This window comes from Hymenobacter arcticus, from assembly GCF_054779975.1.
The window spans coordinates 175,424-233,094 of record NZ_BAAGXF010000002.1 but is presented as its reverse complement, the minus strand read 5'-3'; the positions used below and the strand labels follow the sequence as shown (position 1 = coordinate 233,094).

Here is a 57,671-nt window from a genome sequence, read left to right as displayed (position 1 = left end):
TTCGGTGACGACCGCAGAAGAGTTCCCATTAGCTTTTCAAACCGAACAAGACCCCAGTGTAGTATTTTGGTTGTCGACAGATGTTGCCAAGGGCCTCGACGAATTTGACTTACAGTATGCGGATACAGCACCGGGGATTATTAAGTCATGTAACGCTGCCTTCACGCCGAGTGGCGATGCAATAGCCACCACCACCCTAAAAGTGGGTACTGCCGTACTGACGGCCGCCGCTGCGATAATTACTGTGGCCTTTACAGTCAATCCGCACCCCGATTCCATTGGGAAGCACACCGAACAGGTCGTAATCAAAAAGCGCAAGGATGTGCGCACATTATTTACCGGTCCAGTACCCGATGCAAGTACGGAAGTTACTGTTTTTACTTTCGGCGAGAAAGATTTACAGGTACCAGCAGACAGTAAAGTAGCAGTTCCCGAAGTCGTTATCTCTTTATACCTAACAGCCATTGCCAGACCTGAGCTTTCGGCCGAAGAAACCAAGGCTGTGCAGCTTGTGCAGGCCCCAAGGCCGGACTCAAGCGCACTTCAGGTACAGGGCATTATCTATCGACAACCCCGCTTTTGCGACGTTATGGTGCAAGTGACCAAAACCACCACACAGGGCCCGTTAGCAGCTACCACCATCGCTAGCCGCACTAGCTTCCCGCAGCTCGGCTTTATGGGAGTGGCTCCTGTGAGCTTTTCGCGAAAAGGAGGTAAGCGGACAACCTTGGTTACTTTCAATACTGCCGATGGTGGCCTGCTCGAATACAAGCTGAACCGCGAAAGTGGCAAGGGTACCGCTGCCACTGAATCAGGCAACTTGGCATCAGCTTTACTTAGTGATTATGCTAAGCAGCGCCAGAATAATACGGAATTGCAAAAGCTGAAGGATAGCAACGAGCTACGGGAGGCAAAAATAAAAGAATTGGAAGACAAGAAAAAGTACGACACCTTACTAACAGCACCATAGGGCATTATGTCAAAAAACCGCCCCGTTGCTGCCGTATCTGTTGGTCACCTTTAACGCCTCGGCAGCGCCCCGCGCAGCCGGGGAGCTCTTATACCCAAGTACTGCCCCCCCCAAATACCGCCTCGGCCATCGCCCGCGTCGCCTGGGCCGCTTGGCGGCGGTGTAATTGGCTGTGCGCTCACCCCCGCACCGCACCCACCCGCGCATCCAGCTCTGCCCAACCGGGCAGCCACCGCGCTACCTCGGCCCAAAATGCTTTGCCGTGGCTTTTTACCTTCGTGTGGCATAGCTCGTGCACGATGACGTAGTCGATGAGCGTGAAGGGCAGCTTTACCACCTCATAATTCAACAGCAGCACGTTGGCGGGGGTGCAGCTGCCCCAGCGCTTAGGCATCTGCCTGAATTTCAGGCTGCTATAGTCCAGGCCGGTTTTGGCGGCCCACTGCTGCACGCGGGGCGCAATTTTTTCGCGGGCTTTGGCGCGAAAGAAGGCGGCCAGCGCCTGGGCGATGGCGGCTTGCACATCGCCCAGGGGGCTTACCTGGATGCGGAAGCTGGAATGGTTGAACGTGACCCGCGCCTGGGGCAGCGTGGCATCAAACATGACTTCGGTGTAGTACTGGCGGCCGAGGTAGGCTATGCGCGAGCCCGTAACGATGTCGCCGGGCTGCACTACGCGCACCAGCTCCAGCTTGGCCAGCACCCAGCGGGCTTTGCGCAGCACCAGCTGGTCGGCCTGGGCGGGTGGCAGCGGCGGGCCTTTGAGTACCACGCCCTCGCCCTGGGCCACGCTGAGGTAGTGCGCCGCCAGGTCGGGGCGCTCCTGCACGGTGTAGGCAATGGTGTGCGGGCCGTATTGGACGTGCTGCATCAGGTATTTTTTTGAATCAGGGACACCAGCTCGCGGGCGCGCTGGCGGGCTTCGGGGCTGGGCAGCGTGGCTTTGAGCAGGGCGTGAATTTTGTTTTCCATCTCCTTTTTCACTTCGCCCTTTTCTTTCCAGCCCACAATGTTCAGCTCCCCGCCGATGGTGGCGAATAGCTGGCGGGTGGCTTCGGCGGCAGCACCAGCCGCATCGGCGAAAAGGGTTTTGAGGGAGCTGAATACGGCGTTTTCGCGCTCGGTTCGGAAGCCCTGGGCCTGGCCTTCGCTTTGCTCGTTCACGATTTCATCGAGCAGGGCGGTGTAGCCGAGCAGCAGCTGGGCCTGGGTGAGGCGACCGGCTTCGTGCTCCTTCAGCAGGTTTTCGAGGCGCTGGGCCAGGGGCTGGTAGTAGTCGGGGTTGCGGCCAGTGCCCAGCTTGATTTCATACTTGAGCTGGTTGCGCATCTTCAGCTCCTTGGTGGCAGGCGAGGCGTCGAGGATGTCGGCCCGGAATTTCTCGCGGTCAATGATGGACACCGGCTCGGCCAGCAGGTTGTCGACGCCCTGGGCGGTGAGGTGCTCGTTGATGAGCTGCTGCAAGAGCTGGCTTTCGTCGGGGCTGATTTTGAAAGGGTCGCCGTCGGGGTAGGCATTGCGGGCGCGCTGCCTGATTTCATTAAATAACAGAAAATCACCCTGGTACTGCATGGCAGCCTGGTTGGGCAATACAATGTTCACCGACTTGTTGAAGGCCCGCAGCAGGTCCTTGAACTCGTCGCGGTGGTGCAGCGGCTCCAGGTAGCGGATGCAGGCATCCACGAACGCGGCCCGCTGGTAGTGGCGGTCAAGTTTCAGCGGCTTGGCGAAGGCCAGCAGCTTGCCGTGATTAATGGCCAGCTTGGGAATTTCGTCGTTCAGGTTGCGCAGGATGTCGTCGGGCCGCACGTCGCCCGAAAATATTTCCAGCGCCTGCAGGAGGTGGGCCGTAATGCCGCTGTAGTCCAGGATGTAGCCCGCCGCCTTGCCCCGGTACGTGCGGTTGACGCGGGCAATGGCTTGCAGTAAGCCGTGCTCTTTCAGGGGTTTGTCGAGGTAGAGGCAGGCGGCAATGGGCGCGTCGTAGCCCGTGAGCAGCATGTCCGACACAATCAGGATGGCCGTGTTGTCGTACTGCTTGCGCTTGCCCGACTTGTCCCGCGCGGCCTCGTCGCCGAAGGGCAGCTTGAAGTCCTCCGTTACCTGCTTCACGTCTTCGGGCTGGGTGAGCAGCAGCGGCTGAGGGTCATTGGGATAAACGCGGTTCCAGGCCAGGCGCTCGGCCTGCTCGGCGGCCAGCGGGTCCGACTTCACCGCGCCCAGGCTCACCACCACGCGGGTGGTGTAGTTGTGGTAGCCTTCGGCCTGCAGCTGGTCGAGGGCTTGCTTATAGCGCAGCGCGGCCCGGCGGCCCGCGCACACCAGGATGGCCTTGAAGCCTTCGGGCCGGATTTTTTGGCTATAGTGGTCGAGCAGGTGCCGGCTGATGTCGCGGATGCGGCCCTCCGACAGCTGGTACTTGCGCAGGGCTTCGTCCTTGAGCTTCTGCTGCTTTTCCTCGGGCTCGTGGCCGAACTGCTCGGCAAACTCGGCGTCCAGCTCGGCCTTTTTCACGTCGAGGCGGGCAATGCCGGCATCGTAGAGCAGCTCCACGGTGGCGCCGTCGGCCACCGACTCGGTGATGGTGTACACGTCGAGGTAGTCCTGGCCGTAGAACTCGGCCAGCGTCGATTTATCCTCCCGCGAAATGGGCGTGCCGGTGAAGGCCACGAACTTGGCATTCGGCAGCACCGCGCGCATGAAGGCGGCCAGAAAGCCGTAGTGGCTGCGGTGGGCCTCGTCCACCAGCACGTACAGGTTGGCTTTGGCGGAGAGCACTTCTAGCGGAATTTCCTCGCGGCTGGTTTCGGTCCACTTGCCTTCGACCAGGGCCTTGGTTACCTGCACCAGCAGGTTGGCCATGAGGTGGCGCTCGGTGCGGGTGAGGCCATCGGCATCGGGGGCATCTGGAGGACTGAGAGCATCGGGCGCATCGGTGGCGTCCTTATCGGCCTGCTGAAACTTCTGGAGCGTGGTGGTGATGACGCCGCCGTAGTCGTTGCGCAGCAGCTGGTCGAGGTGGCGCACCGAGGTGGCCTGCTGCACGTTTTTGAACCCGATGTGCTGGAAGGTGGTCGTTATCTGGCGGTCGAGGTCGGTGCGGTCGGTGAGCACCAGCACGGTGGGGTTGTCGAAGCCGCTTTCGGGGGCCCGCAGCTTGCGGATGAGGTAGGCCATGGTGAGGCTTTTGCCGCTGCCCTGGGTGTGCCACACCACGCCGCCCTGGTCGGCGGCCCGCAGGTGGGCCAGGGTGCGGTTGGTGGCCCGCAGCTGCTGGTAGCGCGGCAGCTTCTTGGTGGTGCGGCCTTCTTCGCGCTCAAACAGCACGAAGTGGCGCAGCACATCGAGCAGCCGGGCGGGGGCCAGCAGGAAGTACAGCAGGCGGTCCTGGGCGGTGGGCTCGCGGCCGGGCAGCAGGGCCCGCAGGGGGGCCAGGTCGGTGCGGCGGTCGTTGTAGCTGGCCCAAAACGCCTGGGGCGTGCCGATGGCCCCGTACCTGGCATCTACTTCCCAGAGGCCGGCGCACAGCACGTTGCAGTGAAACAGCCGCTCGTTGTTGCGCTGGTAGTGGGCCAGGTCGTGGTAGGCGCTGTCCCAGGCCCCGGCGGCGCTGCCGGCCTTGCATTCGAGCACGGCCAGTGGTAAGCCGTTCACATACAACACGATATCGGGCGCGGCCACCGCGATGCGGCCCTGGTAGCGGGGCTGGTTGGTTACGAGCCAGTCGTTGTTGGCGGGCTCGGCAAAGTCGAAGTAGCGCAGGGGCAAAAACTCGTCGTGGCCCGCCACGGTCTGCTTGAGGTTGGGGGCGTCGCCGCGCAGCAGGTGCCAGGTGGCCTCGTTGGCCTCGAGCAGCGACCCGGCCGCGCCCGCCGCCAGCAGCAGGTCGTAGGCGCGGGCCTGGTTGGCGGCATCCAGGGCCGGGTTGAGGCGGGCGATGGCGGCCCGCAGCCGGCCGGGCAGCAGCACCTCGGCGGCGTCGGGCCGCTCGGCCTTGAGGGCGGCCGCCGGCACGTAGGTGTAGCCCATCTGCTGCAACAGCGCCAGCGCGGGCTGCTCCGAGCCGAGGAATTCGGGGCCCTGGCTCATACCAGCTCCGCGACTTGCCCCGCCGCCACCCGCACCCGCCGCTGCCCGGTGAGCAGCTGCTGCATCAGCCCTTGCTTGAGGGTCTGGTACTGGGCTTTCTTGGCTTGGAGCACGCCGATTTTGTCGTCCACGGTGGTGAGAATTTCGGCGATTTGAAGTTGTTCGGGGAGTGGTGGAATAACAATTAGCGTAGAAGCTATTTCACCTGTGTTAACCACTCCCTGAGTAGAGCCAGCCGTTTTCTTAGAAATCTGGCTTTTAACTAAATCAGAGTTGAATTGATGATGCAGAAATAGCGCATCTAATCCCTCGCCAGACCTTACAATCACAATGTTTAGGCAATTTGCTGGCGGGAAATTTTGAGGCACAATTACCGCTTGGCCACTGCTGCCGTGCCTAGCCACCAGAATATCGCCGGACTGTAATTGAGACTTTTTATTCTTCTCATGAAATTCTGTCGAAACGTATTTTGGATTATTCAGCACCACTTGTCCATCCGACAAGTTGCCTGTTCTAACCATCAAAACACCTTCACCTTTTTCAACATAAAACTTCTCGCAGGTTCCAACGAATCCAACGCAAATTCTCCTGCACATATCAATTAGCGGGCTAGCCTCCCAACTCGCCGGAATCTCCCCCAGTGGCGAATCCTTGAACTGGGTATGCCCGATGCCGCGCGTCAGCAGGCGCTCCATGAGGCCCTTTTTCAGTTCCTGGGTTTGCGCTAGCTGCTCGTCAATCACGGCCATCTTCTCATCCAGCGTGGACAGGATTTCGGCTATTTTCCGCTGCTCGGGAAGCGGAGGCACTTGAAAATAAGCATTGTTGAGGTCTTTCGTTGATAGATGTTTTACTGTTGTGGCTGATGTTCTAGCGTGAACATTCAGTAAGAATGGTTGAAGCAAATAATACGCAAAATTCAAATCTAAACGGGCACCTTTGACGCTGCTAATTTTCATTATTCGCTGGTTCAGAAGTGCGTCACGGCCTTTCCACTTCACAATGTGAAAGTCGCCATCCATTCCAATTAAAATATCTCCTTTACGAATCAGAAAGTCGTCGCTATAGATGCCGCTAAAAAGTGTATCTGTCAAGCCGCTTAGCAAATTTCTGATTCTAATAAGAGGCTTGCCTTCTAGCTCATTAAAGTTTTCAGAAGCGAATGGAAATCCGCTCACAATTTTGACATTCTCTTTTAGCGAGACGGTTTGCCAATCTTGGGCTACTACTTCGTTTTCAATTTTCATAGCCCAATTTCCTCCAGCAAGCTTTCCAGTTTCGCGTCAATCTCAGCTTCTTTGGCTTCCAGCTCGCGCAGGGCGACGTGGACGGCCGCCAAGTCGATGGCGGCGGCGGCCTCGCTGCGGTCGATGTAGCGCGAGATGTTCAGGTTGTAGTCGTTGGCCTTGATTTCGGCCAGCGGCACCACGCGCAGGTACTTGTCCACGTCCTGCCCCGCGTCGTAGGCCGCCAGCACGCGCCCGATGTGGGCTTCTTCCAGCTCGTTCTGGTTTTTGCCTGCCTTGAACTCCTGGCTGGCATCGAGCACCAGCACGTTGCCGCGCCGGGCGGGCGCTTTGGTTTTAGCCAGCACCCACACGGCCGCCGGAATGCCGGTGTTGTAAAACAAGGCGGCGGGCAGGCCCACGATGCCTTCCACAAGGTCGGCGTCGAGCAGCCGCTGCCGGATACTGCCCTCGGCCCCACCCCGAAACAGGGTGCCGTGGGGCAGCACCACGCCCATGCGCCCGCTCTGGCGCAGCACGGCCAGCATGTGCTGCAAAAAGGCCAGGTCGGCGTACGAGCGCGGCGGCGTGCCATACAGCAGCCGCCCGAAGCGGTCGGATACGGCGGTGGCGTAGTTGGGAGCCACTTCCTTTTCCTTTCCTTTTTTGTCGAGGGTTTTGGTGGTGCCGGTTTCGGCGGGCGTCCACCAGCGGTCCTGCGAAAAGGGCGGGTTGGCAATCACCCGGTCGAAGAGTTGCAGGTCCTTTTTGTCGTCGAGGTGCTTGGGGTCGGTGAGGGTATCGCCCTTGCGTAGGTCGGCGCTGCCGTAGTTGTGCAGCAGCATGTTGAGCTTGGCAATGGCCCAGGTGCCCAGGTTTTTCTCCTGGCCGGCCAGCGCCACGTTCACGTTGGGCCCCACTTGCCCGCCGGGCTGCTGGGCCACGTAGCGGGCGCTTTCGATGAGCATGCCGCCCGAGCCGCAGGTGGGGTCATACACGGTGTTGCCGGGCTCGGGCCGCAGGAGGCCCACCACCAGCTGCACCACCCCGCGCGGGGTGTAAAACTCACCGCCCTTCTTGCCCGCATCGTCGGCAAACTGCTTGATGAGGTACTCGTAGGCATCGCCGAGCAGGTCGGGGGTATACAGGTCGGCGTTGCGCAGCGAGTGCTTGTTGAAGTGGCGCAGCAGCCGTTGCAGGGTGTCGTCGGTCAGCTTTTCCTTGTCGCCAAACTTGGTGGCCGTCATCACGCCTTCCAGGTTGAGGTCGGCGTTTTCGCGCTCGATGGCGGCAAAGGCTTTATCGAGGGCCACGCCGATGTTTTCGGTCACCTTCTTCACCTCGGCCCAGCGCGCCTCCACCGGCACCCGGAAGTAGGTAGCGTCTTCGGCCTCCGCCTGCGAGTAGCCTTCGCGGGCCATGAGGCTTTCCACCTCTTCGTCAAACACGTCGTTGGCCCGCTTCAGAAAAAGCAGCCCAAAGATGTAGTTCTTGAAGTCGGAGCTATCGATGGAGCCCCGCAGGATATTGGCCGAATCCCAGAGCCAGGATTCGAGGGTGGAAAGGTCGAGTTGGGGCATGGCGGCGGGGGCAGGCGGGGCCGGCGCGGGGGTAGCCGCGCGAGCAGTAAAAAGGTCGAGTTGGGGCATTGGGGTAATTTTTCCGGGGCCGGGCGGGCCGGGGCTGCACCCAAATGTAGGGTTGCTAATCAGCTTTCGGCGGCAAGGCAAGCAGGGCCGATGGCCCGGCTTGGTGAAGTATTAACTAACTCAAGTTGCGATGTACGCAGTACCGGGGCGGGCTGCCGGCTTTTCGCCGGCTGTCCGCTCGTCGTTCACGCCACTTGTTCAAGCTATGAGCGGACAGGCGGCGAAAAGCCGGCAGCCCGCCCCAACGACCCGCTACACTGCAACTTGGGTTAACTAGCCATTGGCAGCTCGGCGGCAGCAGCGCGGTAGGCTTGGTTTTTACTGCGGGGCTTGTCGGGATAACGCAGCTGGAGCTGGCCGCTGGCTACCAGGCGGCCTACATAACGCTCACGCAAGCTATGTACCGTTCTACCTACTAAAACGGCCAACTGTTGGATGGTCAGGTATTGTTGTTGGCAAAGCCGCAGCAGTATACTATCCATTACCCCTTGGCGAGGCTGGCCCTCGCGGGCTGGCCGGGCAATTTCCTCCAGCTCTACCGGGCCACTTTGAGGTATGTTGCCCGCAGCTTGGGGAGTGATGAGGCCAGTTTGGGGAGTGATGAGGCTAGCTTGGGGAGTGATGAGGCCAGTTTGGGGAGTGATGAGGCTATCGAACAGCGGTAATTGCTTGGTTGCTCCGTCGCCGGCCGGAGGCAGGGGCTTGCCTAGTCCCAGGCGGTAGGTAGTCCAGCGGCCGACCAGCTTCTGCTCCAGTAAGCCGCCGCGCACCAGGCGCACCAGCAGCTTGGTGAGGTCGGCTGTGTGCAGCTCCATCTGCTTGCTCAAAAAGTCGTTGGTCACGGTTTCATAGTGCCAGGCGCATACCATCACCCAGCGCTCATTGGCATCGAGCTGCTGAAACGCCTCGCCGTAGCGCTCGCCCAGTTGCTGCAACGCCTGCGGCGGAATAAAGCTGGTGAGACGCATATCCAGCTCCACTGCTTCCAGTGCGGCATGGTCGAACAGGCTGGGTTGCAACCACGACTGCTCTTTCCAAGCTTGCAAAATGGCCGAAAAGCCGGTACCGGCCCGGTCGGCCACCCCCATCAGCTGAAACATCTTTTGCACCGCCCGATTGCGACAGTCACTGGTACCGCCCCGATAGATTTCCTCCGTTGAAATGCGCAGCAAACCCGGATTACGAAAGCTAAAGCGCCCCGGCAGCTTGATAATGCGGATGGGCGTGCTACCGCTGTAATCGGCGTGTACCAGGGTGTTAACCAAGGCCTCACGTAGCGCTTTATGCACGTCGGTTTCATCTACGCGGCGGTCTTCCACCAACTGAAATGGCACCTTCAAATCGGCTACCAGCTTGGGGTACACGCGCCGATAAAAGTCATAGAGGTTGCCCGACCACGAGGCATCGGGCGTTACGCGGTCGAGCCAGCGCGCCGCGCCAGGGGCCTGCTCCTGGTAGTCGGGGCCATAATGCGGCACCTGCTGCGTGATACTGTGCTGCTGCCCAAACATGAGTAGCCCAGCCAGCGTGAGGCACCCCAGGCGCGTGGCCCGGTCAATGTGCCAGCCGCCCAGACATTCCAAAAAAGCCTCGTCAGGGTAACCATTCCAGCGGTGGCCGGGCCGGCGCTGTGCAAACTCGGTGCGGTACGCCCGCAGGGTATCGGGGTCGAGGTCGGGTAGGCCATAGCCGGATAGAGGACGGTCGTCGAGCGTATCCATGCTGCGCCTCACCCAGCAGCCGCTTTACCAAGGCTTCGGGGCAGCGGTAGTCGCCTTCGTGCTGGCGGCGATAAGTGCCGGTGAGCACGTCAGTGCCCACGTACACGGGGCGGTCTTGCCGTCGGGCACGGGGCACTTGCACCAGCACCACTGTGCCATAGCCCACCACTGGCACCAACGACACGTCACTATTAGCGAGCAGGTTATGACTTATCACTTTGCGATTATTCACCCCATTGAACAGCTCCTGCTGCACCCGGCCAGGGTCGGGTACGCCGCGCACATCCAGGCTGCGGTCGGGGCGCTCCTTCACGCCCAGCGCAATCAGGCCGCCATCGGTGTTGGCCATTGCGCTGGATGTCTCCCAAAATGACTGCGGCAGTGTGCCTTTACCATCGCGCCCTAAGGCCGTTTTAGCTTCAAAATCAGCTCCTTCCCGCAGCTCTTGTAATTCATCTAGTGTCATCTAGTGTCATCTAATACAAAGTAAGCCGGTCGCCTCCAGAAATCTGCTTATTCTATCATCCTCACATCGGCTACCAGCGCGGTGCTGCCGCCCAGGTCGTCGTCGGTTACCAGCAGCAGCTCCAGCCAGCCGGGCCCGTGGGTGCGGCGCACGGCCAGGCCCTCCACCTTGCCCAAGTAAGCGCGGCCATCGGCCCAAGTGAGGCGGGCGAAGGTGGCGGTTTGGGTGGCCAGGTCTACCACGCCCACGAAGGAGCCCAATACCGCGCCGTCGGCCACGGCATCGGCAGTGGCTTCTACTGAGGCAGTTACGAGCAGCAGGCCGGCCACGTAGGTAGCGCCCGAAAAGCCCGCCACGTGGCCATCCAGCGCGGGCAGCGCAAACGAAAGCACCCGCGTGGGCTCCGGGGCGGGCCAGCGCGGCTCAAACAGGTGCGCCAGCGTGGCATCCAGCGGCAGCACAAACAGCAGCGCCGGCCCGCCGCCCACCGTGCGCTGCAACAGCAGCAGCTCGGTAGCAGTGGCGGCGGTGGCTTCGATATTGAGGGTTGCGCCAGCTGGCAGCTGGGCCCGCAGCTGGGCGTAGAGGCCGCTCAGGTCGAGGTGTTGCACGAAGCGCGGTTCGGCCGAAGCGGGCGCACCGGCCGCGGGCAAACCCACGAAGTAGCCCGTTTCGCGGTTGGGCCGCGAGCCCGAGCCGCAGAGCAGCAGCCCAGCTGCGCCGGTGGGGCTCACCACGGCGGCCATGCTTTCGAGGTCGGGCTTAGCCGTTTTTGGAATGCGGCCGGTGCCAAAGTCGCTGGTTTCGAACAGCTGCACCTGGCCCATGGGGGCCAGGGTAGCGGCATCGAGCTGGTACAAAAATGGCGCGTCGTCGCTCACGAGGTAGGCCATAGGGCCAATTATTTCGACCCCCGAAGCCGAGGGCAACTGCGGTAGCACCGCTTCGGAGAGGATGGTGGCAGTCATGGGCGTAAAGGCAAAGGGCGCAGTGAGTGGCCAAAAGTAGGGGCCGAGGCGGCCCGGTGCAGCCAGGCCCCCGCTTTTGCCAGGCCAGCGGAGTTTTTTTGGGAAATCCAACCAGAAAACGGATTTTTGAACAGCTTTAACAAAAGATTAACCCAACAAATAAGTATCCAGGCAGTGTTATTTACAGGGTTTTGCGTTTATTGCGGGCAGTTTTCCTTCCACCTTACCAGCCCGCTGCATGAGTCCTTATTACCAGCCTTCCAACAAAATGCCGCCCGCCGGCATCCTGGCCCTGCTAGCCGGCGGGGTGGCGGCGGCCCTGGTGCTGGCCCTGGTGTACATCTACGCCGTGTGGTACATCCCGTTTGTGTACATCAATTTCATTCTGTGCCTGGGGTTTGGGCTGCTGCTGGGCGCGGCCCTGGCGCTGCTGGTGCGGCTGGGTAAGCTGCGCAGCCCGGGGGCAGTAGGTGGGCTGGCGCTGCTGGTGGGTTTCGTGGCCGTTTACCTGGAATGGAGCGTGTACCTGACGCTGCTCCTCAACTCCGAAACTACGGGCACTGGCAAGGAGGCCGACACGAGTACGTCGTTCAGCGCCAGCCTGTTTGCTGATGTTATTACCCACCCAGCAGCCATGTGGTCGGCGATGCGCCAGGTAAACGAAACCGGCACGTGGTCGCTGAAAGGTAGCACGCCTTCCGGCCTGTTCTTGGGAGTTATCTGGGTAATTGAGGCAGTTATGATTTTGGGCGGCGTGTACTTGATGGCCCGCGCCCAAGCCACCGAGCCTTTCTCGGAAACCAGCAACGAATGGGCCGACGAAGAAACCCTCCCCCATCCCATTGGCTACGCCCAAGATATAGAAACCACCCGCACGGCCCTCGAAAGCGGCCAGTTTCACCACCTCACGCCCCACACGAGCGCGGTGGCCGAAGACCCGTTTGCCCGCCTCAGCCTGCACAGCGCCCCCAACGACCCCAACTGCCGCTACCTGTCGCTGCACAACGTAACTACCACGCTCGACAAAAAGGGCAAGGCCAGCCAAAGCACCGCCACCGTGGTGCAGCACCTCGCCATTTCGCCTACCGCGTTCCAGGAACTGCACCGGCGCTTCGGCACACTGCCGAGCAATGGCACAAGCCAAATGCCACCAAACGAGGCAGTGAGCTAAGTAGCTATCTTTCAATAGTATACAAAAAGCCCATCTGGCGGCACCAGCTATAGCTAGTGCCACCGGATGGGCTTTTTATAGGCCAAGAAGCAACTAGCTCAGCTTGCGGTAGCGCACGCGCTTGGGCTCCACGTCGCCGAGGCGCTTGCGCTTGGCCTCCTCATAGTCGGAGAAGTTGCCTTCAAACCACACCACTTCCGAGTCGCCTTCGAAAGCCAGGATATGGGTAGCCAAGCGGTCGAGGAACCAGCGGTCGTGGCTGATGATGACGGCGCAGCCGGCGAAGTTTTCCAGCGCGTCTTCCAGCGCCCGGATGGCGTTCACGTCCAGGTCGTTGGTGGGCTCATCGAGCAGCAATAGGTTGGCGCCTTGCTTGAGCGTCATGGCCAGGTGCACGCGGTTTTTCTCGCCGCCCGAGAGCATGCCTACCTTCTTCTCCTGGTCGCCGCCGCCGAAGTTGAACTTGCTCACGTAGGCCCGCGAGTTCACCGGCCGGCCGGCGAGCAGCATGGTTTCGGTGCCGCCCGTGATGGTGTCGAACACCGACTTGCTGCCATCCAGCGAATCGTGCTGCTGGTCGATGTAGGCCGTGAGTACCGTGGGGCCCACCTCAAAGGTGCCGGCGTCGGGCTGCATCTGGTCGGTTATCATGCGGAAGAGCGTGGTTTTGCCCGCGCCGTTGGGCCCGATGATGCCCACAATGCCGCCCTGCGGCAGCGAGAAGCTCAGGTTCTCAAACAACAGCTTGTCGCCGAATGCCTTGCGAAGCCCTTCGGCCTCAATTACTTGCGAACCCAGGCGCGGACCGTCCGGGATGAACAGCTCGAGCTTCTGCTCCTTGTCCTTGGCTTCTTCGCCGGCCAGTTTTTCGTAGTTGGCCAAGCGGGCCTTGCCCTTGCTCTGGCGGGCCTTGGGCGACATGCGCACCCAGTCCAGCTCGCGCTGCAAGGTTTTGGCGCGCTTGCTTTCCGAGTTTTCCTCTTTGGCCATGCGGTCAGTTTTCTGCTCCAGCCACGAGCTATAGTTGCCCTTCCACGGAATGCCGCTGCCGCGGTCGAGCTCCAGAATCCAGCCGGCCACGTTGTCGAGGAAGTAGCGGTCGTGGGTCACCGCGATTACCGTGCCCTTATACTGCTGCAAGTGCTGCTCCAGCCACAGCACGCTCTCGGCGTCAAGGTGGTTGGTGGGCTCGTCAAGCAGCAGTACGTCAGGCTCTTGCAGCAGCAAGCGACACAAAGCTACGCGGCGCTTTTCGCCCCCGCTGAGGTTGCCAATAATGGCATCGGCATCGGGGGTCCGCAGGGCGTCCATGGCGCGCTCCAGCTTGCTATCGAGGTTCCAGGCATCGAGCTGGTCGAGGCGCTCCTGCACCTTGCCCTGGCGGTCGAGCAGCTTATCGAAGTCGGCATCTTCGGCCCCGAAGGCTTCGTTGATGTCGTCGTATTCTTTGAGCAGGGCCACCGTTTCGGCGGCACCTTCCTGCACCACTTCCAGCACCGTTTTGGCGGGGTCGAGCTGGGGCTCCTGCTCCAGGTAGCCTACCGAGTAGGCCGCCGAAGACACCACTTCGCCCTGAAACTGCTTGTCGACGCCAGCAATAATTTTGAGTAGGCTCGACTTGCCCGAGCCGTTGAGGCCGAGCACGCCGATTTTGGCCCCGTAGAAAAACGAGAGGTAAATATTTTTGAGAACTTGCTTCTGGGGCGGGTAAATCTTGCTTACCCCGGCCATACTGAAGATAATGGTGGGCTGGTCAGACATGGGGCTCAGGAATTGGTGAAAGGACGAAACAGTGCAAAGCTACCCCGAGCCGGCAAGTTTGCGGGCCGCCGCCGCCGCCTAAAAAATGCGGGCTATTGGGTAAAAAAACGCCAATTCTAAGCCAAATCTGTTGGCAGCTTCGTAGTTGTGGAAAATCTGCCCTTCCACCCACCCACCTGCCACGCGGCCACAACCAATTTTCCGCGTAAACTTGTAATTCCTTCCCCCGACTTACGTTGGGAGCCAATTGCCGGGCTTACCGGCGTTTTTGCCTTACTCTATCTTTCCCATTTCCCAATGGAACTCCCCGACCACCCGCTCACGGAAGCCCGCCGCTATGGCTACGTGGAAGACGGGGGCGTGTGGCTACGCCCAACGCTGGGCCAGCCGGCCCGCCGCATCGGCCAAGTAAAAGACACCGACGACGACGCCCTGCGCTACTTTGGCCAGCGCTACGAAGCGTTCCGGGTTAAAATCGACGAGCTGCTGGACCGCCTGCAAGCTGCTGATAACCAGGGGTCTTTTCTGATGAAACTGCTGCACCTGCAAGAGCAGTGCAAGCAGCACGACGGCCTCGGCGACTACGAAGCACTGCACCGCCGCCTCAAGGAGGCCGAGGAGCAGCTTAACGTGTCGGTGGCCCGCAACCGCGAGAAAAACCTGGCCACCAAAGGCAGCCTCATTGCCCAGGCCGAAGCCCTGCGTGATACCGAGGAGTGGATTACGGCCAGCGAAACCGTGAAGGAACTGCGCCAGGCCTGGCTAAAAACCGGGCCTGTGGACAAGGGCATGACCGAGGAGCTGGAAAGCCGCTTTCACGGCGCGGTGCAGGAGTTTTTTGACCGCCGCAAAGCCTTCCAGACCGACCGCAAGGCCCTGGCCCGCCGCACTGTGGAGCGTTACCGCGAGCTGGTGAACCAGGCCGAAGTACTCAAAAACTCCGACCAGTTCGAAACCACTTCGCGCCAGCTTAAGCAGCTGCAAAACGCGTGGCGCGAAATCAACGGCACGCTGCCCAAGAAGCAGGCTGCCGAGCTGTGGACCAAGTTTCGGGCCGCCAACAACCACTTTTTCGAGCGCCTCAAAAAGCACATCGAAACCCAGCGCCCCGCCGAGGTGCGCCCCGGCGCCACCCCCGGCTCGCCCGAGGAAAGCCTGTTGCGCAAGCGCGAGCTGGCCAAGCGCGCCGAGGCCCTCATTGCCCTGCCGCCCAACCAGGGCGTGACCCAGGCCAAAAACCTGCAAGCCGAGTGGAAGCAAAGCGGGGCCGTGCGCGGCCCCGAAAGCGACCAGCTGTGGCAGCGCTTTATGCTGGCCTGCGATAAGGTATTCGAGATGAGTGCCCTAGATTATTACCTGCGCAAGCGCCAGGCCGAGGGTGCGCCACCCCTGCCGCCCGCCGAGCGCGCCCAAACCGCCACGGTGGCCCTGCGCAAGTTTATTGAGAGCGACCGCCAGGAGCTGGCCGGGCTGCAAGACAACCTGAGCAAGCTCAACGCTTCGGCCGCCAACGACCAGATGCGGCAGCTATTACAAGGGAAAATCCGCACCTTCGAGCGCAAAATTCAAACTAAAACGGAGTTGATTGCGCTTTTCCAGTTGCCCACCATGGGCTAACCTTTGTCACGGGGTTTACGTTGCGCCCGTGAAGCTTACATTTAGCAACCTTTTTCAAGCATCTTTTTTTCTTTCTGACCATGTACTGGACTCTCGAACTTGCTTCCTATTTGGAAGATGCGCCCTGGCCCGCCACCAAAGACGAACTCATTGACTTCTCCATCCGCTCGGGTGCCCCGATGGAAGTAGTTGAAAATCTGCAAGGTCTGGAAGACGACGGTCAGCCCTACGAGAGCATTGAGGAAGTATGGCCCGACTATCCTACCAAGGAGGACTTCATGTTCAACGAAGACGAGTATTAAAGTCGATTTTCGGTAAGCACGTAGTAATCACTTACTAATACATGCTGGCTGATGACTGATAAGTTGGTCGCGGAGCACCCCAATCGGGGGTTGCTCCGCGACTTTTTTATTGATGCCGCCCGCCGGGCGAGTTGCCTAGCTGGCGCACAGACCGCAGGACTTTTCTTTTTCAGGACGGTGGGTATTCTACCAACAGGCATTTCCAGTTATGCGCACGACTGTTACCTCACCTCCCGCCTTGCAGGCTGAGCTTTGGGCCCGGCTTGTGGCCCTCGACCTCGATGGGCCGGCAACCCTTTCCTTTTCGCACCGGCTGGCCCGCGACAATGGCTGGCCCCTGGCCTTCGCCCGGCGCGTGGTGCTCGAATACAAGAAGTTTGTGTACCTGGCCGCTACCTGCGGGCACCCCGTCACGCCTTCCGATGAGGTAGACCAAGCCTGGCACCTGCACCTCGTGTACACGCGCTCGTACTGGGACGAGCTGTGCGGGCAGGTGCTGGGCTTTGCCCTGCACCACGGCCCCACCAAGGGCGGTGCGGCCGAGGGCCACAAGTTTCGGGACTGGTACGCCGCTACGAAGCAGGCCTACCAGGCGGCTTTTGGCGAGGTGCCCCCGGTTGATATTTGGCCGGCCGCGGCCGTGCGCTTTGGCGAGGCGCCCCACTTTCGGCGCGTCAACCTGCGGCGGCATTGGCTGCTGCCGCGCCCGGCTATGCCCAGGCTGTGCGGGCGGCTGGCCCTGCCCAACTGGCGCTGGGGGCTGGCGCTAATCGCGGCGCTCGTGCTGGTGGGCTGCACGGCGCGCACCCCGCTTAATCCCTTCGACTGGTACGGTCCCGAGTTTTTAAAGCTCTTCTGGGGCGTGTATGCCGTAACGCTGGCGTTGGCGCTGTGGCTGAGCGCCCAGGGCAGCGGCCCGCAGGAATCTTACAATGGGCCGCTGCTGAGCACCTACGAGGTGGTGCGGCTGGTAAGCCGAGGGAGCCGCTTGGCCGACAGTGCGCTGGCCTCCCTGGCCCACTCGCAACAGATAGAGCTGCTGCCCGACCAAAGAATCCGCCGCGCCACCGACATCCCGCCCACCGAGCCCTACGAGCGGGCCGTGTGGCAGCTGATTACGCAGCCGGGTGGCTCGAAGGTAGAAACGGTGCGCGACCAGGCCACCCGCCAGATTAAGGTGGCCGTGCGCGACCTGGATAAGTCGCTCCAGGCCAAGGGCCTGCTGCTGGACGCCGACGCCCGCCGCCGGCTCAACTACTACCCGCTGGTGGCCACCCTAGCGGTGGTGCTTTTCGGGCTGGTAAAGCTGGTGGTGGGCTTGCAGCGGGGGCGGCCAGTTGGGTTGTTAATTTTCTCTTTATTAGTCATTTGCGTTATCGCGGGCTTCACGCAGCTGTACGGAGCCTGGGCCACTGGCCGGGGCAAATACGTGCTACGGGAGCTGGCCCGGCGCACCAAGCTAGGCCGCGCCGATGGGGCGCCTACCACGCAAACCGTTACGTTCGCAGTAGCCTTTTTTGGGCTTCATGAGCTGAATAAATTGGGCTTATCCGACTTAGCCACGCACCTGACTCCACCCGTCAGTACTGATAGCAGCGGCGATGGTGGCAGTGGTGGCGACGGTGGCGGGGGCAGTGGCTGCGGCGGTTGTGGAGGCTGCGGCGGTGGCGACTAGCCACCCCGGCTACCAACGCCGCTACGCGCGCCGCCCGGGCCGCCCACGCAGTACCTGCCCAATGGAGCGTATAAACGGCCCCGGCGCTACCGAGTTCATCACCCGCAGGTTGTCGGCCCAGCTGGTTTTCTCATCCAAAAACCGGAAGATTCGCTCCACCGGATTGCGCTCGAACAGCTGCGTGAAGATGTCGCGGGTCGTTTCGCCCCGGCGCTGCATGATATCGAGCAGCAGGGTATCGAATAGCCGAAACTGCCACTGGTCGCCGGTCACGTCAGCGGGCACTTGGCCCGTGGCGGCCAGCGCCGCCACCAGCCGGGCCGACTGCGCCTGAATACGCCGAAACGCGTAACCGGTGCTGGGCTTAGCCCGCCCGGCGCGGGTGCCCAGGTTGATGATGCGCGCTCCATCACGAGCCGGTAGCGGGTGGTCTGTCATCGGGATAGCTCCAACTTCCTCGGCCGTAATGCGGTACTGCTCGGTCGTCAGCTTGAGACTATCTCGCAGATAATCAGTAATATGCACTTCATACTCAGCCTTAGCCAGCGGCTGCGCCGAGAATAGGGTATACTCAACCAGCGCCCGGCGCGGGCCGAAAGGCAGCACGTATATGAAGCGCGCCTCGTGGTGCTGCGGCCCCCGAAAATCCATAAACTCCACTACCGCGGGGTCGAATACGTCGTGGTCGGTTTCGAGTTCCCAACCCACGAAGTGTTGCAGCTGGTAACGGTAGGTAGCGGGCTGGGGCTCGATGGCGGGCGGGCGACTATCGAAGGCGTAGCGCGCCGTGAACTCCTGCCCCGTTTCGGTGCGCACCCGCACCCCGGCGGGCATGTTTTCGAGGGCCACCACCCGGCCGCGCACCACGGTAAACTGCGCCGGCCGCGCCGCCAGCGCCTGATACACAAATTGGTAAAAATCCAGGCCCCGAATAGTACGATAGCGGTATGCTCCGAGGTCGAAAATGCGCTCGAAACTGGGGCTGCGAAAGGCAATTTTTGTCCATTCGCCCACGGCCAGCGCGTCGAACGGCGTGGGCTCGTCGGCCCAGAACGACCAGGTGCGGTCGTTCTGGTCTTTGGCCGCGGGCTCGATGAGGAGCACCCGCTTATCTGCCAGGCGCGGCTCCCGGGCCAGGTGGTAGGCCAGGCTGAGGCCGGCGGCGCCCCCGCCCACCAGCACGTAGTCGTAGGCGGGCGCGGTGGGGAGGGGCTGAGACATAGTACAAAGATGCGGCCACTTGCCTGCTTTGGCAATTTGGTATTAGGTTCGTAGCAGTAAGCCCATGCCCTGGGCTGGGGTGGCATTTTTTTAGTATTTTCCGGTGCTTTTCTGCGACTGGCTTTCGTTTACGCTATGAACCTGAATTCGGCGCTGTTTTTTATGCCGGCCGTGGCGGCTGGTTTGCTGGTTGCTTCCGCGGCCCACGGGCAATCGGTACTGTGGGGCAGCAAGATAGAGGAGGTATCTTCCCAAAAAGCCAAGCTCAAGGAGCCTTACTCGCCTGAAAAAGCGCTGGGCGAGCCCAACGCCCAGCCGTTGGGCCAGCTCAGCAACGAGGCCTGGAGCCCCGGCAAGGACGGCTCCAACGAGTTTATCCAGGTGCGCTTTGCCAAAACCATTATTGCGCAGCAAGTTACTGTTATTGAAAACTTTAACCCTGGCGCGATTACCAAGATTGAGCTGATTGATATCAAGGGCGAGCGCCACCAGGTGTACAGCAACCCCAACCCCGGCCCCCTGCCCGACCCCTACCGCACGCTGCAAGTCAAGTTTAAGCCCGAGAAATACCGCACCGTGGGCGTGCGCGTGACCCTGAACGGGGCCAAGGTAGACGGCGTTAACCAGCTGGATGCCATTGGGGTAGCCAACGTGGACGTGCAGATTGTGAAGCAGGATTTCAAGAATCCGACGTCCACGGCCGTGGAAACGGTGCAGATGGACTCGACCCTGAAAAACCTGGGGCCCAACATCAACAGCCGCTACGTGGACACGCACCCCGTGATTTCGCCCGACGGCCGCACCATGTTCTTCGCCCGGCAGTTTCACCCCGGCAACCGGGGCGGCGGCCGCGACCCGCAGGACATCTGGTACGCGAAGCTGGTGAGCGGCAAAAACCAGAGTTGGGGCCTGGCCAAAAACCTGGGCACCCCGCCCAACGGCCCCGAAGACCCCAACGGCCTGGCCTCGGTATCGGCCAACGGGCAGGTGGCGCTGCTCATCGGCGTGTACGTCGATGGCTTTATGGAGCCCAAGGGCTTTAGCACAAGCCGGCACACGCCGGGCGGCTGGAGCGTGCCGGTTAAAGTGCAGATTGACAACTTCATAAATAAAGACCCCGAGCACGTAGATGGCTACCTGGCCACCTCGGGCAAGGCCCTGCTCATGGCCGTGGAGCGCCCCGATGGCCAGGGCGGGCAGGATATCTTTGTGAGCTTCCCGAAGCCCGTTCCGGTGGGCGTGCAGCCCGACCCTAAGCGCGCCACCGAGTGGAGCAAGCCCATCAGCCTGGGGCCGAATATTAACACGCCAGGGGCCGACTTCGCGCCCTTCCTGGCCTCTGACAACAAGACGCTGTACTTTGCCTCCGACGGGCACGGCGGCTACGGCAAGAGCGACATCTTCTACGCCAAGCGCCTCGACAGCACCTGGACCAAGTGGAGCGCCCCGCGCAACCTGGGCCCAGTGGTGAACTCGCCCGATTTTGACGCCTACTACACCGTGTCGGCGGCCGGCGACAACGCCTACCTGGTGTCGTCGCGCAATGGCACCGATGGCTCGAAGGACATTTTTCGCATTGCGCTGGCCCCGGCCTTCAAGCCCGAGGTGGTGACGCTGGTGCAGGGCAAGGTGCTGGACGCCGTGACCAAGAAACCCGTCCGTGCCATCATTCACTACGAAAACCTGATTACGGGCGAGGAAATCGGCGTCACCGAGTCGTCGCCCGTCGATGGCTCCTACACCATTGTGCTGCCCGCGGGTGTGCAGTACGGCTACCGCGCCGAGTCGCCGGACTACATTGCCGAGAACGCCAACCTCGACGCCACCACTTCCGACAAGTACTCGGAGAAAAACCAGGACCTGTTCATGGTACCCTTCAAAGTGGGCCAGAAGGTGAAGCTCAACAACATCTTCTTCCCGCAGAGCAAGTATTACCTCCAGCCCAGCTCGTTCCCCGAGCTGCTGCGCCTGGTAAAAATCTTGCGCGACTACCCCACCGTGGAAATTCTTATTGGCGGCCACACCGACAATCAGGGCGACCCCGCGCTCAACGTGAAGTTGAGCGAAGACCGGGTAGAGGCTGTGAAGAAGTACCTGGTTAGCAAGGGTATAGATGCCAAGCGCCTCAACACCAAGGGCTTTGGCGGCACCGAGCCCATTGCCAGTAACGAGCAGGAAGAAACCCGCCGCTTCAACCGCCGGGTGGAATTCACGATTACGAAGAAGTAAATTAGCGTTTGTCGAAATTGGTCGTCATTGCGAGCGCAACGAAGTGGAGCGCGGCAATCTGAGAGCAGAACGAGTCGTTTGCCTGGTATGCTGATGCGATTGCTTCGCTGTGCTCGCAATGACAATCAATTTACAACCGCCTAATGCCCAACTACCTACGTTTATCATTGACTGTTGGCCTGGCGCTGCTGGCCGGCACCGCCGCACACGCGCAGGACGTATACTACTCGCAGGCCTTTGCCAACCGCCAGGCCGATAACCCCGCCTGGGCGGGCATTGTGGACGACTACAGCGCCACGCTCAGCTACCGCAACCAGTTTCCGCAGCTGGCGGGCACTTTCCAGACCGTGCAACTGGCCGCCGACTGGCGCATTCCTAAGCCAGGATTGCATCATGCTCTTGGAATAGTGATAAACCAGGACCGCACCGGGGCGGTGGGCTACACGCGTCTGGGAGCCACGGCGCAGTATGCCTACCACACCCGCCTCACCCGCACGCTGGCCCTGAGCGGCGGCGCACAGCTGGGCTACGGCCGCCAGCGCGTGGGCTACAACAACTACACCTTCGGCGACCAGTACGGGGCCGATGGCACCTACACTGGCACCTCGGCCGAGAGCCTAGCTGGCTTCCCGCCCGTCAACTACCTCACGGTGGGCGTGGGCGGTGTGTTGTATGCCGAGCAGTTCTGGCTCAGCGCCTCGGGCCAGCACCTCAACCGGCCCGATTTGGGCTTTACCACCCAAACCAGCCTGCCCCTGCGCCTCAGCGCCAATGCGGGCTACAAGCTGTTTATTCAGAAGCCAGCGGGCTACGGCAAAGGCGAGCAGCGCGAAATCAGCCTCACGCCCACCGTGGGCTACACGCGGCAGGGCGGCTCGCAGCGCTCGGAGGCGGGCGCGTATTTGCTGGCCGACCCCGTGACGCTGGGCGTGCTCTACCGCAACCTCGCCAGCCCCGATTTAGGAACCCAACACGTGGTGGCCGTGGTTGCCGGCATTGCGGTGGGCGACTTGCGCCTCGGCTACAGCTACGACGTGGGTGTGAGCCAATTAGCCAGCGACTTGGGCGGGGCCCACGAAATAACTTTCACCCTGCGTGCGTTTGACAAGCTGGAAAGCGCCTTTCGTCGCCTCAAACGCCGCGATTATCCAATTTCTCCTTGTCCCAGCTTCTGATTGTTTGTAATATTGCAACCAAATTGCTCGTCATAATCTATTAGCGCCATCGGCAAATTCCTTTGTTATGAAATTCCCTAACTATTTAGGTCTGCTCGCGGTGGGCAGCCTGGCCCTGGCCAGCTGCAACAAAGGCGGCACCCCCACGGCCACCAACCCCGGCAAGGCGTCGTCGACCACTGGCATTGAATACAATACCGACGAGGGCATGAAGGTGTCGGATTTCAAGAAAATCCCCACTGGCCCGGGCCTCGTGTACATCGAGGGCGGCCGCACGGTGCTAGGCTCGCAGGAAGAAGACGTAACCAACACGCACGACAACATCGAGCGCACGGTTACCATCGCTTCGTTCTACATGGATGAGGCCGAAGTGGCCAACATTCACTGGCTGGAGTACCTGCACTACATGCGCAAAGACTCGTCGGAGGAGAAGTACAAGGCTGCCTTGCCCGACACCACGGTGTGGGCCCGCGACCTGTCGTTCAACGACCCGTACGTGACTTATTACCTGCGCTACCCCGGTTTTCGCTACTTCCCGGTAGTGGGTGTAAACTGGCTGCAAGCCGATGGCTTCTGCGCCTGGCGCACGGCTAAGGTGAACGAGAACCTGGCCAAAGGCAACAGCGGCAAAAGCAGCGGCGGCGGCCTGTTCAAAAAGAAAAACAAAAAAGGTGATACTGGTACCGCCGAAGGCGGTGCTGCGGCAGCCAACGCCGGTGCCCTGGCAGATGGCAAGGGTGGCGCATCCATCGAAAACGGCAACTCGCTTCCCAACTACCGCCTCCCTACCGAGGCTGAGTGGGAATACGCAGCTCAGGCCCTCGTAGGCACCCAGGAAGTGGGCAACGAGAACCAGGAAGAGAAGCGCATTTACCCCTGGGATGGCCGCTCGACCCGTAACCCCTACGGCAAAGACCAAGGCAAATTTCTGGCTAACTTCAAGCGCGGCCGGGGCGACTACGCCGGCATCGCGGGCAGCCTGAACGACGGCGCCATGATTACCTCGGGCGTGTACGACTACGCTCCCAACGACTATGGCCTCTACAACATGGCTGGCAACGTGAACGAGTGGGTGCAGGACGTGTACCGCCCCCTCTCGTACCAGGATGTGGAAGACCTCAACCCCTTCCGCCGCAACGGCGTGGGTGACGACGCGGGCAAGTACGACAAGAAAGGCTATCAGAGCCTGATTGACGACCACGTGCGCGTGTACAAAGGCGGTTCGTGGCGCGATGTAGCCTACTACCTCTCGCCCGGCACCCGCCGCTTCATGGCGGAAGATTCGGCTACGGCTACCATCGGTTTCCGCTGCGCGATGATTAACGCCGGTACGAACAAGTAATCGCAGATTTTGCTGATTGAGCTGATTTCGCAGATTCAGACATCTTTCTTACAGCCACAAAAAAAGGCCACTTTTCGGAGTGGCCTTTTTTTGTGACTGATACATTGTCAGCAGTGCGCACCTTACAACTCATCCTCTACCCAATCAATGACTTAGCAAGCGCATATCGAATCTGCGAAATCAGCTCAATCTGCGAAATCTGCGATTATTGTTGGTCTGCGCTGGCGATGGTGGCAATGCTGATGGCGCGGGCGCCAGCGGCCAGCAGGGCCGCGCCGCACGCCTCTAGGGTGGCACCGGTGGTGAGCACGTCATCAACCAGCAGGATGTGGCGGCCGGCGACGGCGACGGGGTCGGCTACCTCAAATACGGTGGCCACGTTTTGCCAGCGCTCGGCGCGGCCTTTGCGGGTTTGAGAAGCAGTATGCTCGGTGCGGCGCAGGGCGTGGGCGGCGCTGGGGCAGGGCAAGGCGGCTGCCAGGCCCGTGGCGAAGGCCTCGGCCTGGTTGTAGCCGCGGCGAGCCAGCTTGCGGCGGTGCAGCGGCACCGGCACAATTAGGTCGAAGTCCAGGTCTAGGTCAAAGCCCAGGCCGGCGGCCAGCAGTTCGGCCCCGTAGAGTTGGCCCAAGGCGGTGCCCACTTGGCTTTGGCCCTGGTATTTGAGCTGGTGCAGTAACTGCTGCACCCGGCCGTGGCGCACAAAGCGCAGGTAGCTAAGCACTTGCTGCACAGGAAGCTTCCCCCAGAAGCGCCGGGCCAACGGGTTATCGGCGGGCGGCAGCAGGTGGTAGTCGGTGTAGGGCAACTCGGCGCGGCAGCTGGTGCAAAGGTGTGCCTCGCCAGCTACCAGGGGCGCGCGGCAGGCCAGGCAGGGGCGCGGGAAAAACAGGGCCGCCAGGTCGGCCAGAAGCGGGCGCAGTATCATTTCGGGGGCGAAGCGGTTGTGAGCCGTAAGTTCGCCGCCAGCTGGCAAACGGCAACTTTTAATTCAGGTCTTTTAATTTTTAATTCCTCCCGTGTCCCTCACTACTGACTTCAACGATTACCGCGAGCGCATGAACGAGCGCGTGCTATCATACGACAACAAGGTTATCAAGCGCTTCTTCAACCTCGATACCAATACCTACGCGGCTGGGGCTATCGACGTCAAAACCAAGGAGATGCTGGGTCTGGCCTGCTCGCTGGTGCTGCGCTGCGACGACTGCGTGAAGTACCACCTCGGCAAGTGCCACGAAGAAGGCCTCAGCGACGAGGAAGTGTTCGAGGTGTTCTCGATTGCCAACCTCATTGGGGGCAGCATCGTGATTCCGCATTTCCGCCGGGCCGTGGAGTACTGGGAAGTGCTGCGCGCCGAAGCGGCGCTGAATGCCCCCACCGGCCACAAATCGGCCCCCAACCCGCCCCATGAACACTAACGATACCCCCGCGCCCCACGAGAGCGAAGCCGACTTCAATCGCCGCTGGGATGAGCTGCTGACCTCGATGGCCGAGCGCTTCGAGCGGCGGCCCGACCTCAATGCGCTGCTGCTGCTCATTGGGGTGCAGGAGCTGGGCCAGGGCGTGGCCGCTTTTACCAAAGAGCAGAAGCAGGACCTCATGCACATTGCTACCTGTAAGCTGTTCAGCCTCAGCGGGCACTACGAGCTGGCGCATGTGGATGAGGAGGGCTGGCCGCACTACAAGCTGGTGAACCCCGTGCCCTTCGCCAACCTCAAGGAGCAGGAACGCATGCTGAAGTGGCACATGCTGGAGTATTTCGACGCGCTGGATGACGAGCGGTAAACAACTGCTTGTTATTCAATACTTTATAGTTATTCGCTTTTGAAAATCGTTTCGTATAACCTCAACGGCTTGCGCTCGGCGCTGGGCAAGGGGCTGCTCGATTGGGTGGCCGCTACCCAGCCCGACGTGCTGTGCGTGCAGGAGATAAAGGCTGGCACCACCGCGCTCGATGTGAGCGGCCTGGCCGCGCTGGGCTACCACGCCTACCTGCACCCCGCCCAAAAGCCCGGGTACAGCGGCGTGGCCACCTTCAGCCGCATCGAGCCGCTGGCCGTGGTAACGGGCTGTGGCAATGACTTATACGATGCCGAGGGCCGCGTGCTGCGCCTCGACTTTGCGGGCGTGTCGGTGCTGAACACCTACATGCCCTCGGGTACCAGCGGCGAGGTGCGCCAGGCGTTTAAAGTGGCGTGGCTGCACTGGTTTCGGGCCTACGTGGCCGGGCTGCGCCAAGATGCGGCCGTGCCGCCGCTCGTAATTGGCGGCGACTTCAACTGCTGCCAAACGCCCATCGACCTGCACAACCCCAAGGCCAACCAAAACAGCCCCGGCTACACGCCCGCGGAACGCCAGTGGTTTCGCGATATGCTGGCCGATGGCTACGCCGACTCGTTTCGGCAGTTGCACCCCGAGGCCACGGGCCACTACTCGTGGTGGAGCTACCGGGCCGGCTCGCGGGCCCGCAACGTGGGCTGGCGCCTCGACCACCTACTGCTCGACCAAGCGCTGCTGCCGCGCCTGCGCGGGGCCGGCCTCTGGCCCGATGCCGTGCACTCGGACCACTGCCCCGCCTGGGTGGAGCTGGCCGACTAGCGCCCGCTGCCCCACCGCCCAAAAGTAAAGACGACGGCCCCGCTGCTACTGAAGCAACGGGGCCGTCGTCTTTACTTTTTGCAGAAACTCACTCGGCGAAAGTGGGTTTTATATCTAGAATGATGTCCAGTCAATCTCTTGTTAGTTAGCTACTTGCAGGCGCTGGGTGGAGAGCGACTGGCCGGCGGCGTCGCGCAGTACCACGTGGTACACGCCGGTAGGCAGCCCGGTGGTCGAAACCGTGAGCGGGGCCGTAGCGCCTTCACTGCTCACCACGCGGGTGCTCAGCAGCTGGCCCATGGTCGAGTACACGCTCACCGAGTAGCCGGCGCTCAGGTCGGCCGTGGCGCTGATGGTTACTTGCTGAGTGCCCGCCGTGGCGGGGTTGGGGTAGATGCTGAAGCTGGCTTTGACGAGGCTGGCGGCCAGCACGGCCACGGGCGACAGGTGGGCGGTGCCATCGGCATCGAGTTGGCGCAGGCGGTAGTACAGGGTTGCCGTTTGCAGGGCCGCGCCGTTGTCGGGCAGCGAGTAGCTGCGCAGGGTGGTGCTGCGGCCCGCGGCGGCCACTTGGCCCACGGCCACAAAGCCATCAATCGGGTTCACTGAGCGCTCCACTACGAAGCTGGCGCTGTTTACTTCGCTGGCCGTAGCCCAGCTAACCAGGGCAGCCCCGGAGCTAGCCACGCGGCGCACGGCAAAGCTGATGAGCGACACGGGCAGCGGGCCAGCCGGGTTGATGATGTTAATCTGGCCGTTGGAGTCGTCGGCGAAACCGTAGTACACATCGGTGCCGGAAAGCAACCCAACCGCCGAGCCGATGGTGATGCTCACCTTCGAGAAATCCCGCGTCGTGTTGAAGCTCAGCGTGCGGCGGCCATCAGGCAACAAGTTGAGGCCGAGCAGGGAAGCGCCCGATGCCGTTTCCAGTACGTTGCCGGCGGCATCGTAGGTAGTTAGGGTAGCATTCTTCAGCAGGTCTACGTCGAGCAGGCTGCTGTTGCCTATTACCATGCCAGCGCGGTTGCCCGCTTTGCCCGGTGAGCCGGTTACGCCGGCGCCTGGGCCGTTGAGGTCCACTTTGAGCGTAACGGAGTTCAGCAACCCTACTACTGTGTTGATTCTGGCAGGGGCATTGTTATTGGCACCTTCTGCATTGTCCTTGTTGGTTACGCTGCACAAGAGGCATACACCACCCAGGCCGCTACCGGTCGTTGATACCTCCGCATTGGCACCAGTGCTAAAGTTCGACAGTACAATGGGCGTTACTACGGTGGAGGCCACGCCCAGACCATAGTACAACTGCATCCCGTCGAGGACGGTGAGCTTACCAGTGCGCTCTACCGATACGTAGGAGAACGGCTGCGTAGCCTGGAAGCTTACCAAAGAGCGGCCGTCGGGCAGCACATTGAGACCTATCAGCGACGACGACGACGATGACTCCAGCACATTGCCATTTGCATCATACGTTCTCAGTACCAGGCCACTGTTGAGGACACTCACATCGAGCAAATTGTCAGCATCGCCTACTACGAAGCCTGCTTTGTACGTGCCGGGGGCCGTGCCATCGAGCTTCACTTTTAATTGGGCCGGGCAATTGAGCGTGGCAATTGAGCCCATAGTAGCGTAGTTGTTCAGGTCCGTATCAACCGTCCGGTCAGCGTTTTGGATAGCGCTTGCGGCACAACCGGTTACGGCCTGCGTGCCCGTTCCCAACCGCGAAACGTAGCCGGCTACCGTCCGGGCCTGGTTTACGCCAATACCATATGCGTAATTAACATTTATTACCGTGCCCGTGCTTGCAGCGGCAGCAAATTCGATTTCTACCTGGTCGAAAGCCTGCGTGCTGATGAGCTCTAGCTGGTCTGGCTGGCCATTGGTAGCTAGCAGCTGGGCCTGGGCCACACTGGCATCAACCACTTTGGTATCGAGCGCTACCTCGGGAGTGGTGGATTTACTATTGTAAGTACGCAGGGTGATAGCGCCCAGTGCATTAAGGCCAGCCAGCGCTCCTCCGTTGGCCAGCACCATGCCGGCGCGGTAGCCCGCTGGGGCAGTACCGCTCAATTGCAGGCGCAGCTTGGTAACGGCTCCTACCGTTACGGGCAGGTATACCTGGGCCGCCAGCGAGAGGTCGGCGAGGCCCGCCACGTTAACGGCTACGCCGGTACCCGAGGAAGCTCTAACCGGCGATATCAGGGTCGCCGCGTTCGAGTAGTAAGCCATTGGGGTCGAAGTCTGGGCTTGCGCCCGGGCCACCAACAGCAGCAATACCAACGTAAACACCAGGAAAGCTACCCGCCGCAGCTCCGTTCCCGCTGCCCGGGCATTTTTAATTATTTCAAGAAGAAGCATGACGCCGAAGAGTAAGGGTTGGACATGACCCTATTCTTCCAATTAATCGGCCAATTTCATAATCTACTGATTGTCAATAACATTTATTAAATCATATTATTCTCGTTCATCCCAGAAAAGAATTGATTTCTCATAAAAACAAGAATCCGACCTCCTTTTTTCACCGTAATTAGCATAAGTATCACATCTATCCCGGAATTTTACACAAAATTCATCAGACAGACAGAATTTGCTATTTTATAATTTTACCAGTAATTTTTTGCTCTTTCTTTCGCTGGCAATCGCTATTGCCAGCTCTAGCCTTCTTTATTCATGAAAACATCCGGCTATTACCACATCTGGCTTATTGGGCCCGATAGTCATTACGTCACGCGACTGTGCCACCGGCTCAGCCTGGACCCCGACCACTTGGTGCGGCGGTTTACGACGGTGGCGCTGGCGCTGGCCTACCGCTCGGCGGCCACGGCCATGCCCAACGCCCTCATCCTGGATGGCGACGGCCCCGAAGGCTTGCCGCGCCGCCTGGTGCGCAAGCTGCGCGAGCGCCTGCCGGCGGCCCACTGCTTTGTGCTGGCCAGCGAGCCCGACGCCGACGTAGAGGAAGAATTACAGAGCCAGGGCATCCAGCACTACTTACTAAAGGACCTGGGCAGCCCCGAGCGCATTTGGGAGGCGCTGGCCGCCGCCCGGCGGCCCACTGCCGGGGCCGCGCCCACCCCGCACGCGCAGGAGGCGCCGGCCGGCATGCTGCTGGGCCAGCACGCCAGCATGCAGCAGGTGCGTGAGCTGATTGCCAAGGCCGCCCGCACCACCATCACGGTGTCGGTGAGTGGCGAAACGGGCACCGGCAAGGAGCTGGTGGCGCAGGCCATTCATGCGCAGTCGGGCCGGGCCGGGCAGCCATTTGTAGCCATCAACATGGCGGCCATTCCGCGTGAGCTGCTGGAGAGCGAGCTGTTTGGCCACGAGAAGGGGGCTTTCACCGGCGCTTCGGCCCGGCGCGTGGGCCGCTTTGAGGAAGCCAACGGCGGCACGCTGTTTCTGGATGAAATTGCCGACCTCGAACTGGTGCTGCAAGCCAAGCTGCTGCGCGTGCTGCAAGAGCGCGCCGTGACGCGGGTGGGCGGCACCCAGCCCGTGCCCTTCGATGTGCGCCTGGTGGTGGCCACGCACCGCAACCTGGCCGCCGAAGTAGAGGCCGGCCGCTTCCGCGAAGACCTGTATTATCGCCTGCTAGGCTTGCCCATCGAGCTGCCCCCGCTGCGCAACCGGGGCTGCGACATTCTATTGCTGGCCCAGGACTTTACCCGCACCTTCAGCCAGCTTAATAAGCTGCCCACGCGGGCCTTTAGCGCCGAGGCGCGGCAGCGCCTACTGGCCTACGCCTACCCCGGCAACGTGCGCGAGCTGAAGGCCGTGGTGGAGCTGGCCGCTGTGCTGGCCGACGGCGAGCACATTGAGGCCTGCGACATTCCGCTTCGCACGGCCCCGGCTGCGCGCCCGGCCGATTCGGTGGTGGCGGGCAGTGGCCGCGCCACACTCACGTTTCCGTCGCTGCGCGAGCAAACCATCGCCATTATGCAGGACAGCCTCTCGGCGGCGAACGGCGACGTGGTGGCCGCCGCCAACCGCCTGCGCGTGGGCCGCTCCACGCTGTACCGGCTCATCCAGAGCGGGCATTTGCAGCTGCCGTAGCGGGCGGCGGGCAAAATGCCCGAATCTTGCTGTAACCTTGCCGCAAAAGGAGCGGTTAAAAGCGTGCGGATTGGCTGCTGGCCAGCCCGCACGCTTTTTTATTTCACTTGATTTTTTTCGGTTATGTTCTACCTGTTTTTGGCCCTCGCCTTGGCGACTGCCCTGCTCGCCCTCGACACCGCCCGCCGCGTTCGCAACATGGTGAGCCCCGCCACTGTGGGTGCCAACTAGCTTGCGCTGGTGCCTGAAAACAGAAAAAGCAGCCTGCTAGGCTGCTTTTTCTGTTGGTAACAGTCTCGATAATAATAGTTTAGCAACCTAGCGGATAACGAGCTTACACAGTTGGCTGGCGTTGTCGGCTTCTAGCTTCACGTAGTACAGGCCATTGGCAAACCGGCTGAGGTCCAGCGTTTTGGTGTAGCGCTCGTTGAGCTCCGTGAGGGTTTCGCGGTACATCACCGTACCAATGACGTTGATAATGCTCACATCTACCTTCCGGCCTTCGAGGCCGCTGATGGTAAAGTGCACAATTCCAGTGCTGGGGTTGGGGTACACCACCAGCGTTTTATCGTCGAGGGTGGGGCGGGCAATGGTTTGGTGCGTGCCAACGGGTGGCGCGGGCTGGGCCTGGATGGCCTGCCCCAGGCTCGTAACACACAGTAAGACAAAAAGTAGGGGTTTTTTCATAATATAGTCAACCAGAACACAATAGCCGGGTGGGATGAAAGTAAACGACGAGCCCGCATTTTGGTTTCACAAAAGTACGGCTACCGCCTGGTTAATATACGTGTAATTATTCGAAGGCAGTTTTTTTGCCAGTCAACCTGTGACTTTTCCCGATAACTCTCTTACTGACAGCCCCGCGGTGCTGGTGCTGGGCGGCGGCCTGGCGGGCCTGGCAGCGGCCCTAGACCTGGCCGGGCGCGGCCACCGCGTGGTGGTGGTGGAGCGCCGCCGCTACCCGTTTCACCGCGTATGCGGCGAGTACGTGAGCAACGAAGTGCTGCCCTACTTGCGCCGGCTGGGGGCCGACCCGGCCGCGCTGGCCCCGGCGGCCATCAGTCGGTTTAGGCTATCGTCGCCGGGCGGACGCGTGCTGGCTAGCGCCCTCGACCTGGGCGGCTTCGGCGTGAGCCGCTACCAGCTCGACGACTATTTATATCGAAAAGCTATCGCCCAAGGGGTTGAATTTATTTTTGCCACTGTGGCCGACGTGGCATTCGATGCCGCTGCCGACCAGCACCAGGTAACCCTGGCCGACGGCCGCCAGCTGGCGGCGCGCCTGGTGCTGGGCACCTACGGCAAGCGCGCTGCCCTGGACCGGCAGCTGGGCCGGCCGTTTTTCAACCAGCGCTCGCCCTACCTGGGCGTGAAGCACCACCTGCGCCTACCCGGCTTTGCGCGCGATGTGATTGAGCTGCACAACTTTAGGGATGGCTACGCGGGTATTTCGGCCATTGAGGGTGATAAGCTGTGCTTTTGCTACCTCACCACCCGCGCCAACCTCAAGGCGAGCGGCGGCACCATTGCCGCCCTAGAGAGCGAGGTGCTGGCCCGCAACCCGCGCCTGGCCGACATCCTGGGCCACGCCGAGCGCCTATACGCCCAGCCCGAGGTTATCAACGAGATTTCCTTTGCCCCCAAGCAGCCCGTGGAGCAACACCTGCTGATGGTGGGCGACGCGGCCGGCCTCATTACGCCGCTGTGCGGCAACGGCATGGCCATGGCCCTGCACGGGGCCGCGCTGGCCGCGCCGCTGGCCAGCGGCTTCTTGCGCGGCGAGCTGCCGCGCCCGGCCCTGGAGGCCGCTTATGCGCGGGCCTGGCGGCAGCAGTTTGGCACCCGGCTGCGGGTGGGGCGGGCGGTGCAGGGCCTATTTGGCGGGCCGGTGCTGAGCGAGCTGGTGGTGGGCGGCCTGCGCCACTGGCCCGCCGCCGTGCGCGCCCTAATGCGCCAAACCCACGGCACGGCATTTTAAGGTGATTATAAGGTTGCTTTTTATGACTCCAACTCCGTATCGGTCAAGTATTTGCTTGGGCAGCATTCCACAGCTGCCGATGAAAGACCCGGAAAAGCGGCCAAAAACTCACTTCCCGCCGCCAAACCAGCCGCCACTACGTAACTAGCAGCCCGCGTACCCAACGGCCCCATTCATTCTTCCTGCTTCATTATTCCTCCCTGTAAAATGCCCAGCTACCTGGGTGCCATTGGCACCGCTACTCCGGCCCACCGCCTGGCCCAGCCCACCATTGCCGGTTTTATGGCGGGGGCGCTGGAGCTGGACGCGGCCGGCACGCGCAAGCTGGGGGCGCTCTACCGGGTATCGGGCATTGCGCACCGGCACTCGGTGCTGGCCGACTACGGCCGGGAAAATGGTGACTATGAGTTCTTTCCGAACACGCCGGGCCTGGAGCCGTTTCCGAGCGTGAGCCAGCGCATGGCCGCCTACCGCCGCGAGGCCCTGCCGTTGGCCCTGGCCGCCGTGCGCGACTCGCTGCGCCAAGCGCCCGACGTGGTGCCGGCCAGCCTCACGCACCTCATCACAGTGAGCTGCACGGGCATGTACGCGCCGGGGCTGGACATTGAGCTGGTAACTACCTTGGGGTTAACTACTTCTATCCGCCGCACCTGCGTCAACTTCATGGGGTGCTACGCGGCCGTAAACGCCCTGCGCCTGGCCGATGGCATCGTGCGGGCCGACCCCGCCGCCCGGGTGCTGGTGGTGAGCGTGGAGCTGTGCACCCTGCACTTCCAAAAAAGCCACGAGCCCGACCACCTAGTGAGCAACGCCCTCTTCAGCGATGGCGCGGCGGCTTGCCTGGTGCTGGGGCAGCCGCTGCCCGGCCGCAGCCTGGCGCTGCGGGCCTTCCACTGCGGCCTCGCGCCCGAGGGCACCAAGGACATGGCCTGGCACATCGGCGACTTTGGCTTCGAGATGACGCTCTCGGGCTACGTACCGGCGCTTATTCAGGGGGGCATCGGGCAGCTGCTGAATGAGTTGCTGCACGACCTACCGGTGCGCCGCGCGGATATTCGGCACTTTGCGCTGCACCCCGGCGGCCGCAAAATCCTGGAAGCCATTGAGCAGGCGCTGGGCCTGAGCAAAGACGACAACCGCTACGCCTACCAGGTGCTACGCGACTACGGCAACATGTCGTCGGCCACGGTGCTCTTTGTGCTGCGCGAGCTGCTGGCCGCTACCACCCCAGCCGACGCGGGCGCGCCGGTGCTCAGCTGCGCCTTCGGCCCGGGGCTGACGATGGAGGCGATGCTGCTGGAAGTATCTAGCTAGCAGATAGTTGTGCTAATGCTGCCCTAGAAAGCTGTAAATGTGAGTTCTTCCACAGTTTGACCTTGCAGGTCTTGCTCCGTGCGCCTGAGGGCTAGCGTACTGGCCGACAATTCTACTATATCGAAGGTATAGGCCTGGGCTTGGGGCGCCAATGAGGCGCTGGGTAGGGAGATAATTAACTGCGACTCGCCAGTCTGGAAGTACCAGGGGGCCGTCCAGGACTGCGCGCCAGCCGCGGCGCACTTGGTAGCACCCTCATCCACTGTCATTAAATTAGCGGTGCTGAATACCACATAATTATCATACTGGCAGGCTGGGTACAGGTCGTATAAATTACCGCCCGCCTTATTTCCTACGCGCAACGGGTTCTTGGAATGGCCTATCTCCCGCCACTTTACCCCCGTTAGCAGTTGAGCCTTGGTAGGGGCAACGGGGTCGTCATTTTTTTTGTGGCAAGCTCCTACAAGGCCCGACAGTAACAACGCGACAGGAAATCCTTTGCGCATAAGCGCAACAGTAGAACTAGAAATCCTCATTTGAAAACGTAGCTTATTTTTTAGAAACCAAGCCAAACATCTGCGTAAAGCTAGCGATATTTTCGCATCGAGGTTGCTGGCTACCACCCAGTCTGAGCGCTTCGGCTTACCTAACTGGTGCACAGCCAGTGTGTTACCCTACTCCTGACCAAAGCCAGGCAGGAAGCAGTACAGACGCACTAACAGAAGTAGGTTTTTACGCCTTACACTGGATAGGATGCGGTAGGTGGGAGGCCGGCTTTATGCTTTTGTTGGGTTGCCCGAGGTAGCGCAATACCAGGTAACGCAGCACCGCTCCGGCGGCGGCGCACGCGTCGACCGAGCGGCTGGCTCACACTGGCAAGCTGGAAACTCCCTTTAGGCGAGAGACTGCTACGCAGGAGAAGGTGCCGCCGCAGGGGCCGCCGTGCGCACGGCCTCGGCCGGCCCGAGGCGCTTTTTCACCCAGGGCTGGAATACCTTATCCAGCCAGGTAGCCGCTAAATAAGTGAGCACCAGGTATAGCGGAGCCCGCACCAGGAAGGTGAGCGCGGAGCCCGAGAACCACGTCACCTTCCCAAATAGGAACAGAATGGGAAAGTGAATGATGTAGATGCCGTAGCTGATGGCCCCCAGCGGAATCAGCCCCCGCACTACGCGCTGGCTGGCGGCCGCCACCCACGGGGCCCGCACAAAATACAGCCCCAGGCTAGCGGCGTACAATGCGCAGGGAATCAGCAACTCAGGGGACCAGCTTTGGCGCAGGCCGTAGATTGACCAGAGCGGCAGCAGCTGCAGCCCCAGCGCCAGCCAGCGCACAAACCGCCCGCCCACGCCGGCCACGCCCAGCACAATGGTGGCGGCGTAGGGCAAAAAGGCGTAGTGCGTGCCCCAGTTGCTGTTAAACGCCCGCCGCACCTCCCAGCCGGGGCTGAATACCAGGTCGTGCTCGCCCAGCCAGCCGCTGAGTTGCCACAGCCAGTCGGTCAGGGGGTTGAGGTGCTCCAGGCACAGCAGCAGCAGCAGGGCACTCACCACGCGGGGCCAGGAAGTAGCGGCCTCGGTGCGCAGCCCGGCCAGGGCCCAGCCCGTGGCCCAAAATGCAAAGCCAATAACGTACTGCCCCAGCAACTCATTGAAGCCGTCGGGCGGCAGCAGCAGGGCCAGAAACCCCAGCCCGCCGGCCAGCACGGCCACCGCCCAGGGCCGCACGGTCAGCAGCGAAAGCGGGATAAAGGCCAGGTAATAAAGCACTTCGTATTGCAGCGACCACAGCGGGTTGTTCTCAAACATCACCGGCTGGCCCCAGCTTTGCCAAAACAGCAGGTGGTAGCCCACCGCCAGCCACGAAATAGTGAACCCCGACACCACCACCCCCGCCGCAATGGCCAGCACGTACATGGGATACACCCGCACAAAGCGCCGGTGCAGGTAGGGCAGCACGCCGCTGAGGCGCAGCGGCTCGGGGTAGCGCCGCCCGATAACGTAGCCCGAGAGCAGGAAAAAAATGAGCACCGCCAGCGAGCCGGGCGGGTTATAAGCCCCCGCCCCGGTGGGCGCGTAGGCCGGGTCGAGCTGGTGCTGATGGTAGATAACGTGGTGCCACACCACCGTGGCCGCCGCCAGCCCGCGCAGCGCTTCCAGGTTGAAGTTGAACGTAGTGCGGAGGGGCTTGGCGAACATAAGAGCAGTGGTTGCCCCGCGGCAGGGCGCGGGGGTAGAAGCAACGTATAGCAAGCACAAACTAAAAGTTTATTCGCGCTGGCAGTAGGGCAAAACTACGGTAGCTACCCCCACAACGGCCCGCCGGCCCAGCGGGCCGGTTACGCCTTGGTTGCACAGGCGGGCCTTTTTGGCTTTGGGGCCGGTAGCGCGGTGCAGGCTGGCTTTCCGGTTTTTATTACCAAAATTGTAGCTGAAGTTTAGGCGCACGAAGCGACTTTCGGCCTTGGCCACGCAGAATAGGAGTTGCAGCCAGCCCAAAGCAGTTGGTGCGGGCCGATGACACGGCCAGCCCGACATGGCCCATGTGGGCGCGTATTTCAAGCAATGAGCTGGGAGTTATTCGTCTGATAGGCAGATACTTATTTCACATGCACGTCAGTTTTAATAACCGAGGTGTACACCGGCAAGTCAACGCCCTGTGGCGTGCACAGCACCGTTTCGGTAAACCAAGCTTGATTGAGGCTCAGCGTGTTGCGGCAGTTATTAGTCAGCTCTAGGTCAAAAGACACCTTTTTGCCCTGCTCGCCCCAGGTCAGGTTATTGGCTGGCCGCGTGAGGACAATGCGCTGAGATTTACTACCTGGCGCATCGGTTTTCAGCATCACATCGAAGCTGGCCAGCTCGCGTAGGGGCTCGGTGAAGGTGATGTCGTAGTGCGCCCGGGTGCCGGTGGTGAGCGTGGCGTTTTGCAGTGGGCAGCCCGCAATAGCTGGCTGCACCAGGGTAGGCTGCACCCGCCGGCACCAGGCCAGCAAGGCTAGGTAGAGGTCGCGCACGGTCTGGCCCTGCTTGCGCTTGGCGTACAGCTGGCGCAGCTTCTCGCTGAATAGTCGGCTGGCCACGAAGCCGCGGCTCTCGTTCTGCAAAGCCCAATTTTGGCACACCAGCGGCGCCTGCTGCGGGAAGTAGCGGTAGGCAAACAGGTCGTACACGGCCCAGGTCATGTATTCGTTGAAGGTATCAAAGTCACCTTTTTCGTAGCCGCTGCCCGCATCCCATTTTTTCACCTCGAACGCCGCCCGCACCTGCGCGCCGTGGGCGCTGGTGGCGGGGTTGACGAAGCCGTGGTCGGTTTCGGTAAACAGCGCGTGGATGCCCGATAGCACATCGGCCGGCGAGGGCTGCTTTTGCAAGTCGCCAGATAGCAGGTACTCCGGCACCATCGAAAAATCGGTGGGTACGTGCTGCACCTCGCGGTGGCAGTTCATGCGGTATACCAGCGGCGACAGCACCACCGCGTACTGGCCAGCCGTTGGCCCCGGGCCCAGCTCGGCCGTCAGAAACGCCAGCGCGTCGGGCAGGTGCTGCGACTGCCGGTAGGCCACGGCCAGCGAGTCGTAGTAAGGCCGATGGCGCCGGTAGAAGTCCCGAAAACCTGATACCCGCGCAAAGTCACTGACCTGCGGCAGCAGCTCATCAAATGGCCGCACGTCGCCCTGGGCATTGAACGCAAATTGGCGCACCAGCTGCCCCTGTCCATCGAAGCCGTAGGCGTAGGCATCAGTGCGGAAGGCCAGGTACTTATCCCACTCCTTGCGCGAGTAGTTGGCCTGTTGCAACAGCGGGTGCTGCGTGTAGGGCGCGAAATACCCCCGCATTTCGCGGTAGTAGCGCGAGTTCTTATACACCTCAAACTGGTCGCTCTGGCCGTAGGGCGTCAGGGCCAGAATAATATTAGATAACTCGTACGCTTCTGGAAAGCGCACTGCCACGGGCTCGGCAGGGCTGGCAGCCGATTGCGCCCGCCCCAGGCATGGCATCGATAATAGGCTGACAACTAGCAGCCTATGCAACAAGCTTTTTAGCATATAAGCAGTAAGGAAAGTCAAGCAAGAACCAACCTAGCCCGCCGACTACCAACGACTTAAGAACTGGGCCAGTCATTTTATTGTGCTTGAGCACGCAAGCTACCCCTTTAAACCAGCCGCAAAGACCTAACTCTGGGCGAAGACGGGCACGCCTATAGGGTAGAGTTGAGCGGCACAGTTGCCGGGTTGGTCGATGAGTTTTCAATGCATTTATTCACAAATTGTTAATAATCAATAAGTTACGTATAAGTGGCAAATAGTTGGCATATGGCCTTGGCACAGCGCTTGCCTTGGAAGGGACAGACGCGTCGCTCTTTTCCTTTCCACTTTTCTTTCTCCTTTTCCCATGAAAGCCTCCCTCTTTTCGTTCGTTGCCGCCCTCGCCCTGTTCGCTTCTACTGCTGCCTCGGCTGCCACCCCCTTCGACCATGACCGCGACCAGCGCCGCCTCTCGCCCCGCGAACGCGCCCGCTATGAGCAAGCCCAGCGCGAGCGTGACCGCCAGCAGGCCCGTGAGCGCGCCCGCTGGGAAGCCCAGCACCGCCACGACCGCGGCCCTTCTTATGGCTACGGATACGGCCACCGCTAAGCGCCTAGCGCCTCTCGCATAAACAAGGCCTCGACTTCCACCTGGAAGCCGGGGCCTTCTTGTTTAATTTAGGACTTACGAAGACCGCTTGCCATTGCGAGGGCAACGTAGTGGAGCGCGGCACTCGCAATGACGAGCCTCATAACCACCCCTAATTAACCACCGCTGCGGGCTTAAGAATAAGCTCCACGGCTCGGTCGCGCAACTCGTCGCGGCCGGCGCGCAGGCCAGCCGAGGTGGGGCGCATTACTACATCGGGCACGAGGCCGACGCGCTGCGTCTCGCGGCCGTCGGGGTAGTAAGCGCCGATGCCCGTCATCAGGGTTTTGAGGCCGCCGGGCAGGATAACGGTGCTGGCGTTGCCATCGGCGCCCGCCGTTTGGCTGCCCAGCAACGTGCAGTGCGGCGTGGCCCGGAAGGCCATGGCCGTGAACTCGGCCAGGCTGCGGCTCACCTCGTTTACCAGTACCACCACCCGGCCCGGATAAGCGGCCGGGCCCACGGCACTTAGCGTGTCGGCGGGCTGCCACAGGAAGCGGCCCGGCGAGGTGGGGTCATACTGGGTAAATTTGGCAAACAGGGACGGCTGCGCCTGAAAGTAGGCCGGCAGCTGCGTGGCCACAAACTCGCCGGGGTAGTTGCGCTGGTCTACCACAATGCCCTTGGTGTGGGCAAACGCCCGCATGATGGCGGGCACCTTGGCCCGCGTAATGCGGGCCATGTCGATGTAGCCGACCTCGGGGGTTATAAACCGGTACATGCTATCGGCCACCGCTTCCGGCGCGGGCGGCACGGCCCCCACTTTCACGCTGGGCACCGTGAGGCGCAGCGGCCGGCCGGCCCGCACCACCTGCATATCCACCTGGGGCGCAGCACAGTAGAGTAAGTTGAGGGCAATGGTATTGAGCTGGGCTGCCCGGTTGGAAGCGCCGGTTTCAGGCAGGCGCTGCTTGACCAGCGCAGCCACCGGCGTGCCCCCGAAGTGGGTAATCACGTCGCCCGGCTCCAGGGGCGAGGCGGGCACCAGGCCGTCGTGGCGCACGCGACGCACCACGGCCTGGTCATCGATAAACTGCAAGTCGGCCGCCACTTGGTAGGGGCCGCGCTCGGCTTCGAGCAGCGGGTCGGGCGGGTAAAAGCGGGCGTGGCCATCGTGCACGTGGGCAAACAGCGCCAGCGCCGCGTGCCGATACGCCAGCGGCGTGGTAGCCTCGGCAAAGCGGGGCAGCAGGGCGGGCAGCACCCGGGTCCAGTCTTCTCCTAAGGCGTATTTGTAGGGGTAGTAATACTGGAGCATGTTCCAGTAGCGCGCCACGGCCAGCAAGCGCAGGCCCTGGGTGGGGCAGGCCTGGTCGGCATAGGCCTCCTCGTGCAAAAACTGCGTGGTAGACCCCAGCCGCGTCACGTAGTAGGGCTTACCCTGGTAGGGGTTGGCGGCAATAAAGGCCAGCTGCTGGCGCAGCGGCGCATCAAAACGCCTGGCATCCTGGGCCCAGCGCAGGTCGGGGGCAAAGCGCACGGGCAGCGTGGGCGGCGCGGCGCAGGTCGCGCAGGCCGGCAAGGGCCCCAGGCTGGTAACCCAGGCGCTGAGCAGGCGGCTGCGCTCGGCCACCGAGCGGCAGGCCAGCGCGGCGGGCAACTGGCGCAGCAGCACGGCATCCCAATCGAGCTGCCCGCTGGCCACGGCCGGGTGGAAGTATTTCAGCAAGCCCCACACCTGGCTCAGCGCAGCCACATTATCCACTTGCCGGGGCGTGAGAGTGGTTAACTGCGGAGCGGCCGCCGCAAGCACCGCCGCGGCCGAGGGCGCAGCCGGGACTACTGCGGCAGTCGCTTGCGCCCGCGTCGTGAGCGTAGCGCCGGTGAGGGCAAATGCCAGTGTATAAGGGAAGAAGAAGGCCATATAGCAAAGGAAATCACGAATGGCAATCCGGCAATCTATTTGAGGACTACTACTTATAAAAGACCACCTGCCAGCGAAATGCCCAGCACCAGCGCAGCTCATACCGGGCAATGCCCGCCTGGGCTAGCAGGCGCTGCCAGTCGGCCCGCGAAAAGGCCCGGGCCACCGACAGCGGCGCGTCGTTGCGCACCAGCCGTGAACCACCCAACACCTTGGTTAGCAGCTTAATGCTATAGTAAGCCAGCGGGTGGCGGTGCAGGTCGTTGATGACCACGGCCACGGCGGCCTGCTGGTGCCAGCGGCGCAGCAGGTCCACCAGCTCGATATTGGTGAAGTGGTGGCAGAAGAGGCTGGCCGTGAGCACGTCGTAGGGCTGGGCGGCAAACTCAGGCGAGAAAATATCGACCTGCCGGTAGCTGATTTCGGGGTAGGCCACGCTTTTGGCGGTGGCGTAGCTGAGCATGAATTCATTGGCGTCGATGCCCGTGAGCGCTACGGGCTGGCGCTGGCGGCGGGCCCAGCTGGCAATGTGGCGCAGGGTGTCGCCGCCGCCGCTGCCCAGGTCGGCCAGGCGCAAGGGGCGGCCCGGCGGAAAGCGGGGCCGCAAGCGGGCCAGCGCGCCCAGCACCGGCTGGTAGCCACCCAGCCAGGTATTTATGGTTTCCAACTCGTCGAGGTTTTGCCGCAGCTCGTCGGTGGCCAGGGTGAGGTCGTCCATCAGCTCGGGCGTGGTGGCGCGGGTCGCAAAATTCATACGGGCAAAGGTGCGAACGGAAAACGTAGCGGACTTATTATCACTAAAGAGGTAAAGATTAGCAGATTATCAGGAACGCCACCTATCTTTGAAACCCTTATCCCCGCTCTTCCTCTTGGTGAAAACACTACTCCTACTCACCCTGCTGGCGGCGGGGCTCACGGCTAGCCGGCCCCTAGACCCGCCCACCGTGCCCTTTGGCTATCCCGACGGGGTGGCCGTAGACCAAGCCGGTAACGTGTACGTGGTGGATACCGACAACCACGCCGTGCAAAAAATCAGCCCCACGGGCGAAGTAAAACTACTGACTGACACCGACCTAACCTATCCCACGGGCATTGCCGTGAGCCCCGAAGGTCTTGTGTTCGTGGCCGATGCCGGCACCCACCGCATCGTGCGCATCAGCCCCGAGGGGAAAGTGAGCACCCTCGCCCACGGCCGTAGCCTGGTGTACCCCACAGCCCTCAGCCTCGACTCGGTGGGCAACGTGTACGTGGCCGATGCCGGGGCCGCCCCCAATACTGGCACCGTGCAAAAAATAAGCCCGCGCGGGGTGCTCACCACGCTGGCCACGGGCTTCAACAAGCCCGCTGGCCTAGCCGTGGCGCCTAGCGGCATCATCTATATTGCTGATACCGAAAACAATACGATAAAACAGGTGACGGCTACCGGGCAGGTAACCGTGTTGGCTACCAACTTCAACCACCCGCACGGCCTGGCCCTGGCGGCCGGCGGCACGCTGCTAGTAGCCGATACCTACGGCCACAGTATCCGCCGCGTGAGCCCGGCCGGGCAGGTTTCGCTGCTGGCTGAGGGCTTCAAGTTTCCGGCGGGCGTGGCCACCGACCGGACCGGAGCCGTGTACGTGGCCGACACGGGCAGCGGGTCGCTGCGCAAAATCAGCCCCGCCGGGCAGGTATCGACACTGGCCGGCGGCACCCCGCTGGTGCCAGCCGCCAGCACCGCCGATAGCAACCCGGCTACTACTAAGCAGTAATTGATTACGGCTTCATTTAGAACGTCAGGCAAACCGCTGGGAAGCATCTCGCTCGCCTCGTTGTAATGACTTCACACGAGGCGAGCGAGATGCTTCCCAGCGGCCTGCCTGACGTTCAGGCCACGTAATCAGCCAGATACGCGTAGCGGGGTAATAGCGCGCCGCCCTGGGCAATGGTGGCCCGCGCCAGCACGCCGGCCGGGTCGCCGCCTAGCAAGGCCGGAAAAACCTGGTCGAGCAGCTGCCGGCCAAAGTCGCGGCTGGCGTTGCGGGGCAGCTCGCAGGGCAGGTTGTCCACGGCCATCACCGTGATGGTATCGGCTCGCGAGTACGCCTCGGTGAGCTCACCGGTGGCGGGCACGTAGTCGAAGGCCGGCGCGTCGATGGTGGTGCTGCGCTGGGTAAGCGGAATGGAGCCGTTCACGTCGCAGGTAACATCAGCTACCGTATCTATTTTAAAACCAGCCTGTTGCGTATCATCCTCCGTAAAGAGGCGCGGCGCGGCGGGGTCCCAGTAGGCGCAGGCGATGAGCAGGTCGGTAACGGGCAGGAACTTACCGAACGTGGACTCGTAGGCGGCCGGCTCGTGGTGAAAGTTGGCCGTGTCCCACACCCGGCCGTCGCGGCGGCGGTTGTAGTCGGAGCTGCGCAGCTGCGCATACACGGGCTCGTTGAAACTGAGGTAGAGGTAATCGTACACGCTCACTTGCCGGATGCCCATGTGGCCCAGCACCTCCAGGGCACCCTGCGCCACCCGGCCCGAGCCCGTCACGGCTATCTTAATGGCGGGTAGGCGCTTAACTTTAAAAAACTCCTCCTCCATATCTTCCATATCTACGCACTGCCAAGCTGGCTTGAGCTTATACAGCCCGTGCTTACGGCCGTAGGTAAGCAGGCCGTTGTAGGCGCCCACTATACCAGCCCAATGCCCGAAAGCCACCACGCGCTCGCCGGCCGCGTTGGTCAGCAACTCGTAGTCAATCAGGGTGATACCCTCGCGCAGCACAGTGCGCAGCAGCTCGCGGTTGGCCGGCTGCTTCTTAATGGTATGTGAGAAAAACAGGTACTTTTTGCTCGGCAGTAGCTCGGCCACGGGCACTTCCTTCACGCCGAGCAGCAGGTCGCAGCTGGCCATGTCGTCGCTCACCTCCAGGCCGAGGTCCAGGTATTCCTGGTCAGAAAAGGCGCGGTGGGGGCTGGGCTGCACCCGCACTCGCAGGCCGGGGTAGGCGTCTTGCAGCTCGACGCATTTTTTGGGGGTGAGGGCCACACGGCGGTCGGGCGGGGTGCGGCCTTCGCGCAGCAGGCCAAGGAGGGTGGGGTGGGACATAAGAGGGCGAGGATTTGAAAGAACGTCATGCTGAGCTTGCCGAAGCATCTCTACCGCTTCGTTGAGCGGTGCGGCTGAAGCGGCAGCGATGCTTCACTGCGTTCAGCATGACGTTCTTTTAACCAAAAAGCTTCGGGTTACGCCCCAAAACTACACCCCGCGCCGGACCAAACGGGGCTTACCTTTGTTAAGGAAAAAGTTGCCGTCTTCTCCCCTACCCCAGCCCCCGTTTATGTCGTTTAAATTCAAGCCCGCCGACGTGTTTGAAACCCGCCACAACGCCCCCACCAGTGCCGACCAGCAAGCCATGCTGCGCGCCATTGGGGTGGAGTCGGTGGAGCAGCTCATCGCCGAAACCGTGCCCGCCGCCATCCGGCTGCCCGAGGCGCTGGCCCTGCCGCCAGCCCTCAGCGAGCGCCAGTTTTTGAAGCGCTTCAAGCAGATTGCCGGCCAGAACAAGGTGTATAAGAGCTACATCGGCCTAGGGTATCACGATACGACGATGCCCCCGGTTATCCAGCGCAACATCCTCGAAAACCCGGGCTGGTACACCGCCTACACGCCCTACCAGGCCGAGATTGCCCAGGGCCGCCTGGAGGCGCTCATCAATTACCAGACCCTGATAATTGACCTCACGGGCCTGCCCATCGCCAACGCCAGCCTGCTGGACGAGGCCACCGCCGCCGCCGAGGCGCTGCACCTGCTGCACTCACAAACCAAAAAGAAAAGCGCTACCAAGTTCTTCGTGTCGGAGCAGGTGCTGCCCCAAACGATTGACGTGCTGCGCACCCGCGCTACGCCGCTGGGCATCGAGCTAGTAATTGGCGACCACCGCACCGCCGACCTCTCCGACGAGGCATTCTTCGGCGTGATGGTGCAGTACCCTGGCGCCAACGGGACGATTTTCGACTTTCAGGAATTTATCGCTAACGCGCAGACTAACAACTTGTTCGTAGTAATGGCCGCCGACCTGCTGGCCCTCACGCTGCTAACGTCGCCGGGTGAGTTAGGCGCGGATATCTGCGTGGGTTCGTCGCAGCGTTTCGGCGTGCCGATGGGCTTTGGCGGGCCGCACGCGGGCTTCTTCTCGTGCAAGGACCAGTTCAAGCGCGTCATTCCGGGCCGCATTATTGGCCAAAGCATCGACGCGGCCGGCAACAAAGCCTACCGCATGGCGCTGCAAACCCGCGAGCAGCACATTCGCCGCGAAAAAGCTACCTCCAACATCTGCACGGCGCAGGTGCTGCTGAGCGTGCTGGCCGGCATGTACGCCGTGTACCACGGCCCGAAAGGCATCCGCCAGTTTGCCGTGAATACCCACTTGTTTGCCCAAATTCTGGAAGCTGAGCTGAAAGCGCTGGGCGTAGAGCAGCTGAATGCCAACTACTTCGACACTCTAAGCCTGCGCCTCGAAAGCCACGAGATGCAGCAAGCCCTGAAGACCGAAGCCGAAAGCGCGGGCATCAACTTCCGCTACTACGAGGATACGCAGGTGGGCATCAGCCTGCACCAGAACGTGGAAATCGACGACGTGCGCGACATCGTGGACATCTTCGCCAAGGTGCTGGGCAAGGAGGTAGCCACCACGGCCGCCCCCACCGCCGAGGCCGAACTGACGCTGACTTGGCCCGAGCACTTGCAGCGTACCAGCGAGTACCTCACGCACCCGGTGTTCCACTCGCACCACGCCGAGCACGAGTTGCTGCGCTATATGAAGCAGCTCGAAAACAAGGACTTGAGCCTGGCCCACAGCATGATTCCGCTGGGCTCGTGCACCATGAAGCTGAATGCTACCGCGGAGATGATACCGGTGACCTGGCCCGAAATCGGCCAGTTGCACCCCTTCGCCCCCGCCGACCAAACCGTTGGCTACCAGCAGATTATCCGCGACCTGCAAGCCTGGTTGTGTGAAGTAACCGGCTTTGCGGCCGTGAGCTTGCAGCCCAACTCGGGCGCGCAGGGCGAGTACGCCGGCCTGCTGGCCATCCGGGGCTACCACGAGGGCCGCGGCGACACGCACCGCACGGTGGCGCTCATTCCGGCTTCGGCCCACGGCACCAACCCCGCGTCGGCCGTAATGGCCGGCATGCAAGTAGTGGTGGTGAAAAGCACCGAGGATGGTAACGTGGATATGGACGACCTGCGTGCCAAAATTGCGCAGCACGCCGACCGCCTCTCGTGCCTCATGGTGACCTACCCCAGCACGCACGGCGTGTACGAGGAAACGATTATCGAAATCTGCGAGCTCATTCACCAGGCCGGCGGCCGGGTGTATATGGACGGCGCCAACATGAACGCCCAGGTGGGCCTCACCTCGCCGGCCGCCATCGGGGCCGACGTGTGCCACCTCAACCTGCACAAAACGTTCTGCATTCCGCACGGCGGCGGTGGCCCCGGCGTGGGTCCCATCGGCGTAGTGGCCGACCTGGAGCCCTACCTGCCCGGCCACGTGGTGGTACCGGTAGAGGGCCGCACGAGCGGCGCGGTTTCGGCCGCGCCGTGGGGCTCGGCCAGCATTTTGCCCATCAGCTACGCCTACATTTCGATGATGGGCGGCGACGGCATCACCCGCGCCACCGAGCTGGCAATTCTGAACGCCAACTACATTAAGGCCCGCCTGGAGGAGCACTACCCCGTGCTGTACACCGGCAGCCAGGGCCGCTGCGCCCACGAGATGATTCTCGATTGCCGCCACTTCAAAAAGGCCGGCATTGAGGTGGAGGATATTGCTAAGCGCCTAATGGACTACGGTTTCCACGCGCCCACGGTGAGCTTCCCGGTAGCCGGCACGCTCATGATTGAGCCTACCGAAAGCGAAAGCAAGCTGGAGCTCGACCGCTTCTGCGAGGCCATGATTTCGATTCGCAAGGAGATTGCCGAGGTAGAAGCCGGCCGCGCCGACGCCAAGGACAACGTGCTGAAGCACGCGCCGCACACCGCCGCCACCGTGCTCGTGCACGACTGGACGCGCCCCTACTCGCGCGAGCAGGCCGTGTACCCGCTGCCCTACGTGCGCCAGGCCAAGTTCTGGCCCAGCGTGAGCCGCATCGACTCGGCCTACGGCGACCGTAACCTCATTTGCAGCTGCACGCCCATGGAGGAATACGTGGATGAGCAGGAGCAATTAGTAGCGGCCGATAAAGGCCCGTCTTATTAGGTTGTAGCGTGGACTCTGCGAGTCCGCGCGTAGAACGACCCACGCGCGGACTCGCAGAGTCCACGCTACATTGCAAAAAAAACGCCCGGTTGCGCACGCGAAAGCGGCTCATCCGGGCGTTTGGCGTATTGGTCGATTAGCTAACGAAACTAGTCGGCTTGCCTACATTTTTTGGAACATTGGCCGGGCCGGTAGCGTTAGCTACATACTCCCGAGCAAGGGTTTTATTCCGCTAGTTCTCAATCCTATGAATCATATCACGCATCTTCTGGCTCGCCCCGCCGCTATGGTGGCTACGAGCCTGGCGCTGGCCTTCGGGCTGGTTTCCTGCGCTACGTCGGCCAACGTGGGCGTATCGAGTGACTTTGACCACGCGGTCAATTTTCGCGCCTACAAAACCTGGGCTTGGTATCCCAAGCAGGCTAATGATACCGAGGGCGGCCCGGCCAAAGGCTACGAGTCGTTCACGGACCAACGCATCCGCGATGCCGTGGCCAAAGACCTCACCGCCAAAGGCCTGACCGAAGCCACTACGTCGCCCGATGTATATGTGGCTTATACTGTGCGCGTTGAGAACAAGCAGCAGGTAGGTGGTGGCTACGGCGGCTACGGCTATCCCTACGGCTACGGCGGGTATGGGGGATACGGCGGCTACGGTGGCTTCCCCTACGGCGGCGGCGGCTCGTATAACTACAAGGCTGGCACAGTCATCATCGACATCGTGGATGCCCGCCGCAAGGAACTCGCCTGGCGCGGCACGGGCCAGGCCCAGCTCAACCAGAATAGCATCTCGGAGGAAGAAACCTACCGTATCGTGAACAGCGTGCTGGGCAACTACCCCCCCACCGACCAGCGCCGCCAAGCCGTGCGCTAGTCAGCTGTTTAGCAGCAATTTATAAAAGCAAAAAGCCTCGCCAAATTGGCGAGGCTTTTTTTGTTTCTTAACGCTTCTGAGCTTGATGAACTACTGCAAAAATCTCAATTTGCGCACTGCCGACGTAATAGACCAGCCGATAATTGAGGATAAATAGCTCACGCACTGGCTTAAACTTAACTTCTGGTAACGCTCGCCCCAGAAAAGGTGAATCAGCTAGCAAATTGCCGCGGGCAATTACCGTATCAGCTACTGTTTCAGCATATTGTGGCGATGTCTGTGCCAGCTGGTCACAGATGCCTGCCAGCATTTCAAGCGCGTCGGTCGTCCAGTGTACCTGCATTGGTAGCGCGTAGTTTAGTTAAGTAGGCCTTAGCCTGCTCAGCCGGAATGAGGCGTCCTTCTTTACTTGCCTCAATGCCCCGCTCGATTGCTTGGCGCACGTAAATCTCGTAGGCAACATCCTCCCAAGTAGCTTCTTCAGAAAGCTGCTCGGCTAATGCGTGTACTTGCTCACGAACTGACATAACACTTGAGAATAAGTTGTTGAAGATAACTTAAATTGGTACGTTCACATGGCGCTCGGCGTGGTACGAGGAGCGCACCAGCGGGCCGCTTTCTACGTACTTGAGGCCTCGGGCGAGGCCTTCTTCCTTGTAGCGGGCGAAGGTGTCGGGGTGGATGAACTCGGCTACTTCGAGGTGGCGCTTGGTGGGCTGGAGGTACTGGCCCAACGTTAAGATATCGAGGCCGTTGGCCACGAGGTCGTCCATGGCCTGGTGCAGCTCGTCGGCAGTCTCGCCAAGGCCCAGCATAATGCCCGACTTGGTACGGTGGCCTTGCAGCTTGGTGCGCCGGATTTGCTCCAGGCTGCGGTCGTACTTGCCCTGGGGGCGCACAAGGCGGTAGAGGCTGCCCACGGTTTCCATGTTGTGCGAAATCACCTCCTGGCCCCCCGAAATCATCACGTCGAGCGCCGCCCAGTTGGCTTTCACGTCCGGTATCAGGGTTTCGATGGTCGTTTCGGGGCTTAATTCCTTGGTAAACACCACGGTATCGCGCCACACGCTGGCACCGCGGTCCTTCAGCTCGTCGCGGTTCACGCTGGTGAGCACGGCGTGCTTCACCTTCATGAGCGAGATGGCCTCGGCCACGCGGCGGGGCTCGTCGAGGTCAAGCTCGGTGGGCCGGCCGGTGGCCACGGCGCAAAACGAGCACGAGCGCGTGCAGATGTTGCCGAGTATCATGAACGTGGCTGTGCCCGCGCCCCAGCACTCACCCATGTTGGGGCAATTACCTGATTCACAGATGGTATGCAGCTTGTGCTCATCCACCAGCTTGCGCACGGCGGCGTAGTCGGGGCCGATGGGCAGCTTCACGCGTAGCCAGTCGGGCTTGCGCGGGCGGGCCGGCGCGGCGGGCGCCAGCGGTTCGGCCTGAATAATGGGAAGGGTGAGCAGCATCTTTTATCAATTAACAATGAGCAATCATCAGTTAACAATTTTCTTTGGCAAATATCGGTACGAAACGAGCGACAGTGCGCTTGAAGGCTCTTCAGGCCTGAGCAGTTGCATATTAGCAATTGCTCACTGCTCATTGCTAACTGCTCATTACTTTTCAGCTCCGGTGGCCGATGTACAACGTCAGGTAAACCGACGGGAAGAACTGCCGGTTCAGGCTATTGGGGTCGGCGGGGGCGGGCGGGTTCAGCATAAGCAGGCGCTTGGTGTAGGCTTCGACCAGGAAGCCCACCTCGGCCCCGGCCACGGCATCGCGGTAGCGGCCATACTCGAAGCTGAGCGCGCCGCGCAGGTGCGCGCCGGGCACTATCTGGGTTTGGCCGATGCCGCTAAACAGCGGCGCCCGGTCGTAGATAAAGTTCTGGTCGGCGTGCTTCGCCGGGTCATAGGCCTCGTCGGTGATGATATCGGACGGCCCGAAGGCCCCGTTGCGCTGCGCCGTGTAGTCGAAGCTGATGTGGTAGGGCATGAGCAAGCCCAGCGACGGGCCGGCGCTGAGCAGGCCATTGACCTGCACGCCCGCATCGGCAGCCTTGCGAAACAGAATGCGCTGAATACCAACGGATGGGCGCAGCGCAAAGGCGTAGTTGGCCTTGTAGCGCTTGAACGAGCCGCCGGTGTAGGGGTTGGTTACGCTCTCCTCCTTGGGGTTTTTGAACGACACGCCCTCCAGGCTCCAGAAGCGCAGCCAGCGCTCATCGAGCACCTTGGCCACCCGCACGTTGACGCCCCCGATGAGGGCGCCCTGGGTGTTGAAGTTGATGCCAAACACGGTTTCGCGGCGGTACGACTGCTCATCCGACGGCATGGCCAGCGGCGCGGCCTGGAGGGTGGGGCCCACCGGGGCGGGCGTGGGGCTGGGGGCTTGGGCGCGGGCCGAGCGGCCGGCCGTAGCCAGGCCCAGCGCCAGGCAGCCGGCGGCAATGACGTGCGTCTTGTTCATAGAGAAGTCAAAAATACCTGCGCGCGTGGCTTTTACCACGCGGCTTCTTGCTAACGCGGCCGGGGTAGCTTTGTAGTATGAGCACGCCCCATACTACCGCTACCGCCCGCTACGAGGGCCACCTGCGCACCGAAGCTACGCACACGGCTTCGGGCACTGTTATTCAAACTGATGCCCCGGTGGATAACCACGGGCGCGGCGAGGCGTTTTCGCCCACCGACCTCGTGGGCACTGCCCTGGGCACCTGCATTCTCACCACCATGGCCATCGTGGCCGAGCGCCACCAAGTAGACCTAGTGGGCAGCACGGTGAGCGTGCAAAAAATAATGAGCCAGGAGCCGCCGCGCCGCATTGCGCAGCTCACCATTGAGCTGCACCTGCCCGCTGCCCTCAGCCCCGCCGACCGCGCCCTGATGGAGCGCACCGCGCACACCTGCCCCGTGGCTCTGAGCCTGAACCCCGAACTCAAGCAAGAGGTTCGCTTCGTGTACGCCTAGCGCACCCTGCGCCCCTATGCTGGCCGCCCCGAAAATCTCGGGGTGGCTTTTTGTTGCCCAATCGTACATAATTTTTTCTTAAGCGTACATAATTCCGGCATTTAGTATACATTTGCTATCCGAACCTGGGTGGTACCGGGCTGATTTTGTGGCCGTTTTGGCCGATTTTTCCCTTTACCCCCAATCCCAATGGTTCTAATCATTGTAGGGCTTCTTATTGCCCTAATTGTCATCGCGCGAAGTTGGGACTTGCCCCATCAGGTCAAGAAGTTACAAGCCGACCTGGGCCGCCGCCAGGTAGAACAGCATCTGATGAAGGGCGAAATTCAGCAGCTGCGCAGCCAGTTGGTCGCCCTGCGGGAGGAGTTTTTGGCGATGCTGCCCGTAGTAGCCGCGCCAACCGCGCCGGCACCAGCGGCGTGGGCCGGTTACCCCGAAGCGTGGACTACCCCCGTGCCGCCAGTGGCAGCGCCCGCGCCGGCACCCCAACCCGAAGCGGCTCCCCTACCCGCTGAGCCTGCGCCGGTAGCCGAGCCCGAGCCCGCCGCCGAACCGTTAGCAGCAGCGCCTACTGAACTAGTGGAGGAGGCCAACCAGGAAACCGAAGCCACGGAGGAAGTACAGGCAACGCAAGGGGAGATTGCGGAAGCTGATTCGGCACAAGAAACTGAATCAGAAGTAACTACTGCGCATGAGACGATGGAGGCTGAGGAGGTGGCGGCCATCGCAGCGCCTGAACTAATTGAAGAATCTATTGAGGAAACGCAAGCGGCGGCACCGGAATTGGTTGAAGAACCCGAGCTGGTTGCAGAACCTGAACTAGCGCAGCCAACCGCTGCTGAAGTGCTGGCTGAAGCCGGAACTGACCAAACGGTAGAGCCGGAAGTAGCCAGCGAATTGGAGGTGGCACAGGTAGAAGAGGGCGAGCTGGTGGCTGAATCCGAATTGGCACAATCGCTGGTTGAGGAGGTTGCGCCAATGCAGGAGGAAATGGGTGAGGAGCCGACACAGGAGGAATTGGTTGAGGAGCCAGCTCAAGAGGAATTGGTCAGGGAGCCAGCTCAGGAGCCGGCGCCTATCGCGCTGCCAGAGCCAGTGCCCACCCCCGCGCCCCGGCCCCGCGCTACGCCGCCGCTGCCACCGGCCCGGCCGGCGCTGCGGCCCAAAAAAATACCCACCGGCCCCACCTTCTGGGAACGGACTTCCACGGTGGTGCTCGAAAACTGGACCGGCATTTTGGGTGCCGTGGTGCTGGTGACGGGCGTGGGCTTTCTGGGCATATACGCGGCGCTGCGGGTATCGCCGCCACTGCGCTTTTTGCTGATTTGCGCCTTTGCGGCGGGGCTGCTGGGCGCGCGGTTTGGGCTGCGCAATAAGGATTTTGCCAAGCAGCTGAATGCCTGGCTGTTGAGCAGCGCGGCGGCCATTTTCCTGTTTGCCTGCGTGGGGGCGGTAAGCATTCCGGGCCTGCGCTGGGCCACGCCGCCGTTTGACTACCTGTTGCTACTGGCCGGCGTGCTGGCCAACCTCTACCTGGCCTGGCGCACCAGCCGCCAGGACGTGGCTACCCTGCACGGCGTGCTGAGCTTGGTGGCCCTGGCGGTGCTGCCGCCCACGCCCCTCACGCTGGCCGCGGCGGCCGGCGTCACGGCCTTTAGCATCGCCATCACCTACCGGCAGCAGTGGAAATACCAGCTGCTGCTAAGCATTGCCAGCTTCTTCGCGTTTCACGTGTATTGGCATCAGCAGCTGGGCGTGGTAGCGGGCAGTGCGCGCCTGGTGGCTATGTTGCTGGTAACGCTGGTGGGTGCGGCTGCGGCCGTGGTGCAGTACCGCCGCGTGTACGCCGAGCGGCGGTTTGAGCCGCTGCTGTTTGCCTCGCACCTGCTCAACTGGACCAGCCTGGGCCTCAACCTGTACTTCTACAGCACGGGCTCCATTTGGAAGACTATTCCGCTGGCCGTGGGGGCCGTACTCACCTTCTGGGCGGGGCGGCAGGCCAAGCGGCTGGGCATCGGCTGGCTGTTTCAGACCGATACCATTATCTCGCTCATTCTGGGCTTGGCCACGGCACTATCGCTGCAAGGCTGGCACGCCACGCCGCCGGTTATCGGGCTGTTTATGCTGCTCGAAACCCTGCTGGTGACTCTGATAATGGCCCGGCAGCGCGAGGCGCTGGTGTACCGCGTGGCGCTGGCCGGCGCGCTGTTGGCGGGCAGCGGCCTGCTGCTTTTCGTGGGCGGCCGGGCGGCCGAGGCGCTGCCCGCCGTGCTCTACCGCGATGCGCTGGTGCTGGCGCTGGCTGGCTGGGCGGGGCTAGCGTTTGTGCAGTTCATTTACAAGCAGCCACTTCTGCAACTAATTACCAGTAAAGAACTTAGCTTAAAAACCGAAGCCAATCAAACGCACCGCAACTTGCTGAGCAGCTTTGCGGGCCTAGCGGGCGGGCTGCAAGCCGGCGCGGGCCTGTTGCTGGCGCGGGCGCTGTTTGGCTGGCCGGGCGTGCCGGTGGTGGGGCTGCTGCTGGCGCTGGCGGCGCTGGCCGGCGGCGCGGTAGCCCTGGCCGCCTGGGTGCAGGCGGCGGGCCGCGCGCCCAGTTGGGTGCGGCGGCAGCAACTGGCACTGGGTCAATTATTTATGATACTCGCCATCGTTGGCTTGCACGAAGTGCACCTGAGCTGGCCAGTTATTTTGCTACTGCTTTTTGCCGAAAACCTGGGGGCCAGCCTGCTGCTGGTCCGGCGCGATGCCCTGCTGCACCGCGTGGTGCTAGCCAGTGCCCAACTCGCTGGCCTGGGCCTGCTGGCAGTAGCCGGCAGCCACTTCGGCGGCCCCCGTGTCACCCTCTACCGCGATGCCTGGCTGCTGGCGCTGGCGGGCTGGGGCAGCCTGGCCTTTGCGCAGCTGGCCTTCAAATCTTTCCTAACGCAAGCTATTGATTTTGAAAATATTAATAAGTCGGCTGAATATGATACTGCCAAGGCTTACCACCGCTGGGTAGGGGCGTTTGCGGGGCTGGGTGGGCTGCTGCAACTCGGCGCGGGTGGGCTGGTAGCGCACGCATTGTTTGGTTGGGAGCAGCCGCCGGTAGCGCGGCTATTGGGGGCGCTGCTGGCGCTGGCGGGCACCGCTGTAGCCCTGGCTACCTGGGTGCGCCGCGGCGGGCTGGCCCCCGGCTGGGTGCGGTGGCAGCAGCTGGCGCTGGGGCAGCTATTGGTGGTGCTGGCCATCGGCGGGCTGCACGAGTTGGGCCTGATTTGGTCGGCGCTGCTGCTGGTGCTTTTCACCGAAAGCCTGCTGGTAGTGCTCTTGCTGGCCGGCCGCGACGAAGCCGACCGGCTGCACGAGCTGGTGTACCGGGCCGCCATGGGCGAGGCGCTGCTCGCTGGCGCAAGCTTGCTGGCCTCGGCTAGCAAACACATGGTTTATATTCAACACGTTACGCTCTACCGCGAGGCGTTGCTGCTGGCGCTGGCCGGGTGGGTTGGCCTGGCATTTGTGCAGCTGGCTTTCCGGTTTCCGCTGCTGCAAGGCGTGCAGCCGGCCCGGCGGCTGGGAGCCGCGGCTCCGCTTCAGCTGGTGTCGAACCCGGCGGCGCACCCGGCGTGGCTGGGCAGCTTTGCCGGCCTGGCGGGGCTGCTGCAAGCGAGCGCGGGCGGGCTGCTGGGCCAAGCGCTGTTTCACTGGCACCCGGCCCCGGTGGGCGGGCTGCTGCTGGCGCTGCTGGGGCTGGCGGCTAGCGCATTGGGCCTGGCCGCCTGGGTGCGGGCGGCGGGCCGCGCGCCCAGCTGGGTGCGACGGCAACAAACGGTGCTGGGGCAACTATTCGTGGTGCTGGCCATCTTCGGGCTGCACGAGTTGGGCCTGAGCTGGCCCGGCGTGCTGAGCGTGCTCTACCTCGAAACGCTGGTGGCCGCGCTGCTGCTAGCCCGGCGCGATGGCCTGCTGCACCGCGCCGCCCTGGCTGGGGCATTGCTGGCGGGCAGCAGCCTGCTGCTGCTAGCCGCCACGCACTTGGCCACTAGCCCGCCCGCTCAACTTTACCGCGATGCCGCGCTACTGGCGCTGACCGGCTGGATTAGCATTGCGTTCCTCCAGTTCACGGCCAAGCAATTATTCATAAAATTTAGTACCGACGCAACGCCGACCTCCGGCTTACTAACCAACTTGCTTCGTGGTTTTGCCGGGCTGGCGGGCTTGCTGCAAGTGGGCACGGGCGCGCTGCTGGCGCGGGCGCTGTTTGGCTGGTCGGGCGTGCCGGTGGCGGGGCTGCTGGCGGCCCTGCTGGGGCTGGCGGCCGGGGCCCTGGGGCTGGCCTACTGGGTGCGAGCCAGTGGCCTGGCCCCTGGTTGGGTACGCCGCCAGCAGCTGGTATTGGCGCAGCTTTTTGTGGTGCTGGCCATTTTTGGGCTGCACGAGCTGGGCCTGAGCTGGCCCGGGGTGCTCATCGTGCTTTACCTCGAAACGATGGTGGCCGTGCTCCTGCTGGCGCGGCGCGATGGCCTCTTGCATCGGGCCGCCATGCTGGCAGCGCTGGCGGCGGGCACCAGCCTGTTATTACTGGTCAGCAATGACTTACGTTCTGCTGTCCCGGCCCTGCTTTACCGCGATGCGCTGCTGGTGGCCTTGGCTGGCTGGGCCAGCATCGCCTTTATGCAGCTTACCTACCGGCAATTCTCCCCCCGCGCCAACGCTGAGGGGGCTATGCTGCCGCGCGCTGCCTTGCTGGCACGCCTGCTGGGCGGCTTTGCTGGCTTAGCCGGGCTGCTGCAGGCGAGTGCCGGGACGCTGCTGGCGCGGGCGCTGTTTCACTGGCACCCCGTGCCGATGGCGCTGCTGCTGGCGGCCCTGCTGGGGCTGGCGGCCGCGGCCCTGGGCTTGGGCCTTTGGGTACGGGCTAGTGGCCTGGTTCCCAGCTGGGTGCGCCGCCAACAGCTGGTGCTCACGCAGTTCTTTATCGTGCTGGCCATAGTAGGCTTGCACGAAGCGCATCTGGGTTGGTCGGTTGTGCTGGCGCTGCTCTTTGCCGAAACGCTGCTGGCCGCCCTGTGGCTGGCCAAGCGCGATGCCCTGCTGCACCGCGCCGCGATGGCCGAGGCCCTGCTCACGGGCGCGGGCTTGCTGCTGCTGGCCGGCGGCCACCCGGCGGCCACGCTGCCGCCTGCCCTCTACCGCGATGCCGCGCTGCTGGCGCTGGCCGGCTGGGCAGGGCTGGCCTTTATACAGCTCACTTACAAGCAAGTAACCGATAAGCTGCATCTTACTGCCACTGCTGACGGGCTGGCCAACTGGCTGGCAACGTTTGCCGGGCTGGCGGGCTTTATGCAAGCAGGCGCGGGCGGGCTGCTGGCACAGGTCGTGTTTGCGCACGCCGATACGCGGGCGCTGGCCCTGCTGCCGGTACTGGCCGGGGCGGCGCTGGCGCTGGCTACCTGGGTGCACCGCACCGGCGGGGCACCGCGCTGGGTGCGCCGGCAGCAACTTGTTCTCAACCAGGCTTTTACCATCCTGGCGCTGGTGGGGCTGCACGAAACGGGCCTGAGCTGGCCCGTGGTAATCGGGCTACTGTATGCCGAGGGCCTGCTGGCCGCCCTGCTGCTGGCCGGGCGCGACGAGGAGGGCTTGCTGCACCTCCAAACTTATTTACTGGTGCTGCAAGCGGGCCTGCTGCCCGGGCTGGTACGCTACGTTTCGCCCGGCGCGCTGACGCCGCTGGGCCAGGCGGGCCTGCTGCTGGGCGCGGCACTTCTCACGCTGGGCTACCAGCTGCGCCGGCTGGTGTTTATTACTGCTGGGGAGGACTACGCTCAGCTGCCCGCCATCGGTGGCTACCGGCTGCCAATGCTGGGCATTGCCATCGGCTGGCTGCTGCTGGGCGCGGGCGCACTGGAATACAGGCAGTTGTGGGCCGGCTACGCCATGGCCGGGCTACTTGGCACCCTGCTCTACCTGCGCCAGCGCCTCACGGTGCCGGGTTTGTGGGCGGGCTTGGTGCTGGCGACTATCGGCTACGTGGGGCTGCAATGGGCCCACGTGCTACACGCGGCTGTGGAGCAGCATATTGGCAGCGCGCAGGGGCTGGGTGCCGGCCACGTGCTGCTGTACTTGCTGCCCCTGGTGGCCGTGCTACTGGCCGGGATGCGCACCGCGTGGTGGCCGGTGGGCGAGCGCTTTGTGCGCTGGCCGTGGCTGTATTTCCTGGGGCTGCACCTTGTGGTGATGCTGCTGGGCAGCGTGCCGCCCGCCCACCTCGCCTACTTGGTGCTGGGGCTGCTGGCGCTGGCCTTGGCAGCCTTCGCGGCGGCGCAGGCCTGGCGGCGCACCCTGCCCGGTGCCGCGGCCGTACTCCGTGCCGGCCAGCCTGACCGCTACCTGCTGCACCTCAGCTACGGCCTGCTGCTGGCCAGCCTGGCCACGCACCTGCGCCTCTATTTCGCCCCCGAAACCCTGCTGCACCAGCCAGCCGAGTACTGCACGGCGGCGGCCATCTTTGGGGGGCTGGTGGCGCTGGCCGTGGCCCGGCGGCCAGCTACCGGCCCGGTATACGCCTCGTGGCACGTGCTGCACCCGACGCTGCTGGAAGTAGCGCTACTGTTTGGCACGGGCACGCTGGCGCACCACGTGCCGGCCGCCTGGCTGGGCTTGGCATGGGTGGTTTTTGCCCTGATAATCTGCGCGTTGATGCCTCATTTGCCGCTGCGCTTTCAGCGGCTGGGCGTGTATGGGCGGCTGTATTTCGGGCTGGCGGCGCTGTCGGCCGGCGCGTTTTGCCTGCGCTACATTGGGGCCGAGCAGCTCATGGGCGTGGAGCGTTGGGTGGTGGGCGGCACCGTGGCGCTGCTGTTTGGGTACTCGAGCCTGGCGCTGCGCCTCGGCAACGCGCCCCTGGCGGGCCTCTCGCCGCGGTGGCGGCTACTGGCCCAGCCCTCGCGCCACCAGTTGGAGGCCGCGCTGCTCTACCCCGCGTTTGGGGTGCTGGCGCTGCTGTTCATTCAGTCCTTCGACCGCTCGGTGCTCACCGTGCTGCTGATGCTGGAAGTGGTGGCCATTTTCAGCGCCAGTCTGCTGCTGCGCCGGCAGGATATGCGCTACGTGGCCCTGGCCGGCATGGCCGCTACCCTGGTGCGGCTGGCCGTGGTCGACCTCAGCCGCAGCGGCACCGTAACGCGGGCTATCGTGTTTATATTCGTGGGCTTACTGCTACTTGGCCTGCATGCACTCTACGCCCGCTTCAAAACCCGGTTTGCCGTAGCGGGCGAACCAGCAGCCGAGGAGCCCGATGAACTGGACGAGCAAACGGAGTTTGACGAGCCCACGCCGGCGGCCACCTAAGCAGCCGCGCCGCGTAGCTTAGGCGCAGTTTCCAAATCAGGGGTACGTGCGCCGGTCGGCCGGCGAAGCCGGCCGACCGGTTGTCGCGTGAACGATGCCTGTGCGCGATTAGCCAAGCGGCGCATGCGACTAGCCAAGCGGCGCATGCGACTAGCCAAGCGGCGCATGCGACTAGCCAAGCGGCGCATGCGACTAGCCAAGCGGCGCA

General features: G+C 62.2%; 40 protein-coding genes and 1 pseudogene (1 of these 41 cut by a window edge). 20 read left to right on the top strand and 21 right to left on the bottom strand.

Annotated elements, in window-relative coordinates; genetic code table 11:
- On the top strand, positions 1 to 970 hold the 3' portion of the coding sequence (locus ACYVGC_RS04515; protein ID WP_460582595.1) for a hypothetical protein. Its footprint begins 290 nt before the window's first position; 970 of the gene's 1,260 nt are visible here — the last part of the coding sequence; its start codon lies beyond the left edge, outside the window; the stop codon is at positions 968 to 970.
- Between the two features lie 178 nt (positions 971 to 1,148).
- Here ACYVGC_RS04515 and ACYVGC_RS04510 read toward each other — a convergent pair whose 3' ends face one another.
- From ACYVGC_RS04510 to ACYVGC_RS04480, 7 genes and pseudogenes are all read right to left on the bottom strand, one after another.
- Positions 1,149 to 1,841 carry a M48 family metallopeptidase gene (locus ACYVGC_RS04510; protein ID WP_460582594.1) on the bottom strand — a complete coding sequence of 231 codons (693 nt, stop codon included), beginning with the start codon at positions 1,839 to 1,841 and terminating at the stop codon, positions 1,149 to 1,151.
- Positions 1,841 to 5,059, bottom strand: coding sequence for a type I restriction endonuclease subunit R (locus ACYVGC_RS04505; protein WP_460582593.1), 3,219 nt, complete (start codon positions 5,057 to 5,059; stop codon positions 1,841 to 1,843). Before ACYVGC_RS04505 ends, ACYVGC_RS04510 begins: the two co-directional genes overlap by 1 nt.
- The gene (locus ACYVGC_RS04500) at positions 5,056 to 6,306 is read right to left on the bottom strand and encodes a restriction endonuclease subunit S domain-containing protein (protein ID WP_460582592.1); all 1,251 of its coding nucleotides are present in this window, start codon (positions 6,304 to 6,306) and stop codon (positions 5,056 to 5,058) included. The genes ACYVGC_RS04505 and ACYVGC_RS04500 overlap by 4 nt, the downstream gene beginning before the upstream one ends.
- Positions 6,303 to 7,934 (bottom strand): type I restriction-modification system subunit M, encoded by a 1,632-nt coding sequence (locus ACYVGC_RS04495; protein ID WP_460582591.1) that lies wholly within the window; start codon positions 7,932 to 7,934, stop codon positions 6,303 to 6,305. The genes ACYVGC_RS04500 and ACYVGC_RS04495 overlap by 4 nt, the downstream gene beginning before the upstream one ends.
- Positions 7,935 to 8,203: 269 nt before the next feature.
- Positions 8,204 to 9,655, bottom strand: a complete 1,452-nt coding sequence (locus ACYVGC_RS04490; protein WP_460582590.1) for an ATP-binding protein — start codon at positions 9,653 to 9,655, stop codon at positions 8,204 to 8,206.
- A gap of 52 nt (positions 9,656 to 9,707) precedes the next feature.
- Positions 9,708 to 10,121: pseudogene (locus ACYVGC_RS04485) on the bottom strand (AlbA family DNA-binding domain-containing protein); the annotation flags it as partial.
- A gap of 47 nt (positions 10,122 to 10,168) precedes the next feature.
- On the bottom strand, positions 10,169 to 11,089 hold the full coding sequence (locus ACYVGC_RS04480; protein ID WP_460582589.1) for a DUF6929 family protein: 921 nt from the start codon (positions 11,087 to 11,089) through the stop codon (positions 10,169 to 10,171).
- A 238-nt stretch (positions 11,090 to 11,327) separates the two neighbouring features.
- Between ACYVGC_RS04480 and ACYVGC_RS04475 the strand changes: the two genes are divergently transcribed.
- Positions 11,328 to 12,260, top strand: a complete 933-nt coding sequence (locus tag ACYVGC_RS04475) for a hypothetical protein (RefSeq protein ID WP_460582588.1) — start codon at positions 11,328 to 11,330, stop codon at positions 12,258 to 12,260.
- A 93-nt stretch (positions 12,261 to 12,353) separates the two neighbouring features.
- On the opposite strand, the gene ettA is transcribed toward ACYVGC_RS04475, so the two are convergent.
- Positions 12,354 to 14,021 (bottom strand): ABC transporter ATP-binding protein, encoded by a 1,668-nt coding sequence (gene ettA / locus ACYVGC_RS04470; RefSeq protein WP_460582587.1) that lies wholly within the window; start codon positions 14,019 to 14,021, stop codon positions 12,354 to 12,356.
- A 297-nt stretch (positions 14,022 to 14,318) separates the two neighbouring features.
- On the opposite strand from ettA, the gene ACYVGC_RS04465 reads away from it, so the two are divergent.
- The 3 genes from ACYVGC_RS04465 (at position 14,319) to ACYVGC_RS04455 (ending at position 17,615) form a co-directional block, all read left to right on the top strand.
- Entirely contained in the window at positions 14,319 to 15,638 is a 1,320-nt protein-coding gene (locus ACYVGC_RS04465; RefSeq protein WP_460582586.1) for a DUF349 domain-containing protein, read from the top strand.
- Between the two features lie 80 nt (positions 15,639 to 15,718).
- Positions 15,719 to 15,940 carry a DUF2795 domain-containing protein gene (locus ACYVGC_RS04460; RefSeq protein WP_068238128.1) on the top strand — a complete coding sequence of 74 codons (222 nt, stop codon included), beginning with the start codon at positions 15,719 to 15,721 and terminating at the stop codon, positions 15,938 to 15,940.
- 208 nt (positions 15,941 to 16,148) lie between these two features.
- Positions 16,149 to 17,615, top strand: a complete 1,467-nt coding sequence (locus ACYVGC_RS04455) for a TIGR04222 domain-containing membrane protein (protein WP_460582585.1) — start codon at positions 16,149 to 16,151, stop codon at positions 17,613 to 17,615.
- 21 nt (positions 17,616 to 17,636) lie between these two features.
- Here ACYVGC_RS04455 and ACYVGC_RS04450 read toward each other — a convergent pair whose 3' ends face one another.
- Entirely contained in the window at positions 17,637 to 18,836 is a 1,200-nt protein-coding gene (locus ACYVGC_RS04450) for a Rossmann-fold NAD(P)-binding domain-containing protein (protein ID WP_460582584.1), read from the bottom strand.
- A 135-nt stretch (positions 18,837 to 18,971) separates the two neighbouring features.
- Here ACYVGC_RS04450 and ACYVGC_RS04445 point away from each other — a divergent pair, with 135 nt between their 5' ends.
- From ACYVGC_RS04445 to ACYVGC_RS04435, 3 genes are all read left to right on the top strand, one after another.
- A complete protein-coding gene (locus tag ACYVGC_RS04445; protein WP_460582583.1) occupies positions 18,972 to 21,065 on the top strand; it encodes an OmpA family protein in 2,094 nt (697 codons plus the stop codon).
- A gap of 143 nt (positions 21,066 to 21,208) precedes the next feature.
- On the top strand, positions 21,209 to 22,240 hold the full coding sequence (locus ACYVGC_RS04440) for a PorP/SprF family type IX secretion system membrane protein (RefSeq protein ID WP_460582582.1): 1,032 nt from the start codon (positions 21,209 to 21,211) through the stop codon (positions 22,238 to 22,240).
- Positions 22,241 to 22,307: 67 nt separating this feature from the next.
- A complete protein-coding gene (locus tag ACYVGC_RS04435) occupies positions 22,308 to 23,582 on the top strand; it encodes an SUMF1/EgtB/PvdO family nonheme iron enzyme (RefSeq protein ID WP_460582581.1) in 1,275 nt (424 codons plus the stop codon).
- A 205-nt stretch (positions 23,583 to 23,787) separates the two neighbouring features.
- On the opposite strand, the gene ACYVGC_RS04430 is transcribed toward ACYVGC_RS04435, so the two are convergent.
- Positions 23,788 to 24,507: a ComF family protein gene (locus ACYVGC_RS04430; protein WP_460582580.1), complete on the bottom strand. Its 720-nt coding sequence runs from the start codon at positions 24,505 to 24,507 to the stop codon at positions 23,788 to 23,790.
- A gap of 130 nt (positions 24,508 to 24,637) precedes the next feature.
- Between ACYVGC_RS04430 and ACYVGC_RS04425 the strand changes: the two genes are divergently transcribed.
- Genes ACYVGC_RS04425 through ACYVGC_RS04415 form a run of 3 tightly spaced genes read left to right on the top strand, consistent with a single transcriptional unit; the run spans position 24,638 to position 26,177 of the window.
- On the top strand, positions 24,638 to 24,997 hold the full coding sequence (locus tag ACYVGC_RS04425) for a carboxymuconolactone decarboxylase family protein (RefSeq protein WP_460582991.1): 360 nt from the start codon (positions 24,638 to 24,640) through the stop codon (positions 24,995 to 24,997).
- On the top strand, positions 24,987 to 25,364 hold the full coding sequence (locus ACYVGC_RS04420) for a hypothetical protein (RefSeq protein ID WP_460582579.1): 378 nt from the start codon (positions 24,987 to 24,989) through the stop codon (positions 25,362 to 25,364). The genes ACYVGC_RS04425 and ACYVGC_RS04420 overlap by 11 nt, the downstream gene beginning before the upstream one ends.
- A 39-nt stretch (positions 25,365 to 25,403) precedes the next feature.
- Entirely contained in the window at positions 25,404 to 26,177 is a 774-nt protein-coding gene (locus ACYVGC_RS04415) for an exodeoxyribonuclease III (protein ID WP_460582578.1), read from the top strand.
- 141 nt (positions 26,178 to 26,318) lie between these two features.
- On the opposite strand, the gene ACYVGC_RS04410 is transcribed toward ACYVGC_RS04415, so the two are convergent.
- The gene (locus tag ACYVGC_RS04410) at positions 26,319 to 28,532 is read right to left on the bottom strand and encodes a T9SS type A sorting domain-containing protein (RefSeq protein WP_460582577.1); all 2,214 of its coding nucleotides are present in this window, start codon (positions 28,530 to 28,532) and stop codon (positions 26,319 to 26,321) included.
- Between the two features lie 312 nt (positions 28,533 to 28,844).
- Here ACYVGC_RS04410 and ACYVGC_RS04405 point away from each other — a divergent pair, with 312 nt between their 5' ends.
- Entirely contained in the window at positions 28,845 to 30,227 is a 1,383-nt protein-coding gene (locus tag ACYVGC_RS04405) for a sigma 54-interacting transcriptional regulator (protein ID WP_460582576.1), read from the top strand.
- A 318-nt stretch (positions 30,228 to 30,545) separates the two neighbouring features.
- Here ACYVGC_RS04405 and ACYVGC_RS04400 read toward each other — a convergent pair whose 3' ends face one another.
- Complete coding sequence (locus ACYVGC_RS04400) at positions 30,546 to 30,914, bottom strand: T9SS type A sorting domain-containing protein (protein ID WP_460582575.1); 369 nt, start codon at positions 30,912 to 30,914, stop codon at positions 30,546 to 30,548.
- A gap of 139 nt (positions 30,915 to 31,053) precedes the next feature.
- Between ACYVGC_RS04400 and ACYVGC_RS04395 the strand changes: the two genes are divergently transcribed.
- Positions 31,054 to 32,205 (top strand): NAD(P)/FAD-dependent oxidoreductase, encoded by a 1,152-nt coding sequence (locus ACYVGC_RS04395; protein ID WP_460582574.1) that lies wholly within the window; start codon positions 31,054 to 31,056, stop codon positions 32,203 to 32,205.
- Positions 32,206 to 32,412: 207 nt separating this feature from the next.
- Entirely contained in the window at positions 32,413 to 33,519 is a 1,107-nt protein-coding gene (locus ACYVGC_RS04390) for a type III polyketide synthase (RefSeq protein ID WP_460582573.1), read from the top strand.
- Between the two features lie 908 nt (positions 33,520 to 34,427).
- Here ACYVGC_RS04390 and ACYVGC_RS04385 read toward each other — a convergent pair.
- The 3 genes from ACYVGC_RS04385 to ACYVGC_RS04375 all read right to left on the bottom strand — a co-directional run bounded on the left by ACYVGC_RS04385 (position 34,428) and on the right by ACYVGC_RS04375 (position 37,519).
- A complete protein-coding gene (locus ACYVGC_RS04385) occupies positions 34,428 to 35,717 on the bottom strand; it encodes an acyltransferase family protein (protein WP_460582572.1) in 1,290 nt (429 codons plus the stop codon).
- Positions 35,718 to 35,786: 69 nt separating this feature from the next.
- Entirely contained in the window at positions 35,787 to 36,080 is a 294-nt protein-coding gene (locus tag ACYVGC_RS04380; RefSeq protein ID WP_460582571.1) for a hypothetical protein, read from the bottom strand.
- Positions 36,081 to 36,118: 38 nt separating this feature from the next.
- Positions 36,119 to 37,519, bottom strand: coding sequence for a DUF4932 domain-containing protein (locus tag ACYVGC_RS04375; RefSeq protein ID WP_460582570.1), 1,401 nt, complete (start codon positions 37,517 to 37,519; stop codon positions 36,119 to 36,121).
- A 394-nt stretch (positions 37,520 to 37,913) separates the two neighbouring features.
- Between ACYVGC_RS04375 and ACYVGC_RS04370 the strand changes: the two genes are divergently transcribed.
- The gene (locus ACYVGC_RS04370; RefSeq protein WP_460582569.1) at positions 37,914 to 38,156 is read left to right on the top strand and encodes a hypothetical protein; all 243 of its coding nucleotides are present in this window, start codon (positions 37,914 to 37,916) and stop codon (positions 38,154 to 38,156) included.
- Between the two features lie 151 nt (positions 38,157 to 38,307).
- Here the strand turns inward: ACYVGC_RS04370 and ACYVGC_RS04365 are convergent, their stop codons facing one another.
- Complete coding sequence (locus ACYVGC_RS04365) at positions 38,308 to 40,059, bottom strand: S41 family peptidase (RefSeq protein WP_460582568.1); 1,752 nt, start codon at positions 40,057 to 40,059, stop codon at positions 38,308 to 38,310.
- 49 nt (positions 40,060 to 40,108) lie between these two features.
- A complete protein-coding gene (locus tag ACYVGC_RS04360) occupies positions 40,109 to 40,813 on the bottom strand; it encodes a class I SAM-dependent methyltransferase (protein WP_460582567.1) in 705 nt (234 codons plus the stop codon).
- Positions 40,814 to 40,901: 88 nt separating this feature from the next.
- On the opposite strand from ACYVGC_RS04360, the gene ACYVGC_RS04355 reads away from it, so the two are divergent.
- Positions 40,902 to 41,810, top strand: a complete 909-nt coding sequence (locus tag ACYVGC_RS04355; protein ID WP_460582566.1) for an NHL repeat-containing protein — start codon at positions 40,902 to 40,904, stop codon at positions 41,808 to 41,810.
- Positions 41,811 to 41,925: 115 nt separating this feature from the next.
- Here the strand turns inward: ACYVGC_RS04355 and ACYVGC_RS04350 are convergent, their stop codons facing one another.
- On the bottom strand, positions 41,926 to 43,140 hold the full coding sequence (locus tag ACYVGC_RS04350; protein WP_460582565.1) for an NAD(P)-dependent oxidoreductase: 1,215 nt from the start codon (positions 43,138 to 43,140) through the stop codon (positions 41,926 to 41,928).
- A 232-nt stretch (positions 43,141 to 43,372) separates the two neighbouring features.
- On the opposite strand from ACYVGC_RS04350, the gene gcvP reads away from it, so the two are divergent.
- Complete coding sequence (gcvP, locus tag ACYVGC_RS04345; protein ID WP_460582564.1) at positions 43,373 to 46,297, top strand: aminomethyl-transferring glycine dehydrogenase; 2,925 nt, start codon at positions 43,373 to 43,375, stop codon at positions 46,295 to 46,297.
- A gap of 247 nt (positions 46,298 to 46,544) precedes the next feature.
- Positions 46,545 to 47,171 (top strand): DUF4136 domain-containing protein, encoded by a 627-nt coding sequence (locus ACYVGC_RS04340; RefSeq protein WP_460582563.1) that lies wholly within the window; start codon positions 46,545 to 46,547, stop codon positions 47,169 to 47,171.
- A 67-nt stretch (positions 47,172 to 47,238) separates the two neighbouring features.
- Here the strand turns inward: ACYVGC_RS04340 and ACYVGC_RS04335 are convergent, their stop codons facing one another.
- From ACYVGC_RS04335 to ACYVGC_RS04325, 3 genes are all read right to left on the bottom strand, one after another.
- A complete protein-coding gene (locus tag ACYVGC_RS04335; RefSeq protein ID WP_460582562.1) occupies positions 47,239 to 47,514 on the bottom strand; it encodes a type II toxin-antitoxin system RelE/ParE family toxin in 276 nt (91 codons plus the stop codon).
- A gap of 214 nt (positions 47,515 to 47,728) precedes the next feature.
- Positions 47,729 to 48,631: a lipoyl synthase gene (lipA, locus tag ACYVGC_RS04330; RefSeq protein WP_460582990.1), complete on the bottom strand. Its 903-nt coding sequence runs from the start codon at positions 48,629 to 48,631 to the stop codon at positions 47,729 to 47,731.
- A gap of 157 nt (positions 48,632 to 48,788) precedes the next feature.
- Positions 48,789 to 49,634, bottom strand: coding sequence for a hypothetical protein (locus ACYVGC_RS04325; protein WP_460582561.1), 846 nt, complete (start codon positions 49,632 to 49,634; stop codon positions 48,789 to 48,791).
- 77 nt (positions 49,635 to 49,711) lie between these two features.
- Between ACYVGC_RS04325 and ACYVGC_RS04320 the strand changes: the two genes are divergently transcribed.
- Both ACYVGC_RS04320 and ACYVGC_RS04315 read left to right on the top strand, forming a co-directional pair.
- Positions 49,712 to 50,131 (top strand): OsmC family protein, encoded by a 420-nt coding sequence (locus ACYVGC_RS04320; protein WP_460582560.1) that lies wholly within the window; start codon positions 49,712 to 49,714, stop codon positions 50,129 to 50,131.
- A gap of 249 nt (positions 50,132 to 50,380) precedes the next feature.
- Positions 50,381 to 57,463: a hypothetical protein gene (locus ACYVGC_RS04315; protein WP_460582559.1), complete on the top strand. Its 7,083-nt coding sequence runs from the start codon at positions 50,381 to 50,383 to the stop codon at positions 57,461 to 57,463.
- Positions 57,464 to 57,671: the final 208 nt, after the last annotated feature.

Bases quoted from the DNA above. Each gene is read 5' to 3' on its own strand.
- ACYVGC_RS04510 (WP_460582594.1), bottom strand. From the start codon at position 1,841: ATGCAGCACGTCCAATACGGCCCGCACACCATTGCCTACACCGTGCAG.
- ACYVGC_RS04505 (WP_460582593.1), bottom strand. From the start codon at position 5,059: ATGAGCCAGGGCCCCGAATTCCTCGGCTCGGAGCAGCCCGCGCTGGCG.
- ACYVGC_RS04500 (WP_460582592.1), bottom strand. From the start codon at position 6,306: ATGAAAATTGAAAACGAAGTAGTAGCCCAAGATTGGCAAACCGTCTCG.
- ACYVGC_RS04495 (WP_460582591.1), bottom strand. From the start codon at position 7,934: ATGCCCCAACTCGACCTTTTTACTGCTCGCGCGGCTACCCCCGCGCCG.
- ACYVGC_RS04490 (WP_460582590.1), bottom strand. From the start codon at position 9,655: ATGGATACGCTCGACGACCGTCCTCTATCCGGCTATGGCCTACCCGAC.
- ACYVGC_RS04480 (WP_460582589.1), bottom strand. From the start codon at position 11,089: ATGACTGCCACCATCCTCTCCGAAGCGGTGCTACCGCAGTTGCCCTCG.
- ACYVGC_RS04475 (WP_460582588.1), top strand. From the start codon at position 11,328: ATGAGTCCTTATTACCAGCCTTCCAACAAAATGCCGCCCGCCGGCATC.
- ettA (WP_460582587.1), bottom strand. From the start codon at position 14,021: ATGTCTGACCAGCCCACCATTATCTTCAGTATGGCCGGGGTAAGCAAG.
- ACYVGC_RS04465 (WP_460582586.1), top strand. From the start codon at position 14,319: ATGGAACTCCCCGACCACCCGCTCACGGAAGCCCGCCGCTATGGCTAC.
- ACYVGC_RS04460 (WP_068238128.1), top strand. From the start codon at position 15,719: ATGTACTGGACTCTCGAACTTGCTTCCTATTTGGAAGATGCGCCCTGG.
- ACYVGC_RS04455 (WP_460582585.1), top strand. From the start codon at position 16,149: ATGCGCACGACTGTTACCTCACCTCCCGCCTTGCAGGCTGAGCTTTGG.
- ACYVGC_RS04450 (WP_460582584.1), bottom strand. From the start codon at position 18,836: ATGTCTCAGCCCCTCCCCACCGCGCCCGCCTACGACTACGTGCTGGTG.
- ACYVGC_RS04445 (WP_460582583.1), top strand. From the start codon at position 18,972: ATGAACCTGAATTCGGCGCTGTTTTTTATGCCGGCCGTGGCGGCTGGT.
- ACYVGC_RS04440 (WP_460582582.1), top strand. From the start codon at position 21,209: ATGCCCAACTACCTACGTTTATCATTGACTGTTGGCCTGGCGCTGCTG.
- ACYVGC_RS04435 (WP_460582581.1), top strand. From the start codon at position 22,308: ATGAAATTCCCTAACTATTTAGGTCTGCTCGCGGTGGGCAGCCTGGCC.
- ACYVGC_RS04430 (WP_460582580.1), bottom strand. From the start codon at position 24,507: ATGATACTGCGCCCGCTTCTGGCCGACCTGGCGGCCCTGTTTTTCCCG.
- ACYVGC_RS04425 (WP_460582991.1), top strand. From the start codon at position 24,638: ATGAACGAGCGCGTGCTATCATACGACAACAAGGTTATCAAGCGCTTC.
- ACYVGC_RS04420 (WP_460582579.1), top strand. From the start codon at position 24,987: ATGAACACTAACGATACCCCCGCGCCCCACGAGAGCGAAGCCGACTTC.
- ACYVGC_RS04410 (WP_460582577.1), bottom strand. From the start codon at position 28,532: ATGCTTCTTCTTGAAATAATTAAAAATGCCCGGGCAGCGGGAACGGAG.
- ACYVGC_RS04405 (WP_460582576.1), top strand. From the start codon at position 28,845: ATGAAAACATCCGGCTATTACCACATCTGGCTTATTGGGCCCGATAGT.
- ACYVGC_RS04400 (WP_460582575.1), bottom strand. From the start codon at position 30,914: ATGAAAAAACCCCTACTTTTTGTCTTACTGTGTGTTACGAGCCTGGGG.
- ACYVGC_RS04390 (WP_460582573.1), top strand. From the start codon at position 32,413: ATGCCCAGCTACCTGGGTGCCATTGGCACCGCTACTCCGGCCCACCGC.
- ACYVGC_RS04385 (WP_460582572.1), bottom strand. From the start codon at position 35,717: ATGTTCGCCAAGCCCCTCCGCACTACGTTCAACTTCAACCTGGAAGCG.
- ACYVGC_RS04375 (WP_460582570.1), bottom strand. From the start codon at position 37,519: ATGCCATGCCTGGGGCGGGCGCAATCGGCTGCCAGCCCTGCCGAGCCC.
- ACYVGC_RS04370 (WP_460582569.1), top strand. From the start codon at position 37,914: ATGAAAGCCTCCCTCTTTTCGTTCGTTGCCGCCCTCGCCCTGTTCGCT.
- ACYVGC_RS04365 (WP_460582568.1), bottom strand. From the start codon at position 40,059: ATGGCCTTCTTCTTCCCTTATACACTGGCATTTGCCCTCACCGGCGCT.
- ACYVGC_RS04360 (WP_460582567.1), bottom strand. From the start codon at position 40,813: ATGAATTTTGCGACCCGCGCCACCACGCCCGAGCTGATGGACGACCTC.
- ACYVGC_RS04350 (WP_460582565.1), bottom strand. From the start codon at position 43,140: ATGTCCCACCCCACCCTCCTTGGCCTGCTGCGCGAAGGCCGCACCCCG.
- gcvP (WP_460582564.1), top strand. From the start codon at position 43,373: ATGTCGTTTAAATTCAAGCCCGCCGACGTGTTTGAAACCCGCCACAAC.
- ACYVGC_RS04340 (WP_460582563.1), top strand. From the start codon at position 46,545: ATGAATCATATCACGCATCTTCTGGCTCGCCCCGCCGCTATGGTGGCT.
- ACYVGC_RS04335 (WP_460582562.1), bottom strand. From the start codon at position 47,514: ATGCAGGTACACTGGACGACCGACGCGCTTGAAATGCTGGCAGGCATC.
- ACYVGC_RS04325 (WP_460582561.1), bottom strand. From the start codon at position 49,634: ATGAACAAGACGCACGTCATTGCCGCCGGCTGCCTGGCGCTGGGCCTG.
- ACYVGC_RS04320 (WP_460582560.1), top strand. From the start codon at position 49,712: ATGAGCACGCCCCATACTACCGCTACCGCCCGCTACGAGGGCCACCTG.